At 59.0% G+C, this 57,671-nt stretch carries 46 protein-coding genes (2 of these 46 running past the window's edge); 37 read left to right on the top strand and 9 right to left on the bottom strand.

What is annotated here, in order from left to right; all coding sequences use genetic code 11:
• The 9 genes from BCS36_RS04115 to BCS36_RS04075 all read left to right on the top strand — a co-directional run.
• On the top strand, positions 1 to 1,370 hold the 3' portion of the coding sequence (locus BCS36_RS04115; RefSeq protein WP_291301641.1) for a flagellar hook protein FlgE. Its footprint begins 127 nt before the window's first position; only the last 1,370 of its 1,497 coding nucleotides appear in the window; its start codon lies off the left edge, out of view; the stop codon is at positions 1,368 to 1,370.
• Between the two features lie 511 nt (positions 1,371 to 1,881).
• A complete protein-coding gene (locus BCS36_RS04110) occupies positions 1,882 to 2,805 on the top strand; it encodes a shikimate dehydrogenase (protein ID WP_291301640.1) in 924 nt (307 codons plus the stop codon).
• Between the two features lie 615 nt (positions 2,806 to 3,420).
• Complete coding sequence (aroQ, locus tag BCS36_RS04105; protein WP_291301639.1) at positions 3,421 to 3,867, top strand: type II 3-dehydroquinate dehydratase; 447 nt, start codon at positions 3,421 to 3,423, stop codon at positions 3,865 to 3,867.
• A gap of 129 nt (positions 3,868 to 3,996) precedes the next feature.
• Entirely contained in the window at positions 3,997 to 4,578 is a 582-nt protein-coding gene (locus tag BCS36_RS04100) for a 4Fe-4S dicluster domain-containing protein (RefSeq protein WP_183718935.1), read from the top strand.
• On the top strand, positions 4,575 to 5,495 hold the full coding sequence (locus tag BCS36_RS04095; RefSeq protein WP_291301638.1) for a CoB--CoM heterodisulfide reductase iron-sulfur subunit B family protein: 921 nt from the start codon (positions 4,575 to 4,577) through the stop codon (positions 5,493 to 5,495). The genes BCS36_RS04100 and BCS36_RS04095 overlap by 4 nt, the downstream gene beginning before the upstream one ends.
• Positions 5,492 to 7,453, top strand: coding sequence for a CoB--CoM heterodisulfide reductase iron-sulfur subunit A family protein (locus tag BCS36_RS04090; protein ID WP_291301637.1), 1,962 nt, complete (start codon positions 5,492 to 5,494; stop codon positions 7,451 to 7,453). The genes BCS36_RS04095 and BCS36_RS04090 overlap by 4 nt, the downstream gene beginning before the upstream one ends.
• Positions 7,441 to 8,889: a hydrogenase iron-sulfur subunit gene (locus tag BCS36_RS04085; protein ID WP_291301636.1), complete on the top strand. Its 1,449-nt coding sequence runs from the start codon at positions 7,441 to 7,443 to the stop codon at positions 8,887 to 8,889. Before BCS36_RS04090 ends, BCS36_RS04085 begins: the two co-directional genes overlap by 13 nt.
• The gene (locus tag BCS36_RS04080; protein WP_291301635.1) at positions 8,886 to 9,959 is read left to right on the top strand and encodes a 4Fe-4S dicluster domain-containing protein; all 1,074 of its coding nucleotides are present in this window, start codon (positions 8,886 to 8,888) and stop codon (positions 9,957 to 9,959) included. Before BCS36_RS04085 ends, BCS36_RS04080 begins: the two co-directional genes overlap by 4 nt.
• A gap of 170 nt (positions 9,960 to 10,129) precedes the next feature.
• Entirely contained in the window at positions 10,130 to 10,990 is an 861-nt protein-coding gene (locus tag BCS36_RS04075; RefSeq protein ID WP_291301738.1) for an FAD/NAD(P)-binding protein, read from the top strand.
• 389 nt (positions 10,991 to 11,379) lie between these two features.
• Here the strand turns inward: BCS36_RS04075 and BCS36_RS04070 are convergent, their stop codons facing one another.
• The 3 genes from BCS36_RS04070 to lysA are packed head-to-tail and all read right to left on the bottom strand — an operon-like array spanning position 11,380 to position 15,066.
• The gene (locus BCS36_RS04070) at positions 11,380 to 12,273 is read right to left on the bottom strand and encodes a phosphatidylglycerol lysyltransferase domain-containing protein (RefSeq protein ID WP_291301634.1); all 894 of its coding nucleotides are present in this window, start codon (positions 12,271 to 12,273) and stop codon (positions 11,380 to 11,382) included.
• A gap of 53 nt (positions 12,274 to 12,326) precedes the next feature.
• The gene (locus BCS36_RS04065; RefSeq protein ID WP_291301633.1) at positions 12,327 to 13,739 is read right to left on the bottom strand and encodes an MATE family efflux transporter; all 1,413 of its coding nucleotides are present in this window, start codon (positions 13,737 to 13,739) and stop codon (positions 12,327 to 12,329) included.
• Positions 13,740 to 13,788: 49 nt separating this feature from the next.
• On the bottom strand, positions 13,789 to 15,066 hold the full coding sequence (gene lysA / locus BCS36_RS04060) for a diaminopimelate decarboxylase (protein WP_291301632.1): 1,278 nt from the start codon (positions 15,064 to 15,066) through the stop codon (positions 13,789 to 13,791).
• 290 nt (positions 15,067 to 15,356) lie between these two features.
• Between lysA and BCS36_RS04055 the strand changes: the two genes are divergently transcribed.
• The 13 genes from BCS36_RS04055 (at position 15,357) to BCS36_RS03995 (ending at position 30,428) form a co-directional block, all read left to right on the top strand.
• Positions 15,357 to 15,779, top strand: coding sequence for a peptidylprolyl isomerase (locus BCS36_RS04055; RefSeq protein WP_291301631.1), 423 nt, complete (start codon positions 15,357 to 15,359; stop codon positions 15,777 to 15,779).
• Between the two features lie 157 nt (positions 15,780 to 15,936).
• Positions 15,937 to 18,129, top strand: coding sequence for a glutamine synthetase III (locus BCS36_RS04050; protein WP_291301630.1), 2,193 nt, complete (start codon positions 15,937 to 15,939; stop codon positions 18,127 to 18,129).
• A gap of 303 nt (positions 18,130 to 18,432) precedes the next feature.
• Positions 18,433 to 19,890, top strand: a complete 1,458-nt coding sequence (locus tag BCS36_RS04045; protein ID WP_291301629.1) for an anthranilate synthase component I family protein — start codon at positions 18,433 to 18,435, stop codon at positions 19,888 to 19,890.
• The gene (trpD, locus tag BCS36_RS04040; RefSeq protein ID WP_291301628.1) at positions 19,871 to 21,463 is read left to right on the top strand and encodes an anthranilate phosphoribosyltransferase; all 1,593 of its coding nucleotides are present in this window, start codon (positions 19,871 to 19,873) and stop codon (positions 21,461 to 21,463) included. The genes BCS36_RS04045 and trpD overlap by 20 nt, the downstream gene beginning before the upstream one ends.
• Entirely contained in the window at positions 21,453 to 22,343 is an 891-nt protein-coding gene (locus BCS36_RS04035; RefSeq protein WP_291301627.1) for an indole-3-glycerol-phosphate synthase, read from the top strand. Before trpD ends, BCS36_RS04035 begins: the two co-directional genes overlap by 11 nt.
• On the top strand, positions 22,333 to 22,968 hold the full coding sequence (locus BCS36_RS04030; protein ID WP_291301626.1) for a phosphoribosylanthranilate isomerase: 636 nt from the start codon (positions 22,333 to 22,335) through the stop codon (positions 22,966 to 22,968). The genes BCS36_RS04035 and BCS36_RS04030 overlap by 11 nt, the downstream gene beginning before the upstream one ends.
• The gene (trpB, locus tag BCS36_RS04025) at positions 22,965 to 24,155 is read left to right on the top strand and encodes a tryptophan synthase subunit beta (RefSeq protein WP_291301625.1); all 1,191 of its coding nucleotides are present in this window, start codon (positions 22,965 to 22,967) and stop codon (positions 24,153 to 24,155) included. The genes BCS36_RS04030 and trpB overlap by 4 nt, the downstream gene beginning before the upstream one ends.
• 2 nt (positions 24,156 to 24,157) lie before the next feature.
• Positions 24,158 to 24,925, top strand: coding sequence for a tryptophan synthase subunit alpha (gene trpA, locus BCS36_RS04020; RefSeq protein ID WP_291301624.1), 768 nt, complete (start codon positions 24,158 to 24,160; stop codon positions 24,923 to 24,925).
• Positions 24,926 to 25,522: 597 nt separating this feature from the next.
• Positions 25,523 to 25,798: a DUF2325 domain-containing protein gene (locus tag BCS36_RS04015; RefSeq protein WP_291301623.1), complete on the top strand. Its 276-nt coding sequence runs from the start codon at positions 25,523 to 25,525 to the stop codon at positions 25,796 to 25,798.
• A gap of 423 nt (positions 25,799 to 26,221) precedes the next feature.
• Positions 26,222 to 28,486 carry a ferrous iron transport protein B gene (gene feoB / locus BCS36_RS04010; RefSeq protein WP_291301622.1) on the top strand — a complete coding sequence of 755 codons (2,265 nt, stop codon included), beginning with the start codon at positions 26,222 to 26,224 and terminating at the stop codon, positions 28,484 to 28,486.
• Between the two features lie 479 nt (positions 28,487 to 28,965).
• Positions 28,966 to 29,451 carry a thermonuclease family protein gene (locus BCS36_RS04005; protein WP_291301621.1) on the top strand — a complete coding sequence of 162 codons (486 nt, stop codon included), beginning with the start codon at positions 28,966 to 28,968 and terminating at the stop codon, positions 29,449 to 29,451.
• Between the two features lie 16 nt (positions 29,452 to 29,467).
• The gene (locus BCS36_RS04000; RefSeq protein WP_291301620.1) at positions 29,468 to 29,896 is read left to right on the top strand and encodes a hypothetical protein; all 429 of its coding nucleotides are present in this window, start codon (positions 29,468 to 29,470) and stop codon (positions 29,894 to 29,896) included.
• A 1-nt stretch (position 29,897) separates the two neighbouring features.
• Positions 29,898 to 30,428, top strand: a complete 531-nt coding sequence (locus BCS36_RS03995; protein WP_291301619.1) for a 3'-5' exonuclease — start codon at positions 29,898 to 29,900, stop codon at positions 30,426 to 30,428.
• On the opposite strand, the gene BCS36_RS03990 is transcribed toward BCS36_RS03995, so the two are convergent.
• A complete protein-coding gene (locus tag BCS36_RS03990; RefSeq protein WP_291301618.1) occupies positions 30,403 to 30,651 on the bottom strand; it encodes a hypothetical protein in 249 nt (82 codons plus the stop codon). The two genes, BCS36_RS03995 and BCS36_RS03990, sit on opposite strands and share 26 nt — an antisense overlap.
• Positions 30,652 to 30,869: 218 nt before the next feature.
• Between BCS36_RS03990 and flgB the strand changes: the two genes are divergently transcribed.
• From flgB to BCS36_RS03925, 13 genes are all read left to right on the top strand, one after another.
• Positions 30,870 to 31,283: a flagellar basal body rod protein FlgB gene (gene flgB / locus BCS36_RS03985; RefSeq protein ID WP_291301617.1), complete on the top strand. Its 414-nt coding sequence runs from the start codon at positions 30,870 to 30,872 to the stop codon at positions 31,281 to 31,283.
• A gap of 104 nt (positions 31,284 to 31,387) precedes the next feature.
• Positions 31,388 to 31,825, top strand: coding sequence for a flagellar basal body rod protein FlgC (flgC, locus tag BCS36_RS03980; protein ID WP_291301616.1), 438 nt, complete (start codon positions 31,388 to 31,390; stop codon positions 31,823 to 31,825).
• A gap of 58 nt (positions 31,826 to 31,883) precedes the next feature.
• Positions 31,884 to 32,330, top strand: coding sequence for a flagellar hook-basal body complex protein FliE (gene fliE, locus BCS36_RS14150; protein WP_367209171.1), 447 nt, complete (start codon positions 31,884 to 31,886; stop codon positions 32,328 to 32,330).
• A 445-nt stretch (positions 32,331 to 32,775) separates the two neighbouring features.
• Positions 32,776 to 34,425 carry a flagellar basal-body MS-ring/collar protein FliF gene (gene fliF, locus BCS36_RS03970; RefSeq protein ID WP_291301615.1) on the top strand — a complete coding sequence of 550 codons (1,650 nt, stop codon included), beginning with the start codon at positions 32,776 to 32,778 and terminating at the stop codon, positions 34,423 to 34,425.
• Positions 34,406 to 34,627 (top strand): flagellar M-ring protein FliF, encoded by a 222-nt coding sequence (locus BCS36_RS03965; RefSeq protein WP_291301614.1) that lies wholly within the window; start codon positions 34,406 to 34,408, stop codon positions 34,625 to 34,627. The genes fliF and BCS36_RS03965 overlap by 20 nt, the downstream gene beginning before the upstream one ends.
• A gap of 194 nt (positions 34,628 to 34,821) precedes the next feature.
• On the top strand, positions 34,822 to 35,817 hold the full coding sequence (gene fliG / locus BCS36_RS03960; RefSeq protein WP_291301613.1) for a flagellar motor switch protein FliG: 996 nt from the start codon (positions 34,822 to 34,824) through the stop codon (positions 35,815 to 35,817).
• 86 nt (positions 35,818 to 35,903) lie between these two features.
• Positions 35,904 to 37,823, top strand: coding sequence for a FliH/SctL family protein (locus tag BCS36_RS03955; protein WP_291301612.1), 1,920 nt, complete (start codon positions 35,904 to 35,906; stop codon positions 37,821 to 37,823).
• 14 nt (positions 37,824 to 37,837) lie between these two features.
• Positions 37,838 to 39,346, top strand: a complete 1,509-nt coding sequence (locus BCS36_RS03950) for a FliI/YscN family ATPase (protein WP_291301611.1) — start codon at positions 37,838 to 37,840, stop codon at positions 39,344 to 39,346.
• 451 nt (positions 39,347 to 39,797) lie between these two features.
• On the top strand, positions 39,798 to 42,419 hold the full coding sequence (locus tag BCS36_RS03945) for a PEP/pyruvate-binding domain-containing protein (protein ID WP_291301610.1): 2,622 nt from the start codon (positions 39,798 to 39,800) through the stop codon (positions 42,417 to 42,419).
• Positions 42,410 to 44,113, top strand: coding sequence for an ATP-binding protein (locus BCS36_RS03940; protein WP_291301609.1), 1,704 nt, complete (start codon positions 42,410 to 42,412; stop codon positions 44,111 to 44,113). The genes BCS36_RS03945 and BCS36_RS03940 overlap by 10 nt, the downstream gene beginning before the upstream one ends.
• Before the next feature lie 413 nt (positions 44,114 to 44,526).
• Positions 44,527 to 44,907 (top strand): response regulator, encoded by a 381-nt coding sequence (locus tag BCS36_RS03935; protein ID WP_179981300.1) that lies wholly within the window; start codon positions 44,527 to 44,529, stop codon positions 44,905 to 44,907.
• Position 44,908: 1 nt separating this feature from the next.
• Positions 44,909 to 47,524 carry a PEP/pyruvate-binding domain-containing protein gene (locus BCS36_RS03930; protein ID WP_291301608.1) on the top strand — a complete coding sequence of 872 codons (2,616 nt, stop codon included), beginning with the start codon at positions 44,909 to 44,911 and terminating at the stop codon, positions 47,522 to 47,524.
• A 401-nt stretch (positions 47,525 to 47,925) separates the two neighbouring features.
• Positions 47,926 to 48,906: a D-glycerate dehydrogenase gene (locus tag BCS36_RS03925; protein WP_291301607.1), complete on the top strand. Its 981-nt coding sequence runs from the start codon at positions 47,926 to 47,928 to the stop codon at positions 48,904 to 48,906.
• A 230-nt stretch (positions 48,907 to 49,136) separates the two neighbouring features.
• Here the strand turns inward: BCS36_RS03925 and BCS36_RS03920 are convergent, their stop codons facing one another.
• From BCS36_RS03920 to BCS36_RS03900, 5 genes are all read right to left on the bottom strand, one after another.
• Complete coding sequence (locus BCS36_RS03920) at positions 49,137 to 49,865, bottom strand: amino acid ABC transporter ATP-binding protein (RefSeq protein WP_291301737.1); 729 nt, start codon at positions 49,863 to 49,865, stop codon at positions 49,137 to 49,139.
• A gap of 20 nt (positions 49,866 to 49,885) precedes the next feature.
• A complete protein-coding gene (gene gltK, locus BCS36_RS03915) occupies positions 49,886 to 50,563 on the bottom strand; it encodes a glutamate/aspartate ABC transporter permease GltK (RefSeq protein WP_291301606.1) in 678 nt (225 codons plus the stop codon).
• On the bottom strand, positions 50,556 to 51,305 hold the full coding sequence (locus tag BCS36_RS03910; protein ID WP_291301605.1) for an amino acid ABC transporter permease: 750 nt from the start codon (positions 51,303 to 51,305) through the stop codon (positions 50,556 to 50,558). The genes gltK and BCS36_RS03910 overlap by 8 nt, the downstream gene beginning before the upstream one ends.
• Positions 51,306 to 51,434: 129 nt before the next feature.
• The gene (locus BCS36_RS03905) at positions 51,435 to 52,343 is read right to left on the bottom strand and encodes a glutamate/aspartate ABC transporter substrate-binding protein (protein WP_291301604.1); all 909 of its coding nucleotides are present in this window, start codon (positions 52,341 to 52,343) and stop codon (positions 51,435 to 51,437) included.
• Between the two features lie 546 nt (positions 52,344 to 52,889).
• The gene (locus BCS36_RS03900; protein ID WP_291301603.1) at positions 52,890 to 54,119 is read right to left on the bottom strand and encodes a hypothetical protein; all 1,230 of its coding nucleotides are present in this window, start codon (positions 54,117 to 54,119) and stop codon (positions 52,890 to 52,892) included.
• 195 nt (positions 54,120 to 54,314) lie between these two features.
• Between BCS36_RS03900 and BCS36_RS03895 the strand changes: the two genes are divergently transcribed.
• Entirely contained in the window at positions 54,315 to 55,313 is a 999-nt protein-coding gene (locus tag BCS36_RS03895; protein ID WP_291301602.1) for a PhoH family protein, read from the top strand.
• On the top strand, positions 55,279 to 57,671 hold the 5' portion of the coding sequence (locus BCS36_RS03890) for an HDIG domain-containing metalloprotein (protein ID WP_291301601.1). It continues 274 nt past the right edge of the window; the window shows 2,393 of its 2,667 coding nt (coding positions 1-2,393); the start codon lies at positions 55,279 to 55,281; its stop codon lies beyond the right edge, outside the window. The genes BCS36_RS03895 and BCS36_RS03890 overlap by 35 nt, the downstream gene beginning before the upstream one ends.

Below are 57,671 nucleotides of genomic sequence, written 5' to 3'. Positions count from 1 at the left end.
ACATTTACTATGCCCAGCAGGGCGGAACGGGGGGCTGGTGGAATGCGCAGGACAATTCGCGTGTGGCCCTGGGCCAGGTAGGCATGGGCCTTCAGGTGGAATCCGTGCGCACGATGTTTGGCCAGGGCTCTTTTGACTCCAGCAATACCGTCACGGACATGGCCATCAACGGCAAGGGCTTTTTTCAGGTCACGGATGGCGTGGATCTTTACTATACCCGCGCCGGAGACTTCCGCGCCGACGACCAGGGCGTTCTGCGCACGCCTTCGGGCATGGCCCTCAACGGCTACAAGTATAATGCCGACGGCACCAAGGGCAGCCTGCAACAGGTCACCATTGACAAGTTTTCAGACATGCCCGCCAAAACAACCACTGCCGTGGACATGCGCTTCAACCTCGGGCTGAACACGCCAAGCTCCACTGACGCCACCAACCCGTATTTCACCCTTCTGAGCAACTACGACGCCACCGGTTCGCCTCCCATTTCCAACACGGCCTATGGCTACGCTCAGGCCATCACCATGTACGGCGCGGACGGCTCCACGCAGCAGGCCACCATCTATTTTGACGCCGCCCCCAGCAGTCAGCCCGGCAGTGTGGTGAAATACCTCATCGCCACAGGCGACACCGCCAAGGACGGCACGGCCACAGCAGGCACGGGCGCGCTCATGACCGGCACCCTGACCTTTGACTCCACAGGGCAACTGAAAGACATGACAGCCTTCACCCCGGCGGTGGCAGGCAGCACCAATCTGACGGACTGGGTGCCCTCGCAGCTTTCAGCGGACGGCCTGCCCCAGATGACCGTGAACGGGGTCGCCACCACGGTGGATCTGGGCATCAAGTCCACTGGCGGCTGGCAGAACGCGCCCGCCAATGCGGCAGCCGTGGGCACCAGCCAGTCCGCCCTGGGCGGCATGGGCACAGGGGCAACCGTTGCCACTGACGCCACCACAAACTACCTCGGCTCTTCGCCGGTCACGCGGCGCAACACCCAGAACGGATACGCCTCCGGGACCTTGAGCACCATCAGCATTTCCGGCGACGGCACAGTGGTGGGCACCTACTCCAACAACCAGAGCGCAAACCTGTGGCAGATACCCGTTTGCCGGTTTACCAGCGAAGACGGGTTGCGCCGTGAAGGCAACAACCTCTTCAGCGCCTCGCCCGATGCCGGAAAGATGGACATGGGCGTGGCCGGGACGGAAAACTACGGCACCATCCGCGCGTACAACACCGAAAATTCCAACGTGGACATGGCCACGGAAATGACCAATATGATCATTACCCAGCGCGGCTTCCAGTCCAACAGCAAGGTGGTCACGACTGCAGACCAGATGCTGCAAAAGGCTGTGGACCTGAAGCGTTAACCAGCGCTGCGGCTCTGGCAGGGGAACACCGGCATTTTGTCGGCAGATTTGCCAGCAAAATTCACACCTTTCCTTCCCGCACGGTCTGGCCAGTCTGCCACGCGCTGGAGAAAACCGGCGGCACAGAACAAAGTTATATCGATAAACCAGCACCTTAATGACCTAACGCAGCATTCTGTATTTACTGCCCCTGCAAAGGGGCTTTTTTATTATTTTCACAAATGGTATACAACTGACACCGAATGCACAAAACGCGGCATGTTGTGCAAAAATGTCAATTTTGATACGGACTTGCTTTCACCTCCGGGTGCATTGCACGCCCTGTCTTCGGAGTCCGCCTTTTTTCGGGCGGGCCTGCCAGAACTGCGCTCAACGCCGCGTGGTTGCTGGCCTAAATATTATCCCGGGTTACGCCACGGGCCATATTGCCGCATCCACTTTTTTCAGACGGCGGCCCTGCCCGCCATCAAGTTATGTGGCGGCGCGGCAACAGCATGGAGAAGCCGAAGCCATGAATGCTTCCATACCGTCAGACATCCCCGCTTCAGGCAGTAAAAATTTTCAGCCCGAAGCGCAGACCGCCGCTGAAACCGTTCTTTACGGCGTCACGGGCTGGCCTCTGGCTCAAAGCCTCTCCCCTCTTCTGCACAACACCGGCTTTACAACCCTTGGGCTGCGCGCCCTTTACCTGCGCTGGGAAATTCCGCCCCAGCGTCTGCCCGCTTTTGTGGACAGCGTGCGCACCCTGCGCATTGGCGGCTGCTCCGTCACCATTCCCCACAAGGTCGCCCTGCTGCCCCTGCTGGACGAGGCAAGCCCTCTGGCGCAACGGGTGGGCGCGGTAAATACCATCTACTGGCAGGGAGACCGCCTCTGCGGCGAAAACACCGATGTGGCCGGATTTATGGCCCCACTGGCCCAGGAAGACCTGCACGGAGCAAACGTGCTGCTGCTTGGCGCGGGCGGCGCGGCCAGAGCCGCCGCCGCCGGGCTCACGGGCCTTGCGGAAGAACGCAGGCCGGGCACGGTATTCATCTGCACGCCCTCTGACGCTTCGCACCTTCCCCTGGCTGAAGAATTTGGGCTGACGCCCCTGCCATGGGCGCAGCGCCACGAGGTTTCGGCGCGGCTTGTGGTCAACACCACGCCCCTTGGCATGCGCGGCAAGGCCGAAGACGAGACTCCCTATCTTTTTGAGCTCGCGGGTAAAAAAAGTGACAAAGATGCAGCCAAAACAACCACTTTGGCCTACGACATCGTGTACAACCCGCTGAAAACGCTGTTCCTGCGCGACGCCGCCCGCCACGGCAGGCGGTGCCTCTCCGGCATGGACATGTTTTTCGGACAGGGCGACGCCCAGTTCCGCCTGTGGACAGGCCAGGGCCTGCCCCTGGAGTCGCGGCGCGCTCTGGAAGCGGCCCTGGCCGCAAACTAGAATTTTGCAGGAAAGAGGCTGCGGCAGGATGCATCCTGCGCGCAGGCGCACGCCCGGCTGCGCGACCGACGGGCAACGGGGGCTGTGCCCCCGTTCCGGTGCAGACGCCCTTTGCAAGGGGCATGCGTTGGGAGTATTCATAAGGGCATGCGTGGGGAAGGCATGGTAGGGGTTGAAGCCCCCCGTTCCGCCGCGTAACAGTAGGGGCGCAAGCGCCAAGGCCTTCACGCCGAGCGCCGCCAGCATGGCCGTCCAAGCGACTGCGACGGGCTGGGCCCCGGCAGGCGAACGGCTTCGGCCACAGATTTCGGATGCCCGGCTTCGGGCGCTCGGCTTTGCCGCAGGCTTCGGGCGAACATCAGCGGGCGCACGGTTAAGAGTGAACGGCTTAGGCCGCAAATTTCGGACGAACAACTGCAGGCGGACGGTTTCAGACGAACGGCTCAAGGCGCACGGCACAGCAGCCCTGACGCGCAGCCGCTCTGCCAGGGCCGCAATGCCTCAATCACGACACCATTCCACAGGCGCGCTTGCGGCCGCCGTGGAGTATATACAGGGCGAAAGCCCGGGCCGCCGGATACCCCCCGTCGTTGGCCAGACGCAAGCGAGGTTCATATGCGCATACTAGTTTTGCACGGCGTCAATCTGAACATGTTTGGCAGGCGCGATCCTGCCCATTACGGCACAGCCACTCTGGCCCAGATAGATTCGGGGCTTGAGACGCTGGGCGCTGAACTCGGCGTTACCGTGGAATGTTTTCAGACCAATCATGAAGGCGAAATGGTGGAGCGCATTCACAAGGTTCTGGATGACGACGTCCAGGCCGTGATCATCAACGCCGGGGCATGGACCCACTACAGTCATGCCATCGCCGAGGCCCTGGCCATACTGAAAATACCCGTGGTGGAAGTGCACATGTCCAACGTACATGCCCGTGAAAGCTTCAGGCACGATTCCGTGCTGTCGAGCGTATGCACGGGCAGCATCTGCGGCTTTGGCCCGGCCAGTTATCTTCTTGGCCTGCGTGCGGCACGTAATGCTGTCATACATATGAATAAATAAACTTGAGCTAGTTCCAGTACATTCCACTGCACTGGAACTAGCTTTTTACATTTTTCTGCGTTACTCGTTGTGGCATTATTTTATTTGTCCTGAGGGTCCCCCCTCTCAGCCTCTAACCAGAGAGTTCTCATGAACGACGCCATCAATCTGAGCCGGATGCGCGATACCGCCTTTACGGCGGAAGTGGAGGCGCTAAGCGGCCAAAACGTGTCTACCTGCTATCAATGCGGCAACTGCACTGCCGGTTGCCCGGCAGGGCTCGCCTATGACCTTCAGGTCAACAAGATCATGCGGGCCGTGCAGCTTGGCCTCAGGGATGAAGTGCTCAATTCGCGCTCCATCTGGATGTGCCTGTCCTGTTCCACCTGTAGTCTCCGCTGCCCCAACAATATCGACGTCGCGGGCATAATGGAGACCTTGCGCCACATGGCCCGCAAAGAAGGCCGCGTGACCGTGCCCAAGGTGGAAAAGTTCTGGTTTTCCTTCCTTGACACCGTGCGCGCCTTTGGCCGCACCTATGAAATAGGCACCATGGCCCTGTTCATGATGCGCTCCATGCGCGTTTTTACAGACGTGGACCTGGCCCCCGAAGCCCTCAAAAAGGGCAAGCTCGGCCTCAAGCCCCATGTGCTGCCCCAGGGAGCCGCCCCGGTTTCACGCATTTTCGAGCGCTATAAAGAACGCGCCAAACGCGAGGGGGTTCGCCCATGAATTTTGTCTACTACCCCGGCTGCTCGGCCAGGGGGTCTTCCAAGGATTATGAACTGTCCACCCAGGCCGTCTGCAAGGCCCTGGACATCAACCTTGTAGACATTCCCGACTGGAACTGCTGTGGCTCCACCCCGGCCCACGCGGTGGACACCGAGCTTTCCGCCGCGCTCTGCGTGCGCAACCTGGACATAGCCGCCCAGCAGCAGGCCGAGCTTGTGCTCACCCCCTGCCCAAGCTGCCTGTCCAACCTCAAGCTGGCCTCCAAACGTATGGAAGACCCCGCTTTTCGCGTGCGCGTGGACGATCTGCTCGACGGCCCCTCGGCCAAGACCTTTCCGCCCGTGACTTCGGTCATGCAGGGCATTGCCGAAAACTTTGATATGGAAGCCATCACCGCCCGCGTGCGCAAAAGCCTTAAGGGGCTGCGGCTGGCCGCCTACTACGGCTGCCTCATGAGCCGCCCGGCGGAGATCATGAACTTTGGCGACCCGGAAAATCCCACCCTTATGGAAAGCATGCTGGCCGCCTGTGGGGCCGAAATGGTGGACTTTCCCCTCAAGACGGCCTGCTGCGGCGCTTCCTTCGGCATACCCGAGCGCGTCATGACGGCCCGCAACTCGGGCCGCATCCTTGACCTTGCCACCCAGCTTGGCGTGGACGCCGTCATCGTGGCCTGTCCTCTCTGCCAGATGAACCTTGACCTGCGTCAGCCGCAGGCATCCAAGGAAATGGGCACGTCCTTCAACCTGCCCGTGCTCTACTTTACCCAGATGATGGGCATAGCCTTTGGCCTTGACCACAAGGACCTGGGGCTCGGCAAGCTGCGCGTCAGCGCCGACGGCCTCATCCGCAAGCTGGACGAACTGCGGCGCGACTCCGCCGCCGGATCCAAGGCCGCTGAAGGAGGCAGGTCATGAGAATAGGTGTTTTCGTCTGCCACTGCGGCAGCAATATTGCGGGCACCGTCGACTGCGCCAAGGTGGCGGAACTTGCCCGCTCCTATCCCGACGTTGTCTATGCCGACGACCCCATGTACACCTGTGCCGAACCCGGCCAGGCCGCCATTGAGGCCGCCATTCACGAACACAAGCTTGACGGCGTCGTGGTCGCCTCCTGTTCGCCCCGCATGCACGAGCCCACCTTCCGCCGTACGGTGGAACGCGCGGGCCTGAACCGCTACATGCTTGAAATGGCCAACATCCGCGAACACGTTTCGTGGATTGGCCGCGACATGAACGCCAATACCAACAAGGCCGCGGAGCTCGTGCTGCTGGCGGTGGAAAAGCTGCGCAACAACAGGCCGCTTCTGGCCAAGAGCTTTGACGTGAACAAGCGCGTGCTGGTTATCGGCGGCGGCGTGGCGGGCATTCAGGCCGCTCTTGACTGCGCCGATGGCGGCGTGCCCGTGGTGCTCGTCGAACGCGACGCCACCATCGGCGGCAAGATGGCCAAGCTGGACAAGACCTTCCCCACTGTGGACTGCTCTGCCTGCATTCTCGGCCCCAAGATGGTGGACGTGGCCCAGCACTCCAACATCACGCTCCACGCCTACTCTGAAGTGGAAGACATTTCGGGCTATGTGGGCAACTTCACGGTCAAGATCCGCAAGCGCGCCACCTATGTGGACTGGAGCCTGTGCACGGGCTGCGGGGCCTGCACCGAAAAATGCCCCAGCAAAAAGACGCCCGACGCCTTCAACGAGCTCGTGAGCGACACCACGGCCATCACCATAGCCTTTCCCCAGGCCATTCCCAAAAAGGCCGTCATCAACGCCGCCCATTGCCGTCAGTTCGTCAAGGGCAAGTGCGGCGTGTGCGCCAAGATCTGCCCCACAGGGGCCATCAAGTATGACATGGAAGATGAGATCATCACCGTAGAAGTGGGCAGCATCATTGCCGCCACCGGCTATGACCTCATGGACTGGACCATATACCAGGAATACGGCGGCGGCGCGTACCCCGACGTCATCACGTCACTGCAGTACGAACGCCTGCTCAACGCCTCCGGCCCCACCTCCGGGCACATCGTGCGCCCCTCGGACGGCAAGGAGCCCAAGAGCATCGTGTTCGTGCAATGCGTCGGCTCGCGCGACAAGTCCATCGGACGGCCCTACTGCTCCGGCTTCTGCTGCATGTACACGGCCAAGCAGGCCATTCTGACCAAGGACCACATCCCCGATTCCCAGTCCTACGTCTTCTATATGGACATCCGCGCCGCTGGCAAGCTGTACGACGAGTTCACCCGCCGCACGGTGGAAGAATACGGCACCGAATACATCCGCGGGCGCGTCTCGCAGATATACCCCGACGGGCAGGGCCAGCTTGTGGTCATGGGCGTGGATACGCTCATGGGCCAGGCCATTGAAGTCAAGGCCGACCTCGTGGTGCTGGCCGTGGGCATAGAGGCCAGCAAGGGCGCGCCCCAACTGGCCGAAAAGCTGCGCATCTCTTACGACAGCTACGGCTTCTTTATGGAAAGCCATGTGAAGCTCAAACCTGTGGAAACCAACACCGCCGGCGTATATCTGGCTGGCGTGTGCCAGGGCACCAAGGACATTCCCGCCTCCGTGGCCCAGGGTTCCGCCGCTGCCGCCAAGGTGCTGGCTCTCTTCTCCAAGGACAAGCTTGAAAGCGACCCGCAGATCGCCCAGGTGGACATGCGCCGCTGCGTCAACTGCGGCAAGTGCATCCAGTGCTGCCCCTTCGGAGCCATCAAGGAAGTGGAAGTGCGGGGCGAGGGCAAGGCGCAGGTTATCGAAACCGTCTGCCAGGGCTGCGGCCTCTGCACGGCCACCTGCCCGCAAGGCGCTATCCAGCTTTCACACGCCACAGACAACCAGATCCTTGCGGAGGTTAACGCGCTATGCCAGTGTTAGAAGGCAAAGAATTGCGGATTGTGGGTTTTCTCTGCAACTGGTGCTCCTATGGCGGCGCCGATACAGCTGGTGTGGCCCGCGCCAACCAGCCCACGGATCTGCGTATCATACGCGTGCCCTGCTCGGGCCGCATCGACCCCCTGTTCATCGTCAAGGCACTGCTTAACGGGGCGGACGGCGTGCTGGTTTCCGGCTGCCATCCGCGCGACTGCCACTATGCGGCCGGCAACTTCTACGCCCGCCGCCGTCTTGAGGTGCTCAAGCAGTTCCTGCCCGTACTTGGCATTGACGACCGCCGCTTTGAATACACCTGGGTTTCGGCTTCCGAAGGCCAGCGCTGGCAGCAGGTGGTGACGGTCTTTACCGACCGCATCCACAAGCTCGGCCCCGCGCCCAGCCTTGAAGACCCCGAACCGCTGCTCAAGATAGCCGACATGGCGCTTACCTCGCTGCGTCCTCTGGGCACAGGGCAAAGCGCCGCCCTCGGCGAACTCAAGGACGCCATCAAGGCCAAACTGCCCGAACTGGACATGGTGCTCGGCTGGGGCGAAGGCTACGACGCCGCCCATACCGTGCCCATCTTCATGAAGACGCCCGAAGACGTGGACAAGCTCGTGTGGGGGCCCTTCAACGTCAACAACCTCGCCGTGTACCTGCCCTCCTTCAAGGGCAAAAAGGTCGGCATTGTCGTCAAGGGCTGCGATTCACGCTCCGTGGTGGAACTGCTGCAGGAAAAGCTCATCCGCCGCGAGGACGTGACCATCTTCGCCATGCCCTGCGAGGGCACGCTGGATATGGCCCGCGTCAACCAGGGCCTTGGCCGGTACACAAAGATCGACAAGGTGGAATATGACGAGGCCGGCGTCACCATCACGGCTGACGGCAAGCCCACCCGCTTCTGCATGACCGACTACGCCCAGGGCAAATGCTACGGCTGTACCACGCCTTCGGCGGTTCTGGCCGACACGCGCCTTGGCGCGCCCGTCAAGGTTGAAGCAGGCCCATACACCCCGCCGGAACTGGCCCTGCTGGACTCTATGAGTCTTGAAGAACGCATGGCCTTCTGGCGCGGCCAGATGGAGCGCTGCCTGCGCTGCTACGCCTGCCGCAACGCCTGCCCCATGTGCGTCTGCCGCGACTTCTGCGTTTCAGACAGCCGCGACCCGCACTGGATGACGCAGGACGACAGCGTGAAGGAAAAACTGTTCTTCCAGACCATACACGCCATGCACCTTGCCGGTCGCTGCACGGGCTGCGGCGAATGCCAGCGGGCCTGCCCCGTGGGCATTCCCATTCTTGCCCTGCGCCAGCAGATCGCCCGCGCCGTGACCCAGCTCTTTGACGGCTACAAGTCGGGCCTCAATGCCGAGGACGTGCCGCCGCTGCTGGGCTATGAAGTGGAAGAAAAGAACATCCATGAGAGGGACTGGAAATGAGCATGACCCGATTTGTAACCCCCGACGGTTTGCCCGCCTTTCTGGCCTTTCTCTCGCAACAAGGCAACCGCGTGCTTGTGCCCGTAGAAAAGCCTGCGGCCAAGCGTTCGGTGGTGTTTGAACCCTGGCGCGAAGGCATGCCCTTCACCCTTGAAAAAGCCACCGTGCCCGCCAAGGAGGCCGTACTGCCCCAGAGCGAAACCCTGGTGCGCTACAAGAAAAGCAAGGACCCGGAAAATCCGAGCCGCGTCTCCATACAGCTTGACGACAAGCCCGAGGCCGAGGCCACGGTGGTTTTCGCCACCCGCCCCTGCGACGCGCGCGGCTATGCCGTCCTTGACCGGCCCTACCTCAAGGGTCCCTTTGCCGACCCCTACTACAAGGCCCGGCGCGAGGCGCTCACCGTCATCAGCCTGACCTGCAACTCCGGCTGCAATACCTGCTTCTGCCACTGGGTTGGCGGCGGCCCCACCTCTCCCGAAGGTTCGGACATCCTCATGACCGAAATTGAGGGCGGCTATGTGCTTCAGGCCATCACTCCCAAGGGTGAGGAACTGCTGGCCGCCTCTTCGCTCGAGGATGGCGCTGACCGCTTCTCCAAGGTTGAGGAAGTGCGCAAGGCGGCCTGGGCCAGCCTTGTGCCCGCCCCCAATCTCAAGGAAGCCCCGGAAAAGCTGGCTGCCCTGTTCACGGATGTGGAGTTCTGGCAAAACCAGACCGACCGTTGCCTGTCCTGCGGCGCGTGCACCTACTTCTGCCCCACCTGCTACTGCTTCAACATCACTGACGAAGGTGAAGGTCTGAGCGAAAAAGGCGGACGCCGCCTGCGCAGCTGGGACAACTGCATGTCGTCGCTGTTCACGCGTGAGGCCAGCGGGCATAACCCCCGCACCGTAAAGGCCTTTCGCATGCGCAACCGCGTTTCGCACAAGTACTCCACCTATCCTGAAAACTGGGGTTCGTTCTCATGCAGCGGCTGTGGCCGGTGCATCAGCAATTGCCCCGTCTGTCTGGACATCCGCGCCATCGTACTGGCAGCGCTGGAAGCCAAGCAGCCCAAAGCCGAGTAGGAGCAGACATGGCAACCAAGAAGAATACTACCAAAGCCAATAACGACTCCCAGGCGGCCGCTCCCGCAGCTGCGGCCAAGGCCGCTGAAGTCCAAACCGAAGCGGCAAAGCCCGCAGCCGCGCAGGCGGCTGCGCCCAAGGGGCAGCCCCAGGCTCAGGCCAAGGGCGGCATGCTGCGTGAAATAACGCCCCGCCCGCAGCCTTCGGGCAACCCGTACCTGCCCATGCCCGCCACCGTGGCTGAAGCTATTCAGGAGACAGGCAACATCCGCACCCTTCGCGTGGTGCTCGACGATGCCGACGCCATGAAAAACTTCACCTACGAACCCGGCCAGGTGGGGCAGCTCTCCGTCTTTGGCGCGGGCGAGTCCACCTTTGTCATCAACTCGCCGCCGTCGCAGAAGAACTATCTGCAGTTCTCCGTCATGCAGGCAGGGGAAGTCACCGCAGCCATCCACCGCCTGTCGCCGGGCGACAAGGTGGGCGTACGCGCGCCGCTGGGCAACTTCTTCCCCTACAATGACTGGAAGGGCAAAGACATCTTCTTTGTGGGCGGCGGCATAGGCATGGCCCCCATCCGCACCATCATGATGCACATTCTGGAAAACAGGAAGGATTACGGCAAGGTGAGCCTGCTTTACGGCGCGCGCACCCCCCGCGACATGGCCTTCAGCTATGAGACTGAAGACTGGCTGCGCCGCGACGATCTGGACTGCACCCTGTGCATCGACGCGCCCTTTGAAGGATGGGAACACAAGGTCGGCCTCATACCCAACGTGCTTACCGAACTGAACCCTGATCCCAAAAACTGCGTGGCCGTGCTCTGCGGGCCGCCCATCATGATCAAGTTCACGGTGCAGGCTCTGGAAAAACTGAAGTTCGCTCCCGAAAACATCGTCACCACCCTCGAAAAGCGCATGAAGTGCGGCATCGGCATCTGTGGCCGCTGCAACATCGGCGGGCGCTACGTCTGCGTGGACGGCCCGGTGTTTACCTGGAAGGAACTGCAGGAACTGCCGCCTGAAATGTAGCGCGCATTGACGTTGAAATGATTTATGGGGAGGGGCCTTTTTTAAAAGGCCCCTCCCCTCGTTTGTAAGGGCCTGGGCTGTGGCCCATTGCACTGTCGTGTGGGGAAGGGCAAGTGGCGCGTTGCGACACTGTGCAGGGCGGACGTGAGTAAAGATACTGGGAGCGCTGCTCGGCTCTGTGGGGGAGGGACCCTTTTGTAAAAGGGTCCCTCCCCCACGCAGCATCCCCACAAAGCACTTCCCCAAGCATTTCACAGTGCCATTGTACCGCCGGGCAGAAATGGAAATCCCCCATGCCCGCATCACGCGGGCCATGGGGGATTGTATCCCTTGGCAGCGTCCCCAAAAGATCGGGACATTCCATCAGATTTTGGTAAAAAGCCCAGGCATCAGGCTTTGCGGATGCGAACCTTGTACTTGCGCAGAAAATCGGCGGGCAGATAGGTCATTTTGGCCTGACGCAAGCCTTCTTCATCCAGGTCCTGCGCGCGGTTTATATAGGTGAATCCGGCTCCGGCACGGCGGGAGAATATGCAGTTAATGGTCTGGTACACGCCCTTGAACCCGCTGAGACCTTTTTCATAGTGAACGCCGAGGTTCTCGCCGTCCAGGTTTTCGCCAACGCTGAAGGCCACCATTTTTCCATCTACATAGAGGGAGCCGCCCACAAGCCCGCGAAAGCAGTTCCAATGGCTCAGCACGCGGTTAATGGCCTCATTTTCGGCCATCAGGGACGGGGAACCCTCGCATTCATGCCACTGGCACCAGTCGTCCTGCACGGCCAGCACGTCTTCCACCATGGCGTCGTCAAGGCTGCGGTAGTCCGGCTCGCCGTAGGTTTTGATATAGCTGTTATAGTGATTGCGCTTTTTGTGATAGCGGTTGCCCGGCAGTTCCGCCAGCTCTTCCTGCTTGTAGAGATACTCCCACTGCCCCCTGTCTTCTTCTGGGTCCACGAGGCCGGGCAGGTGTTCCTGCCATGTGTGCAGAAGCTTTTCCGGCACGCGCACTATATTATGGGCGGTTTCGCTGAAGGAGCAGGGCAGAAGGCTTTTCCAGTCCACGGCGTTCCAGTCGCCCACAGGGGCCCAGCAGACCTGGTACGGGCGGGTCTGGCGTATCCAGCACAAATTATCGTCAAAGCACCATTCAAGACCGTAATAATCCTGCCAGCCCCAGAGGTTGGCAAGAGTATAATCCAGCGAGCGCTGGGGGGTGCGCTGCCAAAGATCATAGTATGCCTGGCTGCTGTCCAGGCTTACGGGAAGAAAGTTTTTACTCACGATATTCTCCTTGAAGGGGGCAGTATCAGCTGCCGGGGAACCCTTTCGGGCGTCTAGGCATGGTTGGGCTGGCGGCTGCGGCTCATGACAAAGCGCATCCAGTCGCGGCGAAGCACCACGTAGAGCATGATGCTGGTTTGCAGGCACTGGGAGACAAGCATGGCCACAAAGACGCCAGAGGCCGTGCCCCAGAGGATATGGCCAAGAAGCCAGCCGAGGGGAAGGCGTACCAGCCAGAAGGTGCCGCCAAAAATCATCAGGTTGTACTTGGTTGCTCCAGCCCCTGTCATGACGCCGCCCATAACGGTGCTGGCGATGGAAAATGGGGTGGAGAGCAGGTTGTAGGTCAGGTAGTTGACAATCTGGGCCTGGGTGCCCGGCTCCTGCGAAAGCAGCAGGGCGATATCCTGCCTGAAAGGCCAGAGCAGGGCGGCAACAAGGCTCATGGCCAGAGCTGAAAAAGCCACCATTGTAAGGGCGACCTTTTTTGCTTCTTTTGGCTTGCCAGCGCCAAGGCTGTTGCCCACAAGAACGGCCACGCTCATGTTGAACGCCATGCCGGGCAGAAATAACAGGGCTTCCACGCGCAGACCGGCAGTGAGCCCGGCCAGGGCGTTGACGCTGTCAAAAGGCAGGGAGGCCACCAGTACGAAAAGGGTCAGGTACCCGGATTGCCAGACAATCTGCGCGGCCCCGGCGGGCAGCGCCACCTTGAAGAGATAGGGCAGCCCTGCCTTGAGCCAGCGTAGCGTGGGCAGGGTGCGGCGTTGCAGATAGCCGGAATTCATGAGCAGGGCGCAGTTGCATATGGCGCCGAGGCATTGCGAGCCCACAGTGGCCCACGCGAGGCCCATATAACCCCAGTTGGGCAGGCCAAACCAGCCCAGGCCAAAGCCAAGGCAGGCCAGCAGGTTGACAACGCAGACAATGGCCGCCACCCACAGGGGCGGGATGACCTGGCGCGTTGCGCGAAACATGACGCCCGTGGCCGCGTACACATACTGGGCGGGCAGCGCCAGCATGCCTACCTGCCAGAGCTCTTTTGTGAGGGGCTTGATGCTGTCGGGAACCATGAGCATGCCCAGGATGGCATCGCCAAAATACCAGCCAAACAGCGCAACCACAAAGCCCAGGGCAAAACAGCCCAAAACGGTCGTGCCTACGTACCGTTGCGCGCGCGCCACCTTGAGCGCGCCAAGCGACTGGCTGACGGCGGCAGTCGCCCCGCTGGAGATGGCCATGGCAACCACCATGAGCAGAATGCCGCACTGGTTGACCATGCCAAGGGCGGCCTGAACCTCGGCGCTGATCTGCCCCGCCACCCACACGGCCACAAGGCCCATGAAGAACACAAGGTACATCATGAGCATTTGGGGCCATGTGAGGCGCCATACGGCGCGGGGCGAGGTGCTCAGATCGGGTGTGGGCCGACTCTGAAGAGCGGACAGACCGCGTTGTTCAATCACGGCAGAATCGCAGTTCCGTTACGGCAGTCCGTTACGAAGTTATATGTGACTATTCTAGGCCCTCAAGGCAACGGGCCAGGTCTTCAAGAGATTCGCGCCGCCTGATGAGCCTTGCCGTGCCGTCGCTCTGGATGAGCACTTCGGCCGGGCGCTGGCGCTGGTTGTAATTGGAACTCATAGTAAAACCATATGCGCCCGCGTCAAGTATGCCAAGCACATCTCCCTCGCATATTTCCGGAAGTTCGCGATCCTTGGCAAGGATGTCGCCGCTTTCACAAATATTGCCCACCACGGTCTGCACCATATTTTTGCGGGGCGTTCCTCTGTCTTTACCATAGATTTCAACGTCGTGGAAGGAATCGTACATGGCGGGGCGCACCAGAACGTTGAAGCCCAGGTCCGTGCCCACGTAACGCTTTTCGCCATTGTTTTTTACGGCGTGCACGCTGCCAAGCAGCACGCTGCATTCTGCGACGACATAGCGGCCCGGCTCAACAAGAAAGCGCCCGGTGTAGCCGGTTTTTTCGGCCCATGTGCTGATGAGGGCGTGCAGGCGGCTGCCGAGTTCCGCCATATCCAGGCGGGCTTGCCCCTCGTACTTGTGGTAGGGGATGCCGAAACCGCCGCCGAAGTCGATGACTTCAAGCGTGTTCAGCGCGCCTTCGGGCAGTTGTTCGGCCAGATGCAGCAGCACTTCTGCGGCGTTGAGGTAGCCTTCGGCCTCCATAAAGAGGGAGCCTATGTGCTGGTTGACGCCCGCCAGAGTCATGTCGTGCTTTTTCAGCAGGGCGAAGACTTCGTCCATCTGGCCGGGGTTGACGCCAAACTTGGTTTCCTTGCCAGCGGTCACGACCTTGGCATGGTGGCCTGCGCCGATGCCGGGATTAAAGCGCACCATAACCTTGCCGCCCTTGTTGATGGCGCCGAGGTCGTCCAGTTGGGAGAGCGAGTCCACGCTGACAAGCAGGCCGTGCGCAAGGGCTGTTTGCAGCTCCTGACGCGAATTGTTGTTGGAAATATACAGGATCTGTTCGGGGTTGAAGCCAGCAAGCTGATCCATATACAGTTCGCCGGGGCTCATGGCATCCACCACCAGGCCCTCTTCACGCACCATGCGCAAAAGCACGGGGTTGGCGTTGGCCTTGATGGAGTAGTTGACGCCAAAGCCCGGATGGCTTGAAAGGCCCATGAGGTCGCGGCACCGCTGGCGCAGCACGTCCTCATTATACACATAGAGCGGAGTGCCGAAGGTTTCTGCCAGTTCGCGCGGAGTGTGGCGGCCGTAAAAGTGCTGATTATCAGTGTAGATGGAGCGGATGTCGGACATAGATACCTCTGGGATGCCTCAAAAAATTTCTGTTGCTGCCCGCGCCCGGGCAGTAGTTCACCTCTGGGGGGTAATTTTTAATTATCCCGGTCATGGTCTGCACTGTCAAGCCTCGCCTGCGGGCAGGAGCGCGCGTACGCACTGGCACATTGACATAAAAAGCGCGCCGTGTTTTGGTTCTTTTTTTGACAACGGGCGCTTTTCATGCGCTTGTGCCGCAGGACCGCGCATATGCAACCATGCGGCAGGGCACCCGCCAAATCGCCCACAGACCACCATTTGGAGTAGTTATGCCTATCAAGAAAGGCGACACGGTGCGTGCGCACTATACGGGAACCCTGGAAGACGGCACAGTATTCGACTCTTCGCGCGAGCGCGACCCCCTGGAATTCGTCATGGGCAAAGGCATGCTCATTCCCGGCTTTGAGTCTGCCGTGGAAGGGCGCGAAGCCGGCGATACCGTCACTGTGACCATCGCCCCGGCCGAAGCCTATGGCGAAGCCGACCCGGAACTGGTGTTCACCGTGGCCCGCGCCCAGGTGCCGGATCACATCCCCCTCAATGTGGGCGTGCCCCTGCAGCTGTCCAATGAACAGGGCCAGATGGATGTGACCATTACTGAAGTGACCGCCGATGAAGTGACCCTTGACGCCAACCATCCGTTGGCGGGCAAGTCCCTCACGTTTGAAATCGAGATCGTCGGCGTCAACTAGAGCAAGCATCAGGCCGGCGGGCGACAGTCTGCCGGCCTTTTTTTCAAGGCTTTGCGCCATGTGGTTGTTTGGCGTTTTGCGGCCCGGCCCGTAGGCGAAAAAGTTTCAGAACGATATTTTTTTGGTGCGTCAGCCCCTTTTCGACGCGAGGTTGTATATGAGCAGCAAAATAGCCAGACACAATGCCATTCAGGCCATCACCACCTACAAGCCTGAAGCGGCCCCTCTCAATTTCGCCGACACCAGGCCCACAGACATTTTTGGCTGCAACGTTTTCAATGACCGCGTCATGCGCGAGCGCCTGCCCAAAAGCGTGTACCGCTCCCTTCGCAAGACCATTGAGTTCGGCCAGCGCATGGACCCCTCCATCGCCGACACCGTGGCTGCGGTCATGAAGGATTGGGCCATTGAAAAAGGGGCCACTCACTTTACCCATATTTTCTACCCGCTTACCGGGCAGACCGCCGAAAAGCACGACAGCTTTCTCATGCCCGACGGCTCTGGCGGCGTGATTGCCGAATTTTCCGGCTCCATGCTCATTCGCGGCGAACCCGACGCTTCTTCCTTTCCGTCCGGCGGCCTGCGCTCGACGTTTGAAGCGCGCGGCTACACGGCGTGGGATGTGACCAGCCCCGCCTATATTATGGAAAACCCCAACGGCACCTTTTTGTGCATCCCCACCATGTTCCTTTCGTGGACGGGCGTGGCTCTGGACAAAAAAACGCCGCTTCTGCGTTCCAGTCAGGCGCTCAATCGCGAAGCCAAGCGCGTGCTGCGCCTTTTCGGACAGGAAACGGAACTGCCGGTGGTGGCGTATGCCGGGCTTGAGCAGGAATACTTCGCCATTGACCACAATTTCAATTTTGCCCGGCCCGACATACAGATAGCCGGTCGCACCCTCTTTGGCGCGCGTCCGGCCAAGGGGCAGGAATTCAGCGACCAGTACTTCGGCGTCATTCCCCAGCGCGTGCTTTCCTATATGATGGAAGTGGAGCGCGAGCTTTACAAGCTGGGCGTGCCCGTGCGCTGCCGCCACAATGAAGTGGCCCCCAGCCAGTATGAAATCGCGCCCCTGTACGAGGTCAGCAATCTGGCCGTTGACCACAACCACATCATCATGTCCACCCTGCGTAACGTTGCCAAGCGCTACGGGCTCAAGTGCCTGCTGCACGAAAAGCCCTTTGCCGGGGTCAACGGCTCGGGCAAGCATGTCAACTATTCCATCGGCAACGCGGACCTCGGCTCGCTCTTTGATCCCGGTGAAACGCCGCACGCCAACGCCAAGTTTCTGGTGTTCTGCGCGGCCATGATCCGCAGCGTGCACAAGTTCGGCGGCCTGCTGCGCGCCACTGTGGCCAGCGCCAGCAATGACCACCGCCTGGGCGCCAATGAGGCCCCCCCGGCCATCATGTCCATCTTCCTCGGCGACATGCTCACCGAAGTGTTCGAGGCTTTTCGCGCCGGACGCATTGACGATGCCGCCAACGGCAAAAAACGCGGCGCGCTCAACATCGGCGTGGACACTTTGCCGCCGCTGCCCGCCGACCCCGGCGACCGCAACCGCACGAGCCCCGTGGCCTTTACCGGCAACCGCTTTGAGTTCCGCGCTCTTGGATCCAGCCAGTCTGCGGCGGGCTCCATTACGGCGCTCAACGTCATCATGGCGGATTCACTGGGCTTTGCCGCCGACTGGCTTGAAAAGGAAATGGGTGAGGGCCGAAGCTTCAATGAAGCTCTGGAATCCTTTATCAGCCATGTCATTGAAGAGCACAGCGCCGTCATTTTCAACGGCGACGGGTACTCCGAAATCTGGCACAAAGAAGCGGTACGGCGTGGTCTGCCCAACCTGCGCACCACCCCCGAAGCGCTGCCAGTGCTTGTCAGCCCCGAAGTGGTGGAAGTCTATGAAAAGGCGGGCGTGCTCAACAAGGCGGAACTGCGGGCGCGTCAGGACATCTATGTGGAGCAGTACTGCAAGACCGTGCGCACCGAGGCCAACCTTGTTATCCGCATGGCCCGCACAATCATATTCCCCGCAGCCATGCGCTATCAGGGCGAGCTGGCGAGCACTGCCGCCAGTATGCGGTCTCTGGGGCTGGAAGCCAAAACCATCACCCTTGAAGAAGTGACCGAGCAGCTCCGCCAGATGCAGTCAGCCATAGCAGCGCTTGAGAGCGTACTGGGCGAGGCTGACGGCCTGGGCGTGGGCTTTGATGCCGCCCGCCGCTATTGCAGCGAGGTGCTGCCGCACATGGCCAGGGTGCGGAAGCATGCGGACATGCTGGAAACCCGCGTGGCGGACGACCTGTGGGCGCTGCCCAATTACCAGGAAATCCTGTTTGGCAAGTAAGCGTTTTCGCTGGCGGAATTAAACCCGCCTGCGGTTTTGTCGCATAATAGCAACATGTTTCTGTTGACAGCAGGCAGGGACATGTGTAGTTTAGCAAAAAAGTAAAGGAATCAGGTAGTCGCATGAACTCTTTCTCCAACACCATTTCTTGCAGCCTTCAGGGCTGGTGGTGGCGCAATCAACTGCGTGGGGGAGACGTGCGGGCTAAATAGTTCCGATACGTTGGCATAGCTGTATTCAGGCGCCGTCTCCCCCAGGAGGCGGCGCTTTTTTTGTATGTTTAAAACCCAAAGGATGCGGCAGATGAAAGAGAACGGTGACAAGTTGCACTCGCTTACGCTGCGCCAGTCTGCCCGCTGGTTGCCAGCGGATATGGATACGCCCATCAGCCTGTTTATGGGCATGGTGGGCGCGGGCAACGGCATTTTGCTGGAAAGCGCCGAGGTTGATGGCCGTTGGGGCCGCTACAGTATCCTTGCCTGCGACCCGGCCCTCTTCATCTTCTGCCGCGAGGGCAAGCTGGTTCTGGATGTGAAGGACCAGAGGCTGTCGTCCCTCGCAGGCCTTGAAGGCCGTCCCTTTGTGGAGGGGCTGCGGGAGCTTATGGGACGCCTTGAAATCGCCCCGGCGGAAAATATCGCCGGTCTGCCGCCCATCACCCGCGCCCTGTACGGTTACCTTGGCTTTGGCATGGCGGGGCTCTTCAATCCCAGCCTTGCCAGCATCATGCCCGAAAACGAGGCCGACTGCATACTCATGCTGCCTGCCACGGTGCTGGTCTTTGACCATCTGTACAACCGGCTCTGTCAGGTGAGCCTTGGCGAACACCGCGCCCTGCAAAGCGCACGCCAGTCTCTGGAGCCGCGCGCCGGAACCAGGGGCCCCGGGCCGGACATCGACCCGGACAAGGTGTGCGCAGAACCCGGCGAAGAGGGCTACAAGGACTTCGTGCGCAGGATCAAGGAGATGCTGCGCCAGGGCGAAGCCATCCAGGTGGTGCCTTCGGTGCGGTTCTCCACCCCCTTCATGGGCAATCCCTTTGAGCTTTACAGGCGCATGCGCCGCTTCAACGCTTCGCCCTACATGTTCTACATGTCTTTTCCCGAGCTGACGCTTTTCGGCTCTTCGCCTGAGGTCATGGTGCGCTGCACTGCGGGTTGCCTGCAGCTTTCGCCCATCGCAGGCACGCGCAAGCGCGGGGCGGACGACCTGGAAGACGCCCGCCTGGCTGCCGAACTTCGCGATGACCCCAAGGAGCGGGCGGAGCATGTCATGCTGGTGGACCTGGGCCGCAACGACCTTGGCCGCGTGGCCCGCCCCGGCACGGTGACTCTTGAACGCTATATGGAAGTGGAGCGGTACTCCCACGTCATGCACCTCACGAGCCGGGTTTCGGCCCGTCTGGATGCGGGGCTGGACGCTCTGGACGTACTGGCGGCCACCTTTCCGGCGGGCACGGTTTCCGGCGCGCCCAAGATCCGCGCCATGCAGATCATCCGCGAGCTTGAAGGACGCAGCCGTGGCCCCTACGCGGGCTGCATCGGCTGGCTGGGGCTCGACAAGGACAGCGTGAATCTGGATATGGGCATCACCATCCGCAGTATGTGGCTGCGCGACAACAGGCTTTTCTGGCAGGCGGGCGGGGGCATAGTCCACGACTCGGACCCGGATATGGAATGGAATGAAGTGTGCAATAAATCAGCCATCATGCGCCTGGCCCTGCGTGCGGAGGACGAAGAAAATGTTCTTGCTCATAGATAATTACGATTCCTTCACCTACAATCTTGTGCAGGCGTTCTACGCCCTTGGGCACAAGCCTGTGGTGCTGCACAATGACGACCCGGCTGTGCTGGAAATGGCCGCGAACCCGGAACTTGCCATGGTCTGCATTTCACCGGGACCGGGGCATCCTGCCAGTGCGGGCTTTTGCCCTGAATTCCTCAAACGCCTGAGCCCCAAGATTCCAGTGCTGGGCGTGTGCCTGGGCCATCAGCTGCTTGGCCTGCACGCCGGGGCGCGGGTAGAGGTCGGCCCCTGCATCATGCACGGCAAACAGTCGGAAATCGTGCACGACGGTACGGGCCTGTTCTCGGGCCTGCCCAACCCCATGCGGGTGGGGCGCTACCATTCGCTGGTGGTCCGCGCCGATGAGGACGCTGAAAATCCCCGGTTCACGGTGACGGCTCGCGGCCCGGAAGGCGAAGTAATGGCCCTGCGCTACAATGACCGCCCCTGGGTCGGGGTGCAGTTTCATCCCGAATCGGTGCTGACGCCCGACGGTTTGCGGCTGCTCGGCAACTTCCCCCAGTCCGTCATGGGCGCGGGGAGCGATGCCAGCGACTTTGCGACCATTCTGGACACGCTGGCCCGCGGGGAAGACCTCAGTGCAGAGATGGCGGCAGCCGGTTTTGCCGCGCTTATGGACGGCAAAATGAGCCCGGCTCAGGCTGGCAGCTTTCTCATCGGGCTTCGCATGAAGGGCGAAAGCGCCCTTGAGCTGGCCCACGCCACCCGCGCCGCCCTGGCCAGATCAGTGCGCGTGGACGGCATCTCCGGCACGACCATTGACGTGGTGGGTACCGGCGGCGACGGGCGCAACTCTTTCAACTGCTCCACGGCCACGTCCCTCATTCTGGCGGGGATGGGGTACAGGGTTGTAAAGCACGGCGGGCGCGCCGTTTCTTCCAAGTGCGGCAGCGCCGACGCTTTGGAGGCTCTGGGCATCGCTCTGGACAACAATCCGGCCTCTGTGGCCGAAATGGTCAAACGGCGTAATTTCGCCTTTTTGTTCGCGCCGTATTTTCACCCGTCTTTCGCCAATATCGGCCCTGTGCGCAAGGAACTTGGCGTGCGGACGCTTTTCAACATCCTTGGCCCCATGATCAATCCGGCCCGGCCCAGCCACCTGCTCATGGGTGTGGCCCGCCCGGAACTGGTGAAGCTTGTGGCCGAAACCCTCCTGCAGTCGCCGCTTTACCGGGCCGCCGTGGTCTGCGGCGCTGGCAACTATGATGAAATAACGCCCATTGGCCCTGCCCAGATGGCCGTGCTCCACGCGGGCACAATGACGCAGATGACCCTTGATCCTGCGGAGTTCGGCATCGAACCCTGCAAGGTTGAAGACCTGTCGGTCGACGGCAAGGAAGAAGCTGTGGCCGTGCTCAAGGATATTCTGGACGGCAACGGGCCGCGCGCCATGATGGACATGGTCACGCTCAATGTGGGCCTGGCCATCTACCTGTTGGAAGAAAATATGGACATGGCCCTGTGTATGGCCCGTGCCCGCGAAGCCGTGAGCGGCGGTTTCGGCAGGAAGGTGCTGCATGCTGCTTGAGCGCTTTCGTACGGCCAAACAGGCAGAGGTGGACGCCCTGCGCCTGCTGGCAGACCACGGCGGCATGCCCGCGCCTCTTGAGGGGCCGCGTCCGGATTTTCTGGCGGCTCTGCGCGGCGCATCCGGTTCTCCTGTTGTCATTGAGGGCCGTCCCCTGACGGTGGTGGCGGAATACAAAAGGGCTTCGCCTTCACGCGGCATAATCTGTGAAAGCCTTGAGGTGGAAGAGGTGGCGCGCCAGTATGCCGCGGCAGGAGCCGCCTGCCTCTCCATCCTGACGGAAGCCGCGCATTTTCGTGGCTGCCTGGAGTATCTTGATCGAGCGGCGGCCGCAGGTCTGTACGCGGGGGCGCGTCCGCCCCTGCTGCGCAAGGATTTCATTTTTGATCCCTTGCAGGTGGCTGCCACGGCGGCTACCCCGGCATCGGCCCTTCTGCTCATCGTGCGCCTGACGCCGGATGCGGCCACGTTGCGTGCCCTGCGCGAACAGGCTGAAAGCCACGGCATGCAGGCAGTGGTAGAGGTTTTTGACCGTGAAGACCTGCTGCTCGCGCGTGAGAGCGGCGCGCGCATCATACAGGTCAACGCCCGCGATCTGGAAACATTGAAGACAGACAGGGCGGCAGCTCTGGATCTGGCCCGCGCCTGCCCCCCGCAGGAAGGCGAAACCTGGATAGCCGCCAGCGGCATCGGCAGGGGCGAACACCTGCTGGCAGCCGCACAGGCTGGCTTCCACGCCGCGCTTGTGGGCAGTTCCCTTATGGAGGGGGCGCAGCCGGGGCGCGCACTGTCCAGGCTGCTGAAAGAAGCGGCGAACGATGCGCGCGTCCTTGGCGAAAGCCGGTCGACACCGGGGGAGGGCGGCGGTCATGCTCATTAAGGTCTGCGGCTTCACCCGCCAGCAGGATCTGGATACGGCGTCCTCACTGGGGGCGGGCATGTGCGGTTTCATCTTTCATGCCTCCAGTCCACGGAATGTGACTCCGGCCCATGTGGCATCCCTTGAAAGTGGCAAAATGCTGCGCGTGGGTGTTTTTGTGAACCAGACAGCGGATGAAATATGCCGCATAATGGCTGAAGCGCGGCTGGACATGGCCCAGCTGCACGGCAAACAGGATGTGGAGTGCGCCAGGGTCGTGGGAGTGCAAAGGGTCATACGGGTCATCTGGCCGGGCCGTTATTGTCACAGGGCACTGCTCTATAATGAACTGCAAAAGCATGCCGGGGCCTGCGCCTGCTATCTGCTTGACGCTGGTCTCGCAGGGGGCGGCAGCGGAGCCAGCCTGGACTGGCAGGATTTGAGCCATCTGCCTGCCCCGCATCCTTGGCTGTTGGCAGGGGGGTTAAGTGCGGATAATGTGGGACAGGCGATACGCCTCTGCTCACCTGACGGCATAGATTTGAATTCCGGCGTTGAAGATGCGCCGGGCCTGAAAAATGCGCAAAAGCTGGCAGCCGCTCTGGTGGTTGCCTCCAAACAGAAAGGCAATGGGTATTTGTCATGAAAAACAGATATTTTGGCGAGTTCGGCGGTTGCTTTGTGCCTGAGCTGCTCATGCCGCCCCTTATGGAAGTGGAAGCGGCCATGCACAGCATCTATCCCACCGAGGCCTTTCAGGCCGAGTTGCATGATCTGCTGCACAATTATGCCGGACGTGAAACCCCTTTGACCCATTGTCCCACGTTGTCGCGTGAGCTGGGCTTCGATCTCTGGCTCAAGCGGGAAGATCTGCTGCACACGGGCGCGCACAAGGTGAACAATACGCTGGGGCAGGCGCTGCTTGCCAAACATATGGGCAAGACGGCCCTTGTGGCCGAGACCGGCGCGGGGCAGCACGGCGTGGCTACGGCCGCCGCAGCCGCCCGTCTGGGGATGGAATGCACGGTCTACATGGGCGCTGAAGACGTGGAGCGCCAGTCCCCCAACGTCATGCGCATGAAGCTTCTGGGCGCTATCGTCCACCCTGTTGAAAGCGGAACCCGCACCCTCAAGGACGCCATTAACGAAGCCCTTCGCGCGTGGATCAGCAGCCAGGAAACCACCCACTATTGCTTCGGCACGGCTGCCGGGCCGCATCCCTTCCCCCTGCTGGTGCGTGAACTGCAAAGCGTCATTGGCCGTGAAACCCGCGCCCAGATGCTTGAAAAAACCGGCAGGCTGCCAGACGCCGTGGTGGCCTGCGTTGGCGGCGGCTCCAATGCCATAGGCATGTTCCATCCCTTCCTTGAAGACGCGAGCGTGCGTATTATCGGCGTGGAGGCGGCAGGCACCGGCGAACCGGGCTGCTTCAACTCCGCCCCCCTCAACCTGGGCACGCCTGGCGTGCTGCACGGCGCGTACAGCATGCTTTTGCAGAACAACGACGGCCAGGTGGAACCTTCACACTCCATTTCCGCAGGTCTGGACTATCCGGGCGTGGGCCCCGAGCATTCCTGGCTGCACAAGACCGGCCGCGCGCAGTACGGCATGGTCAAGGACGCCAACGCCCTGACCGCGTTCCAGCGTCTGTGCCGCGCCGAGGGCATCCTGCCTGCTCTGGAGTCATCCCATGCGCTGGCATGGGTGCTGGACCATCCGCATGAATTCAAACCTGGGCAGCAGGTGGTGGTCAATCTTTCAGGCCGGGGAGACAAAGACCTTGGCATCATCAACAAGGCCCTGGGTTTTGCCCAGGGGCAGGGCGAGGTGTAGTCATGAACCTGCTTGAAGAAAAAATTCGTAAGGCCACTGCCGCAGGGCGTCCGGCTCTGATTCCTTTTCTTACTGCCGGATTTCCCAACCAGACGGACTTTTGGCCCACACTGATGGAACTGGATGAAAACGGCGCGGACATCATTGAAATCGGCGTGCCCTTTTCTGATCCGGTGGCCGACGGTCCCGTGGTTGAAGACGCCTCACGGCGCGCTCTGAGCGACGGCGTAAATCTGCGCGGCATCCTGGCGGATCTCATACAGCGCAAGGGCCTCATTCAGGCTGGCGTGGTGCTGATGGGCTACCTCAATCCATTTTTGCAGTACGGCTATGAAAAACTGGCGCAGGACGCGGCCAAGGGCGGCGTTCACGGATTTATCGTGCCCGACCTGCCCCATGAAGAGGCAGAACCCCTGCGCTGCGCCCTGAAAAAAGAGGGTATTGCGCTTATCCCCCTGGTTGGCCCCAATACCAGCGCCGAACGCATGGCTCTGTATGCGGCCGAAGGCGAGGGCTACGTCTATGTCGTCTCGGTTATGGGCATTACTGGCGAGCGAAGCAATGTGGCTCCCAAGGTTGCGGAAACTATGCGCCGGGCGCGCTCTGTCTTCAAGCTGCCTCTTGCCCTGGGGTTCGGCCTGCGCGAACCGGCGCAGCTGGAAGCCCTGCCAGCCGACGCCAGGCCCGATGCCGTCGTTTTTGGCAGCGCCTTGCTCAAGCACCTTGATGAAGGCAAGAGCGCCGAAGAGTTCATGGCCCGCTGGAAGTAACAGTAGACGTATAGTTTGAGCTATTTCGCGGTGAAATGTTTTTGGGGGGGGAGGGCCCCTTTGCAAAAGGGTCCCACGCCCCCACCCCCTAAAACTCTTATTGTATGTGGCTATAACGCAAAGAGTTGTTTGATCTGAGGCGGAAGGGGAGGGGGGAGCCGACTACCTTTGAAAAAAAGGGCACGCTCCAAAACTGCGCAAAAGCACACGCGCCGCAACGTGGCGGAGATTCAGCCCAAAACGTATTTTTCGGCTGAAAGGAAAATTGAAATGTGAAGTATTTCAAGGGTGGTCTGATCTGGAAGCTAGTCTTTAAGGATCACGCCAGCAGACACCGTCACGTTCAAAGATTATTTACTCTGGCCTCGCGCCTCTCTGTCATTACAGCCCCCTTCACACCGAAGGGGGCTTTTGTGTTTTAAATAAACATATAATATTAATCAGTTATACATTAATAAAATTATTTTTTAAAATACTGGGGAAAAAGAATAAATTCGCTTGACATTGAAATTGAATTTCAATTACAAATAAGACAACGCGATTCACCCATACCGGCGCTTACCGCTTCGGCGGGCCCGACATAGCAAGGAGCAGAGCATGTGCGTAACACTTATAGGCGGCATGGACAGGTTGCAAAAAGATTACATAGCTGCGGCCAAGGAAAACGGGCATTCCCTCAAGTGCATCAGCCGCAATGAGCGGAACTTCATCGAAAAGATCGGCAATCCCGACGCCATGATTGTTTTTACCAACAAGATTTCTCATGAAGCCAAGCGCAAGGCCGTGCAGGTTGCGCGCTCGCGCAATATCCCCCTGCAAATGGTGCATTCGTGCGGCGTCTCCTCCCTGCGTGAATGTCTGCGTGGCTCATAGGCAGAGGTGACGTTCAGGGTTTGACGGCATCATCCCCAAGAGGAGAGTCTCATGGCTCCAGTGAATCGCCCGACTGTGGAAGAAGACTCCGCAGTCGGGCGAATATTTTAAATACTGTAAAAATGTTCTTATGTCTTGGCTGGATAGGCGGTGAACGGGCAAAAAAAATTTCAGTCCGCTTGACATTTTTTCGGCAACCATATAAACCCGCTAGGACTTTGGAATTCATTTTCATTTTTTTCGGGGAACCCAGACGTCATTAAATGGCGGTGGCGGGCGTGCGCAGGACTCTATGGTGCCCGCCCAGGAACTGTCACAATCAGAGCTCCAGGACGGCTAGTATGAGCAAGTTTTCCGGCATGATCATGATTCGTGATCTGCACGGGTTTTTTTGCGTCATTAGCGGAGCGGGAGGGCACTTGCATGAGTGAGACAAAAGATTTGGAGAATGGCGTGGGAGCGCACGGTCAGCATGAGCATGACCACCACGGGCAGCATGGCCACCACGGCCATGCCCTGCGTATCGCCCTGGCTGGCAATCCCAACTGCGGCAAGACAACGGTGTTTAACGGCTATACCGGCGCTCGCCAGCATGTGGGCAACTACCCCGGCGTTACCGTTGATAAAAAAGAAGGCCACATTAATGTAAACGGTACGCGCGTAATCGTGGTGGATTTGCCCGGCACCTACTCGCTGACTGCCTATTCGCAGGAAGAACTTGTGGCCCGGCAGGAACTTGCCAGCGATAACGTGCAGGCGGTCATCAACGTGGTCGATGCCTCGGCCCTTGAACGTAACCTGCTTCTCACCGTGCAGATGCTTGAAATGGGCACGCCTCTGGTGCTGTCCTGCAATATGATGGACGAAGCGCGCAATTCGGGCGTGCATATTGATATGGATCGCCTGGGCGCCCTGCTGGGCATCCCTGTGCTGCCCATGGTGGCGCGCACTGGCGAAGGCCTCAAGGAGGCTATGGAAGCCGCCGTTGAGCTGAGCCAGAAGGGCAAGCGCGAACCTATGCGCATTTCTTACGGCGCGGAGCTTGATGAAGCGCTGCTTGAACTTGAAAAACGCATTGTCGCCGCCAAGCTGCTGACCGATCGTTACCTGCCGAGCTGGGTAGCCCTCAAGCTGCTGGAAGGGGATGACGTTATATTGAATGAAGTCCGCAAGGCCGACCCCAAAACCACCACCGAGCTTGAAGGCCTGCGTAAAAAAATCGCAGACCATACGCGCGCCACGCTGAATGCCAGCCTTGAGTCCCTCATTACGGACCATCGTTATGGCTACATTCGCAGCATCCTGCGTGACGGCGTTTTCCAGCAGGACCCCGGCAAGGACCGCCTGGCCCTTTCCGACAAATTGGACAAAGTGCTCACCAACGCGCTGTTCGGCCCGCTGATCATGATCGGCGTGCTTTATTTCATGTTCTACGTCACCTTTGAGGTGGGCGCGTATCCTCAGGGCTGGGTCGAAGACGGCTTTGCCTGGCTTGGCGGGTTTTTGGGCGACGTGATGCCTGAAGGGCTTGCCAAATCCCTGGTCGTGGACGGCATCATTGCCGGTGTGGGCGGCGTCATCAGCTTTGTGCCGCTGATCCTCATCATGTTTGTCCTCATTTCCTTTATGGAAGACAGCGGCTACATGGCCCGTGTGGCCTACATGATGGACCGCATCTTCCGCTTCTTCGGCCTGCACGGCGCTTCGGTCATGCCCTACATCATTTCCGGCGGCATTGCCGGCGGTTGCGCCATCCCCGGAGCCATGGCCACCCGTACTCTGCGCAGCCCCAAGGAAAAACTGGCGACCCTGCTGACCCTGCCCTACATGGCCTGCGGCGCGAAGCTGCCGGTCTTTCTGATGCTGGCTGGCGCATTCTTCCCCGATAATGCGCCCACCGTCATGTTCCTCATCATGCTTGTGGGCTGGGTTATGGCCCTGCTGGTGGCGCGCCTGCTGCGCTCCTCCATCGTCAAGGGCGAAGCGACGCCCTTTGTTATGGAACTGCCGCCGTACCGCATGCCCACCCTGTTCAGCCTGCTGCTGCACTGCTGGGAACGCGCCTGGATGTATCTTAAAAAGGCCGGTACCGTGCTGGTGGCCATTTCCATCATCATCTGGGCGGGCATGACCTTCCCCAAGATGCCCGAAGAAATGGCCGCGCCTTTCGAACAGAAGATCGAGCAGCTTGAAGCGCAGATCGCCGCCTTCCCCGAAGGCGCTGAAGAGCGTACCGCCCTTGAGGAAGAGCTGACTGGCGTGCGTGACGAAATGGGTGAAGAAGAACTGGCCTACTCCATTGCCGGACGCCTGGGCAAGGCCATCGAACCTGCCACCCAGCCCGTGGGCTTTGACTGGCGTACCGACATTGCCCTGCTGGCAGGCGTTGCCGCCAAGGAAGCCATCGTGTCTACCCTTGGCACAGCTTACGCCATTGGCGCGCAGGACCCGGAAGACGCCGCTCCCCTGGCCGAACGCCTGAAGAGCGACAGCAACTGGTCAAAGGCCACGGCGCTTTCTCTCATGTTGTTCGTGCTTATGTATTCTCCCTGCTTTGTGGCGCTCGTGGTCATCAAGCAGGAGGCGGGAAGCTGGGGCTGGCTGCTTTTCAGCATGGTCTTCAATACTGCCGTAGCCTACGTGGTCGCGCTGGCGGCCTATCAGGTAGGCCGCTCTGTCTGGGGATAGCTTGCATGGGCGGGCTTGCGTTGCCTGCCTGCCGCGCCAGGGCCGTCTGAGCCTTTTGCACGGCATGGAGCGGGGCGCAACCCGCGCCGCCCGAAGGCAAAAGCCTTCGTAACAGAATACTCATCTTACCAATACGCCCGTGCCGCGCCTTGACAAAGGGCTTGCGGCACGGGCATTGTTTTTGAGTTATCGACGCCTGTATAATAGACTTTCGGTTTTGGACTTTTGTTCAAAGCGCTCTTGAGGGTATACATCCTCAAGGGCGGAGCGATTTTTTCTTCGAAAAACGCTATTTTCGTCCGAATCCACGCCACGTTGCGGCGCGCTGCACTCGAGTGCAGTAGTGGGGCATGCAGCCTTTTTCAAAGGTAAAAATGCTCTAACGGCCAGGCTGCGTTTGCATCTCTGCGCGTTTGCCGCCCATGCAACCGCCTGGGCGTTACAACGTGAAAGTACTCAAGACGCGCACCGGGGGGTGTATGCTGATCAGGATCATTTGTTTCTGTCTGACCATCTGTCTTGCTTGGGGAAGCCTCCCGGCTCTTGCCTGGGACGCCAGGGTTGTTCGTGTGGAGGATGGCAACACCATTACCGTCAACAAGACAGACAAGGGCGACGATGCTGAGGTGGTGTTGCGGTTTTATGGCATTGAGGCCCCGACCCTGAATCAGCCCTTTGGGCCAGAGGCCCGCCAACGCCTTGCCGAGATCATGCCGCGTGGCTCAAGGGTAACGGTGGAGCCCGTGGGCGAGAGCGAGTCGGGCACCATAAGCGCGCTTATCCAGGTTGGGGGCGCATCCGTTAACTATCAGCTGGTGATGGAAGGCCTGGCCTGGATTGACAGACAAAATTGCAGGGCTATCTTTTGCCGCCGCTGGATGATACAGGAACACCAGGCTGTTGTGGAAAAACGGGGCATATGGGGCCTGAAAATAGGCACTCCGCCCTGGCAGTGGGGTAGATAAAACAACTGGAGCAGATATGAACGTCACGGGTTCGCAGGAGTTGCGGGAATTTCTTGATGGCTGGAAAATCGATCCCCAGAATGTCAAGGCGGCTTTTACAGCCTATATGGATTTTCTGGCCGCGCACAGCGGTATGAGTTTTACCTTCAAGGCCAGACCCGGCGTGAGCTACTCTTTGCGCGCCCGGCACGCCGCCCAGATCAAGCGCGAACTCTTTGTGCTGCTTGACGTGGTGGACGATGAACCGGATAACCGCTGGCTGTCTGTCTGCTTTTACAACAACATGGTTACGGACGCTGAAGACATGGGCGACTTTGTGCCCGATGGCCTGATGGACGAGGACGCACGCTGCTTCAATCTTGAAGGCGACGACGCCCACATGCGTGACTACATCATGGCCCGTCTGGCCGAAGGCGCGCGCAACGCCGAAAAAAACGTGGAGTAACATGCTCGCTGTACACGCCGCGCCCTGCGTGGCCATAGATTTTGAAACCTCCGGGTATGCGGCCCACAGCGCTTGCGCTGTGGGCCTTGCCCGCATTGAGGACGGGCGCGTTGTGGACCGGCTTTACAGTCTGATACGCCCGCCGTCCTCACGGGTTATGTTTACGGAAATCCACGGGCTCACCTGGCCCATGCTTAAAGACGCGCCCACCTTCGCCGACGTCTGGCCGCAAATGGAAACATTCATGGCTGGGGCCGATGCGTTGCTGGCGCACAACGCCTCTTTTGACAGGCGCGTGTTGCAGGCCTGCTGCCGCGAGGCCGGGGCCGAAACCCCCAGGTTCCATTTTTTATGCACGCTCAAGGGTGCACGGCGCAGCCTGCCCCTGCCTTCCAAGAAGCTCAACCATGTCTGCGAGCATTTCGGCATAGCGCTCAACCACCACAACGCCGGGTCGGATGCCGAGGCCTGCGCCGAGGTCTACCTGCATTTGCGGGCCTTGGGCGTCACTGACGGCCAGATGCGTCTGTAGACGGCGCCGCGGCCTTGCCGTGCAATGCATTTTCCTGCCATGCCCGTGAAGCAGGGGTGGTTGTGGAAAAGGCGCTTTTATGAAGCCTGATCAGAATAGAGCCTTTTACCTTGTTCAAAGGAAAAAACGCTAACGCTGCGCTCGCCTGAAAATCGCCGCAGCGTGCCGTAAACTCGGTAAAAACCGCATTTTCCGCAGAATGAAAAATTGAAATGTGAAGCATTTCAAAGGTAATCTATGGCTCCAAACCTGCCTGTGCAGGGTGCACCGGGGCCTGAAAACCTCTGGCCCGGCCTCGTCAACAAAATGGCGATGTCCGGGCCAGAGGTTTTTATGTTGTGTGATTTTTTATATAACAAACTGTTTTAATTTGTATAAATAAAAATGGAACAGGTTTTGCTTCCGCCTTGTCAGCAATCCATAAGGACTGCGGGAGGCATCATGAAAAGTTTGTTCACCAGTCAGGTTAGCCTGGTCGGCACGGTCATGAACATGCAGCTTCAAAGGCAGAATGTCATTGCCGCCAACTTGGCCAACATTGACACCCCCAACTACAAGCCGCGTGAATTGAGCTTTGAAAAAGAGCTTCAGACCGCCCTCGGACAGAATATGGAAGGGCAGATGAGCCGCACCAGCGAGGAGCACATTCCCTCGACCTTTGATCCTTCATCCTTCAGGCCCGAGTGGTCGGAGGCTTTCAAGCCCAGGCGTATTCACGGCGAAGACCGTGTGAACCTGGATAAGGAAATGGCCAAGCACTCCAAGAACCAGTTGCAGTTTACAGCGCTGGCCCAAGTTCTGACAAAAACGTTTGAAGGCATACATACCGTCATACAGGACGGCAAGCAGGCGTAAGAAGCGCCGCCCGGTCAACGGGCAGCGCGCGACCCGGCTCGTCATGCAGGAAGCGCAGGCAGGTCGGGCGAGTTTTACGGATTTTTGCGTATCAGGAGGACGTCATGGACTTCATGACAGCATTTGACATAAGCGCATCGGGCCTCGCGGCCGATCGTACGCGCATCAATACAATTTCAATGAACCTGGCCAATGCCAAGACCACGCGTACGCCTTTGGGCGGTCCTTACCGCAGGCGCACCGTCGTGCAGCAGACGGCTGACGTGGACGATCCTTTTTCCGTCCACATGCAGTCGGCCCTTGACCGCTCGGTCAAAGGCGTGCGCGTCATGGCCGTGACAATGGACAACCGCCCCTTCAAGCGCGTGTATGAGCCGGGCAATCCCGACGCCAACGCCGAAGGCTACGTGATGTATCCCGACATCAACGTGGTGGAGGAAATGGCCAACCTCATGACGGCCCAACGCAATTTTGAAGCCAACGTCACCACGGTGGACGCCATCAAGGGCATGTACACCAAGGCGCTTGAAATCGGCAAATAGTACAGTGTATGCGCCGTTACGGGCAAATGGAACCAGCGGGTAGCGTCAGGAGAACATCATGAGCATTCAGGCAACGGGCATGCGCGCCTATAGCGAAGCCATACAGCATTTCAACAAGGTTTCAGGCAGCTTGCAGCAAGGGTCGGCGGTCGGCGGGCAGACGCTTTTTTCCCGCACTCTGGATCAGAGCCTTGCCCGCAGCCAGGTGGATACCGGTGAAAACTTCGGCGCTCAGATAGACAAGATGCAGTTCCCCGGCAGGGCTTCAACGCCCGTGATGCCCGAGAACAGCTTTACAGGAACGCTCAAAGACTCGCTCAACAAGGTAAATCAGTTACAGAACGTGAAGGACAATGCCATCGATGACTTCGCTTCTGGGCGCACGCAAAACGTGCAGGAACTCATGATCACCATGCAGAAGTCGAGTCTTGCCATGAAGCTGACGACCGCTGTGCGCGGCAAGGTTCTGGAAGCGTATAAAGAAATTTCAAAGATGCAGTTCTAGGGAAACGCTGATTTATTCCGTTTGGCGGTGTTGCTTCACTTTTTTTGAAACAGTTAAGGACGGAAGAGTCCACTCCTGCTTTCAAAAAGATCGCGTCTTGCCAAACGAAATAACTGCGCGTTTTCAGGAGGCTCTTTAATCAGTGCTTCCCTAGATGACGTTTGCCGGGGGCTTACCTTTTACGGCGTAACTATAGACAGTTCATATCCGGCCAACACAATTCTCTGCCCGACGAACGCGTACTCCTGAACGACCTTTCCTCATGTGGCTCTGCCGCTGGGGAAAGGTTTTTTTGCGTCACGAATTTGAGCTTCACGCGGCAGGCCACGCAACCAGATGCGCCCTGTCAAATCCGTATGCGATATAGTGGCATAGCTCTTGCTATGGCTAGTAAAGCCCGGCCCTGGCGTCGGAAAACCAGCGCTTACGCGCACAGGAGCGGAACATGCCTGCATTCATTCAACAATTCGTCAACTCCTTCACGGCGATATGGGCCAAGATGAGCCCACTGCAACGCGTTGCTTCCGTTGGCGGGGCTGTCGGGCTGCTGGCTGCGGTCATTGGTCTTTCCATCTGGATGACCCGCCCCGAATACCGGGTTCTTTATTCAAACCTTGGTCCTGAAGACGCCAACGTGGTCATCAAGACCTTGCAGGGCGACAAGGTGGCCTACCGTATCACCGACAACGGGGCCACTATTATGGTGCCCCAGGAAGTGGTTTACGACCAGCGCATCAAGATAGCGGGCGAAGGCGGCCTGGTAGGGCAGGGCATTGGTTTTGAGATTTTTGACAAGGTCAAGGTCGGCCAAACCGACTTTGTGCAGAAGATCAACTACTCACGCGCGCTCCAGGGGGAACTGGCCCGCACCATCAGCCAGTTTCCCGGTGTTGAAAGCGCCCGCGTGCATCTGGTCATCCCGCGCCGCAGCCTTTTTGTCGAAGAGCGCCAGTCTCCTTCGGCCTCGGTGGTTCTCAAGCTTACCCGGGCCAATATCAAGATCGACCAGAAAGAAATCAACGCCATTCTCAACATGATGCTCATGTCCGTTGAAGGGCTGGACAGAGCCCATGTTTCCATCACCGACACCAGCGGCAAGGTTCTTTACCAGCCGGAAGAAGACAGCCTGGCGGGCATCACGACCACTCAGATGGAATACCGCCAGACCGTGCAGCGCAACCTTGAACGCCGCATTGAAGAAATGCTGCAGCCCCTTTTTGGCTCTGGCCGTGTTATCGCCAAGGTCAATGCCGATATGGATTTCAGCCAGAAGACCATACGCCGCGAGCTTTTTGATCCTGAAAAAACAGCGGTTCGCAGTGAATACCGTCAGGAAGAAAGCCAGCAGGGCCGCGCCAATCTTGAAGCGGGCGCGCCGGATGTAAATTTTCGTGGCGACGGCATCACCGGTTCGGTTTCAGACCAGAGCGGCACGCGTGAATCGCGTACCACCAACTATGAAATCAACAAGGAAGAACAGCAGATTGTTTCAAATGTGGGTGAATTGCGCCGTTTGACGGTTGCAGTCCTCATTGATGGCACGTATGTAAAGACCGATGGCGTCTGGACCTTTATGCCGCGCAAGAGTGAAGAGCTTGAGCGGGTGCGCCAGCTGGTGCACAACGCTGTGGGGCTGGACACGGGCCGGGGCGATGCTTTGGAAGTCAGCTCTGCGCCCTTTACCGACTCGGAGCCGCCCAAGGACCCCAACTTTGCCGACATGCTGGCCGACTACGCCGAGCGTCTGGGCAAGCCCCTACTCAACGCGCTGCTGGCATTCCTGTTCCTGATGCTTATCGTGCGGCCTGTGGTGTTGGCGCTTATCCGCCCCAAGGTCGAAGCGGGCGAAATGGTCGAAGGTCTGGAAGGTCTGCCTGCCGCCGAAGAGCAGCTTGCTCTCTATGAGGCTCTGGAAGAGGCCGCCAGAACTGAAGACGAATCGTCGATGGGCGATGCTGATGACGAGGACGATCTGATGTTCAAGGACATTGAAGCACTGAAAGCGCACATCTTCAGCCTGTCGGACAACCATATGGAACAGGTGGTGACACTGGTGCGCGGCTGGATGAAGAGAGATGAAACAGTTAAAGCCTAGTCCGTCACGAACAAGCCTGCTGACAGGCAAAGAAAGCGACCCCGCGTCGGCTTCTCTCACCCAGCTCAAGACATTGCGCCGGGCGCAGAAAGAGACAAATCAGCGGGTTGAAGAATTGAAGCTGCGGCTGTTCCGCATTACGGAGCAGCATATGGATCAGGCCGTGCGGCTTATCAAGCGCTGGCTTTCTGACAAGGATTAAAGGAAACGCTGATGTATTCCGTTTGGCGGCGTCGCTTCACTTTTTTTGAAACAGTCGAGGACGGAAGAGTCCACTCCTGCTTCAAAAAAAAGATCGCGCCTTGCCAAACGAAATAACTGAGCCTTTCCAAGGGGCTCTTTAATCAGTGTTTTCTAAAATGCCTCCGCCCCAGGGCCGAGGTGAAGGAGTTGAGGATGGAGCTGACCGGCAAACAGCGCATAGCCGTGCTGCTGCTCGCCATGGGCGACAAGTTCACGGCCGACGTGTTCAAGCGCATGGACAGGCAGGAAATAGCCGAAATCTCCAAAGCCATTGTGGACTTGGAGCCAGTGCCGCGTGAAGATGTCGAGGAAGTGCTGCGCGACTTTCATGAGTCCCTGGTGGAAGGCGTGGACATGATCGCGGGCGGCAGCGATATTCTCAAGCGCCTGCTGGTCAAGAACCTTGATCCTGAAACCGCCAAGTACATTATGGACTCGCTCAGTCTTGAAACCGGGCCAGCGCCCTTCCGCGAACTTGAGCAGGTGAGCCCCCGCCTTCTTTCACAAATTTTGCGTAATGAACATCCGCAGACCCTGGCGCTCATTCTCGGCCACCTGCACCCCGATCAGGCCGCCAATTTATTGACAAGCCTGCCCGCAGGCGTGCGCGCCGAGGTGCTCATGCGTCTGGCGCGCCTTGAGGCTGTGCCTGAAGACATGCTTATGGAAGTGGACAAGGTGCTCACAAGCCAGCTTATCGCCATGGGCGGCAAGGAAGGCAAAAAAGTGGGCGGCGTCCAGTCTGTGGCCGAAATCCTCAATGCCGTGGACCGTGCCACCGAAGAAGAAGTCCTGTCCGAGATCGAAGAAGACTCCGCCCAGATGGCCGAAGATATCCGCAACCTCATGTTCGTGTTTGAGGACTGCAAGAATATTGACGACAGGGGCGTGCGGGAAATGCTCAAGGAAATCTCCAACGAGGACCTCACCCTGGCCCTGCGTGGCGCCAGCGACGATCTCAAGGAAAAATTCTTCAAGAACATGTCCGAGCGCGCGGGCAACATGATACGCGAAGAACTGGAGTACATGGGCCCCACCAAGCTTTCGGACGTGGAAGCCGCGCAGCAGAATATCGTAAAGATCGTGCGCCGCCTTGAGGCCGAGAGCAAGCTGGTTGTCAGCAGGGGCGCGGGCGAAGTCTTTGTCTAAGGCTGATGGCCTGAGTCCCTGAGAGATGTCACGGCACTATTGCCCAAACCGCGTTTTTTTGTAGAAACTGCAAGTTGGAAAAAGTCATGGCGTCAGATCAGTTGCGCAAAAAATGGGGAACTGTCTTCATGGGTGAGCGCGAAGCCACCGTGGAGCAGATTGACGCCATGCAGGAGCCTTTGCGCCGTGAACGCATGCAGCACCAGCAGCAGGAAGATTATTTTGACCGGGTGCGGGCCAAGGCTGAGGAGCGCGCGCGTGAAATATTAGGCGCGGCCTATGCTGAGCGCCAGAAAGTGCTGGAAGAAGCCAGGGTCGAAGCACAGGAACTGAATAAGCGGCTCACGCACGAAAGTGAAGCCTTAAAGGCGCAGGCCCAGGAAGAAAGAAACCAGGCGCAGGCGGAACTGGCGCAGGCGCAGGCCTTGCGGCAAGAAGCGCAAGATTTGCGTGAAAACGGGCGGGCCGATGGCTTTCAGGCCGGAATGGATCAGGCCGGGCAGGAACTCAAGGAGTTTCGCGCTGAAATAGGGCAGGCCCTTGGCACGGTGCTTCATGCTTTGGACAGTCAGCGTCACGCCATTTGCGAGTCCTGGCGTGAGCAACTGGCCCAGCTCACGCAGGAGGCCGTTACCGCCGGCACCGGGTGGGTACTGGAAAAAGAGCACAAAAAAATTTTGCAGTCTCTGGTCTTTGAAGCGCTCAATCTCCTCGAAGACCGCGCCACCGTAACGTTGCGCGTACACCCCGACGACGAGGATACCGTCAGCGACATGTTTATGGCAGCGCGCGAGCGCGTGCCCGAACTGCAACAGTGGATCGTCAACGGCGACCCCTCGGTGGGACGGGGCGGTCTGCTGGCCGAAAGCGTCAGCGGCAGCGTTGACTGCCGCCGCGAACTCTATACGGAACTGGTCAACGGTGTTTTGTCCTGCCTCACTCTGGGGCCGGATCAGGATGACAAGCGCCAAGGCGAGGCTGTCAGTCAGCTGGTGCGTCAGGAGGCTGAGCGCATTGCGGCCATGTCCCCCGAGCCGGAGCAGGCCTCCGCGCACGGAGCGCATGAGGATGCGCGCGCGGAGCAGCAGGACGCAGCGGGATACGATGAACAGTCTGCGGGCGTCGCGCATGCCGACCCTCTGGATGTCGACCTTCCCCCTGATCTGCCAGAAGATTTGGCGGAAGGGCTGGCGCATGGCCTGCCCACTGATTCTCCCAATAACCTGCCCGCTGACATGCCTGCCGACGCGGCTCCTCACGCTGCAGACGCCGTGGCAGGCGATCCGGCAGGCGAGGCTGCTGCCGCGCCGCAGGGGCAGGATAGGCAGAATCAGAATTTGCCCGCCGTGGACGAACCGGCGCTGCCGGAAGATCACCTGGGCCCCATACCAGACTCCGAAGCCTTGATGGTTGAAGAACCGGAACAGGTTGCCACTGCGCCCGGCACTGCACCCGGCCCTTTGCCTGATCCCGCGTACGCCTCTGCGCCAGATATTGCGCCAGACCCTGCTCCCGGTACTGCACCTGGCGAACCCTCAATATCTTCCGTTCCCGCCCCTTCATCTGGGGTTGACCATGACGCGCAGGTCGGCGCTTCTGCCCCTGCGGCGGAGGGGCAGCAAAGCCAAGATCATGCTTCTGCCGCACCCGCGCAGACGGCCCAAACCGTTCATGGCGCTGTCCCGGTGCAGTCTCCGGCTGCCGGAGAGCATGCGGGCCAGGAACATGCGGGCCAGGAACATGTGGGCCAGGAAAAGGCGGCTGCCGCAAAGGCTAGCCCGGCTGCACAGGTTGAAAATCCGACGCTGGCGGAACTGGAAGACGAGCTTTTTCCCCTTGAAGTTGAAGCGGAGGAGGTGTCCGGTCTGGTGGAACATCTTTCTCCCCGGTCTTTGGGCTCCTCTGGCGGCTCCGGAATTTCCGGACAGGGCGGCCCGGGCGTTCATGACGACCAAGACGTTTTTTCGCAGGGCGGTTTTCTGCCCGGTGCGGACAAAGGCCGCTGATCCTGGGTTCTGCCATGAAACTTGATCCACAAGCCTGCATCAAGCTGCTGCAAGCCAGCAACCCCGTCCGCCTTTACGGAAAGGTAAACAAGGTCGTGGGTCTTGTGGCTGAAGGCAGCGGCCTGCGCGCTCCCCTGGGGGCTGTCTGCCATATGCTGCCCGATGAAGGGGACGAGGGCATCGCTGCCGAAGTAGTGGGCTTTCGTGACGGAAACCTGCTCTTCATGCCCTATGGGGATATGCGCGGCATCCGCCCCGGCAGCCGCATCCGCAATACCAGCCTGCCGCCGGTTTTTCCTGTTGGGCCGGAACTTCTGGGCCGTGCCTTTGACGCTTTTGGCACCCCCCTGGATGCGGGCCCGCCTGTCAGTACGGAACTCTATTCCTCTCCCCTGCCTATGGGCGACAATGCCAAGGCCGATTTTGCCCGTCAGGTGGAAGAGCAGCTTCCCTTTGTGCCGGAATGGGCCGAGGCGGCCCGCCAGCAGTGGCATCCCGAACTTGCGCCCATTTACGCCGATCCGCCCAGCCCCTTGCAACGCCCCCGCATTACGGACATCCTTGATGTCGGCGTTCGGTCGGTCAACAGCCTGCTCACTCTTGGCAAGGGGCAGCGCGTGGGCATCATGGCCGGTTCCGGCGTGGGCAAGTCCACCCTTATGGGCATGATGGCGCGGTACACGCGCGCCGACGTCAACGTCATAGCGCTTATAGGCGAACGTGGCCGCGAGGTTGTGGAATTTATGGAGCGCGACCTCGGCCCCGAGGGCATGGCCCGCTCGGTGCTGGTCATCGCCACTTCAGACCAGTCGCCGCTGGTACGTATGCGCGCGGCCTACGCGGCTACGGCAGTTGCCGAATATTTTCGCGACAAGAGCATGGACGTGCTGCTCATGATGGACTCGGTCACGCGTTTTGCCATGGCCGCCCGCGAGGTTGGCCTGGCGGTGGGCGAGCCGCCGACCACAAAGGGCTATACTCCCACAGTTTTTGCCCAGTTGCCAAAGCTGCTTGAGCGGGCCGGGCGTTCCGCCAAGGGAACCATTACAGGCATTTACACCGTCCTTGTGGACGGCGACGACTTTAACGAACCCATTGCCGACGCCGTGCGCTCCATCCTTGACGGCCACATTGTGCTTACCCGCGATCTGGCGGACCAGGGGCACTTTCCTGCCATTGACGTGCTGCGCTCCATCAGCCGTCTGCGCTCGGACATCTGCGAGCGGCAGGACATCCTGGCCGGGCGCGTGGTCACCCGAAATATGAGCACCTTCCGCAAGGTTGAAGATATGGTCAATATCGGAGCCTATGCGCAAGGCACCAATGCCGAAATCGACGCCGCCATTACCAGCATGCCCGCCATCAACAGCTTCTTGCGGCAGGACGTTGGCGACCCGCAGTTTCTGGAGCAGAGCATGCAACAACTGCGCGCCCTGGCCCAATTGGCGGAAGGGGCGGCAGCCCAGCAGGGCGTGCCTCCCGTGCCTTCCGGGCAGAACGGCGTGGCCCCGCAGCGGGGCTGAACTTTTCAATAGCCGTGCGGATTATATTTGCGAATTCTGTCACATGCGGCTTGAAGGCTGCATGTGCTTATGCTAGGCTGAATTGACATGTGCGTTTTCGGCTTGCGACTGAAAGAAGCATCGGTTTTTGTTTCACTAACGTGCCAGTAAAGCACGCTTTTCGTAAAAGAAAGTCTGCTTTTTTTCAAAGCCGGAATCAGCAGAATGCCCGCAGGGCTGGACCGCGTCTGTGCCCGCTTTGTGCACGGCTGTCCGGCATGTTTATGGTTATGGCACGTCCTCGCTCTGCCTGTGTTGCCGTCTGGCAGCGGCGACCACCGGGGAGGGCGTCCGCATCGGGGCGGCATTCCGGCACATGGCGCATTTCCGTGTCTGCGGTCCGGCGATAACGCCGCTGGCGCACAGGCCCCGTTTTCATATCCGGGGCTTTGTCACGAGTTCTGGAGCCGACATGTCTCTCTCACGCCTTCTGGGCTTTTTTACGCGGTCCGCCAGACGCGCCGCCGCCAGTGTCACGGCTTCCGACAGCGAGGCCGAGCACTTCTTTGCACTGCGGCACCATTCCTTCAAGCTCTTCTTAACGGCATGGAATACCTTTCAGGAAACCATGACCGCCCTTGAATACACCTTGTGTTGCGACCATCCCTTCGGGCTGTACAGGGTGCGCGCCCTGTGCACCAGCATGGCCACCCAGGTCTTTCAGTGCGTCAAACAGCTTGAAAGGCTCGATCCGGCCCCGTGCCAAGCCTTGTACGCCCGGTTTGCCGAACTTCAGAAAAAAGTGGCCGAGGATGTGTATGAGCCGGAGGTGTGCCTTCTGGGCCCGCTGGTGCTGCCGCTCGGCGAAGATTCCGACTTTGAGGCGCTTTCCGTTCAGAGCGGCTTTCCTCTGGTGGACCCGGCAACCCTGAGGCTTGAAGAAGTTCGGCGGCGTCATCCCCAGCTGGCGCCCCGGGGCTTTGTCATCACCATGGCCGGTTGTCAGCATTTTTTGCAGAGCGGCGACCTGCAAAGCGAGATCAACCGTCGTATCCAGGCGGCAGGGGGGCTTGCGCCCAAGCATCTGGCCAAGCTGTCGCGCAGTCTCGGCCAACTGGTTGAAGATACGCCCCTGCCGCCTGACCTTGAACAGGAAATCTGTGCAGCCCTGGCGCGTTTGCGCGCCTGCTGCCCGCACGAGTCCATGCGGCTGGTGCTGCGTGGGCGACTGTGGCCGCCTGAAGCCCGTGGCAGCGATGATCCCGGCCTGATTCTTTGGGGGCCTTCCGTCCCTCTGAATGCGTCTGACGAGGAAATTTTGCACGCGGTACAGTTGACGCTGGCGCGCAAGCAGCGCGCTCAGGCTCTTGTGTACCGCCGGGCGCGGGGTCTTACCGATGCGGGAGCGGGCGTGTGCATCACCTGCATGGCTGTGGAAGAAGGCTCCTGGGGCGGGCTTGCCCATTCGTGCAGCCCTGTGCGCGCGCACGGAGAACTGGTTCACGTCTATGCCTGCCAGGGTCTGCCGCAAGAACTGGATTATTCTGTGCTGCCCGCTGACCATGCCACGGTGGACAGGCGGCCTCCTCACGAAATAGTCAGTCTTGCTGGCCCCGATGACGCGGCATCTCTCGTTCTTGATGCTGAAACGGCCAGGGACGTGGCTGCTCTGGCCCTTGAACTTGAAGAGCTGTTGGGGTGCCCGGTTTCTCTTTCCTGGGTGCGGACGCCGCAAGGGGAATTGCGTTTGCTGCTGGTGCGGCCCATCCCGCTGCCGGTGGACGCCGTGGACATGCCGCCCGTGCTGCCTGAAGTCGGTTCCAGCCTGCGTCTTTCGGGCGGGTACACCGTGAGCCCCGGCAGAGTGGCGGGGCCTGTCTGCGTGGCGCACCGCTGGGAGGATGCCCGGCGGTTTCCGCCTGGCGGCATTTTGGTTGTGCCTGATGATAATTATCGTTGGGGAGCCTTGATGGACCGCGTCGCTGGCATCATTGCCAAAGAGGGGCTGGCCGGTTCGCGTCTGGCCTCGCTGGCGCGGGAATTCGGCAAGCCAGCCATTTTTGGCATGGCCGGAGCGCTGGACACGCTGGAAAACGGGCAGAGCATCACCCTGTGTTCCGATGTCTGTCAGGTGTATACGGACAGGCAGGAATCGCTCTTGCCCAATGTGCCGCCGGGGCGCGACTATATGCCGGGCAGCCCGGTGTACCGCATCCTGCAAAAGGCCTCGGCCCGCATCCTGCCCCTGACTATGGACGTGGACAGCCCGGAATTCAAGGCGGCCAACTGCCAGACCTATCATGATATAGCCCGCTATTGTCATGAAAGGGCTGTGAGCGCCATGTTCTCCCTCGGGGCGGAAAAAAAATACGCGCCGCAGCGGGTAAAGCAGCTGCGCGACAAGGTGCTCAAGCAGTTCTGGGTGGTTAATCTGAGTGACGGCTTCGCCGTGACCCCTCCCGGCCCTGTGATCGATATTGACCAGATAGCGTCCGTGCCCATGCGCGCGCTCTGGCACGGCATGAACGCCTATCCCTGGCAGGGGCCGCCGCCCGTGGACGGCAAAGGATTTTTGTCCGTGCTCTTCGAGGCCACGGCCAATCCCAATCTGGACCCTGCGGCGCAGACGGCGTATTTTTCAGAGAAAAATTATTTTATGATTTCGCGCGATTATTGCAGCCTACATTCGCGCTTTGGCTTTCATTTTGTGTCCGTGGAGGCACGCCTTGGCGAGCGCACCCCGGAAAACTACCTCACCTTTCATCTGCGTGGCGGGGCGGCCAATATTGAACGACGCATCCTGCGCGTGCGCTTTGTGTCTGAAATCCTGTGGGAATTCGGGTTCAACCCCACGGTGCGCAACGACGCCGTCAGCGCCACGCTCAAGGGTATGGATCGCGAAGAAGGCGAACTGCTGCTGGCCATTGCCGGGTATATGACTATCCACACCCGGCAGTTGGACATGATCATGCAGGATGCCGCGCAGGTGGCCGCAAGGCGTGAAGAAATGCTGAACCACTGCCGCATGCTGTTCAGGGGCGAGAGTCTGGCGCAGGCCTCGCCCGGTGTGGAGGAGAAGCAAACATGTCCGTAACAGCGCCCACACCACATCGCGGCTACAAGGCCATCTATCGCCGCCTGCTGGTTACCCTGCTGCTCATGGCGCTGACGCCGCTGGTGGCTCTGGGCCTCTTTTGCATAGACAGGCTGAGCGTCATCTATGACGAAAAGATCAGTGCAGGCATCGAGGCTGTGGCCAGCAGCAAGCACCGCGCGCTGGATACCTTTATGGTGGAGCGCGTGGCCCAGATCAAGAATCTGGCTTTTACCCACCCGTATACCGAACTGAGCGATCCCGCGCGCCTGAGTGAAATTTTCAGCGTCATGCAGAATAACAGCCGCTCCTTTGTGGATGTGGGCATTATCGGCATGGACGGGCGGCACGTCTCCTATGTGGGGCCTTACGACTTAAGGGACAACAACTACTCCGATACTCCTTGGTTCAGGGAGGTGCTGCGCAAGGGCGTGCACGTCAGCGATGTTTTCATGGGCTACAGAAACGAGCCGCACTTCATCATTGCCGTGTTGCGGCATGAGGGGGGGCGCAGTTACATAGTGCGGGCCACCATTGATATGGACGCCGTGGTGGCTCTGCTGCGTCGCGTGTATTCCGGGCCGCACAGCGACGCGTTTTTGGTCAACGCCAGGGGCGAACTGCAAACGAATTCGCGCTACCACGGCAAGAGTATGGAAACGTTCGACGTTGACCTGCCCGACATGACGCGCAAAAACGTCGTTACCCAATATATCAAGACCCCTGAGGGGCAGGAAATGCTGGCTGCCGTGATGTCGCTGGAGTCCATGCCCTGGCGGCTGGTGGTGCTGGATGATGTTCGCGACAGTCTGCGGCCCCTGCGCCAGCTCAAGGCGCTCATCATTTTCTTTATGGTTCTGGGCAGCGGGCTTGTCTGCATGGGGGCTGACCTCTGTACGCGGCGGCTTGTGGCCTCGCTGGAAGAGTCGGATCAGAAGCAGGCCCATATTGACGCCCGCATGCTCCAGTCCAGCAAGATGGCGGCCCTCGGCAAGATGGCCGCTGGCGTAGCGCATGAGGTGAACAATCCTCTGATGCTCATTCAGGAAAATGCCGGCTGGATACGCGATCTGCTGGACGACGAAAGCGCGACCACCATGAAAAATTATCAGGAAATACTCGAAAGTACTGAGAAAATAGATCAGCATGTCAAAAGAGCCAAGGGGATTACGCAGCGCATGTTGGGCTTTGGCCGCCGCATGAATCCGGGGCGCACCGAGATTCTCATCAATTCCTTGACTGATCAGGCTGCGGAGATGCTCAAAACCGAAGCCACCAACCGCAATATTTCCATTGTCAGGGACTATGACCCGCAGGTTCCGGTCATCCTGTCCGACCCGGCGCAACTTGAGCAGATATTTATCAATATTATTGACAATGCCGTCGACGCCATTGGCAAAAACGGCACTTTGACCATTCGCACGCTTGCGTGGAAGAAGGGCGTTCGCATATTGTTTACTGACACCGGCCCCGGTATGGATCAGGAAACCATGTCGCGTATTTTCGATCCTTTCTTCACCACCAAGAAGGTGGGCGAGGGTACAGGGCTTGGGCTGGCCATCTGCTACACCATACTTGAAAAACTGGGCGGGCGCATTGAAGTGCAGAGCCAACTTGGGCAGGGCACCACGTTCAGCGTAACCCTGCCGCCAGAGCCGCCGCAGCTGCCGCCGGAAGAAGGGGCCGCGGTCTAGCTTCGCCCAAAGCCGGGAGCGAGGTCTGGCTGCCGTCAGTAGGCGAGGGGCGGTCTGGCTGTGGCCAGAAGCGCCTGTTGCGGCTGAAGCCGAAGCGCCCTGCCTGCGCCTGGTTCCGGCATTGGCGCAACATTGGTAGCATGGTTGCCGCAGTGGCAGACTGAGCGCAGTGGAGCAATTTCTCTTTAAGAATGCTCCGGCGTCTGCGCAGGCAACCGCGCATCAATCGCCTGAGTATTCAGGGTGATTATGCCCTGAATCCTGATTTTTGGGGCGCGCATGCGCGAGACTGTGTATTCATTGAATGGCCGTACGGCAAAATTTATGACTCCGGCGGCCACCGGCGGCAAGAAACAACGCATCGGCAACCTGCCCGGCCTGGCCGCGGCACTGCCTGTAACCGAGGAGGCCCCATGCGCGCATTGTTTGTGGACGACGAACTGGAATTTTTGGAATTGATGCAGAAGCGTCTTGTCAGGCGTGGGATGGAGGTTGCCACTGCGCCCGATGGACAGACAGCCCTCAATATGGTCGATGAGGCGCTGGCCCCCGGAGGGGAGCCATTCAATATCGTGGTTATGGACGTGCGCATGCCCGGTATGGACGGCCTTGAAACCCTGCGCCACATGAAGCAGAAAGCGCCCAAACTGCCCGTCCTTCTGCTGACCGGCCATGCCTGTATGGGCGTAGCCGTGGAAGGGCTTGATCTTGGCGCATACGACTACATGCTCAAGCCCGTAGCTATCAGCGAGCTCATCATCAAGATGGAGGAAGCGGTTCGTTCCGCTGTGTAGCATGGCTCTGCTCAAATATTTGCGACACTGGCTGGGGCGCGAGCAGCCCTCTGAGCCGGATCCGGCGGTACTGGCCCAGGAAGAAGAGCTGAAGGCCCGGCTGCGCGAGCGTTGCGCCCGGTTCCGCCGCCTGCTTTCGGCCAACAAACGCGCTCTTGAAGCCATGAGCGAGGTGGAAGACCGCCTTTCTGGCACGAGGCCGTTTGGCATGGACTACGTGCATGCCGTCAGCACGCGGGCCGTTACCGCCGTCTTTCAGATGGTGCGCGACCTGAACGCGCTTTCCGACAACGGCTATGCCGCCCTGCAGGACTCCTTGGACCGCATCCGTACAGAAATGGAGTCCATGCTGGAAGAAATGCCCCATCAGGACGGCCCTCTCATCCTGCATCTTGACCAGATCAGCCTGAGTGACCTTACCCTGGTTGGCGGCAAAATGGCCAATCTTGGCGAAGTCGCCTCCAATGCGGGGCTTACTGTGCCGGACGGTTTTGCCGTGACCGTCAGCGCCTACTACCGTTTTATGGAATATAACGGTCTGCAGAGCGAACTGAACCGGCGCATTCAGGCAACGGACATGCAGAGCCTGGATGAAGTCTTCAGCCTTGCCGCCGCCCTGCAAAAGGCTGTGCTCACGGCGCCGCTGCCGCCCGATCTTGAAAAAGGCATCACAGAAGCCGTGGACGCCATGCGCGCCAAGGCAGGGCCAGGGCTCAAACTGGCCCTGCGCAGCAGCGCGGTGGGTGAAGATTCCCTGGGGGTTACGTTTGCCGGGCAGTACAGGTCCGAACTCAACGTGCCGCCTGAAGAAGCCTGTGAAGTGTGGAAGGAGATCATCGCCAGCAAGTATGCGGTAACGGCCATGAGCTACCGGTACCAGCATGGCATTCCCGACGATGCCGCGCCCATGTGCGTGGGGGTGCTGGCCATGGTGCCCGCCGCAGCCGGGGGCGTGGCGTACAGCCGTGATCCCGTGGCCGCCAGCCGTGGTCGTGAGCAGATTCTTCTCAATGCCGTCCCCGGTTTGCCGCAGGCTGTTGTGGACGGCGTGGTCACACCTGACGTGTATATTTTCAGCCGCAAGGTTCCGCCGGAACTGCTCCACAAGCGGCTGGCCGGGCCCGAGGGAACGCCCCCAAGCCTTACCGACAAACAGGCGGCTGACCTCGCAAAAGTGGCCATAGCCCTTGAAGCGTATTATACCGAGCCCCAGGATGTGGAGTGGGCCCTTGATGCCGAAGACGGGCGCATCGTGGTTTTGCAGAGCCGCCCCCTGCATGAGGCGGATTCTGCCACGGAGCAGAGTAATATTGAGCATCCGAGGGCAGGAGAGGAAGAGGGCGAAGCCTTTTTGCTTGATGACCTGCCCGCCGGGCTCAAGGTGCTGGCTGCCGGCGGCGTGGCCGTAAGCCCCGGCGTTGGTATGGGGCCGGTCTTTGTGGCCCGCAAGGAAGCGGACATGCTCTCCTTTCCCAAGGACGGCATTTTGGTGGTGGAACGGGCATTGCCCCGCTGGGCTCCGTTGCTTTCGCGCGCCGCGGGGCTCGTGAGCGAAACAGGGGGCATGGCCGGGCATTTGGCGTCGGTAGCGCGTGAATACCGGCTGCCAGCCGTCTTCAGCCTGCCCGACGCCTGCCTCTTGCTGCATGGAGCAGGCGAAGCCACGCTGGATGCCGGGCGTTGCGCCGTTTTTGCAGGGCGGCAGCCGCAACTTGCCTCCACAGCGGTGGAGCCGACCAATCTTATGGCTGGCAGCCCTGTGCATCAGCGGCTTCAGGCTTTGAGTCAGCTTATGGTGCCCCTCAATCTTCTGGATCCCGACGCTCCTGAATTCACGCCTGCCCATTGTCGCACCCTGCACGACATTACCCGCTTCTGCCACGAAAAATCCGTCCGCCTTATGTTTGAAGAGGAAGACGCCGACGCCAGCAGGCGCATGGGCAAGCAGCTGAGGGCCGGAGCCAAGCTGCAGTACTGGGTTGTGGATATGGGCGGCGGATTCCGGCATCGTGTGACAGGCCCCATAGTGGACCTGGATGTGATCGCCAGTGCGCCCATGCTTGCCCTGTGGGATGGTATGGTCGCAGTGCCCTGGGCCGGGCCGCCTGCGGCCAGCGCTTCGGGATTCATGACCATTATGCTTGAGAGCACGATGAAACCCGAGCTTGAAAGCACCGCGCCCAATAGCATGGCCAACAAAAACTTTTTTATCATTTCTGATAACTACATGATATTGCAGGCTCGCTATGGCTACCACTTCTGTACCGTGGAAAGCCTCGCAGCAGAGAAAAGCCACGAAAACTTCGTGAACTTCCAGTTCAAGGGCGGAGCCGCCGACAGCGAGCGCCGTCGGTTGCGCGCCCGCATGGTGGCCGATCTGCTGGAGCAGCACGGCTTCCGCGCGGATGTGAAGGACGACTCTGTCTTTGCCGTGGCCGAAGGCTACAACGCCGCAGAAACACTGCTGAAAACGCGCCTCTTGGGCTATCTGCTCATCCACACCCGTCAGGTGGATATGGTCATGCTGGAGAAAGAAAGAGCCACGGCGCTGAAAAATAAAATGCTGGCGGATATGGAAGCGTTAAGCACCAGGCCGCTTATGGGTTGCGCTCTTTAGGGCAAGGTGACGTTGAATCGCTCGCTTCGGCCCTGGCCGCATGGATAAACTACCCTTTTGTGGGGGAGGGACCTTTTGCAAAAGGGTCCCTCCCCCACGCCCCCACCCCCTAAAATCTTTATTGCTTTTTGCTGTAGTGCAAACTGAAACGCGGGCTCAATAAGTCGCGTCTTTAAGGCTCGCCCCGCTTCTTGGCAAAGCGAATGCCGTTTCAGGAATCGCCGGGCCGCTCATTACACGGGCATGCCTCGTAAAAAGCCGTGATTTTCTTGCCTCCCCCACATATCCAGCCCTATTGCCGCGTACAGCGTTGGGTGAACGCCGACCTCCAAAATCTTGCATTTACTCTGAAAGCCGCCTAATACGGTAATCCATGCTCTTTTGCCATGAATGGAGAAATTATGACTCAACCTCGCGTATTTGTAACCCGTAGTGTATTGCCTGAAGCCCTGAATCTTCTGCGTTCACGTTGTCAGGTGGATGTGGGACCAACTGGGGGATTGTCCAAAGAAGCCCTGATTGATGCCGTGCGAGGGGTAGACGCTGTTATCGCCACATTGCAGCATCTTGACTCTGACGTTATGGAAGCCCTTGCCCCCACATGTAAAATCATTTCCAGCTATGGCGTCGGCTATGACCATATCCCGGTGGCAGAAGCCACGCGCCTTGGCATATGGGTGACGCACAATCCTGACTCCGTCACAACCGATACGGCTGATCTCGCCTGGGCGTTGATGCTTGGCGTGGCCCGCAGGCTGCGTGATGGGGATATGACTGTACGTAATGACGTGGCGCCTTGGGGCGTCACGATTCACATGGGCCTGCGGGTGAGCGGCAAGAACCTGGGCATTGTGGGCAGCGGGCGCATTGCCCTTGCTGTGGCAAAGCGCGCGCAGGGTTTCAACATGCGCCTCAGCTATACGGCCCGCCACAGAAATGAAGTATTTGAAGCAGCTACTGGCGCGCAGTACCTGAGCAAGGAAGAATTGCTGGCTTCTTCTGATTTTGTAAGCCTGCACATTCCCCTGACCGACGCAACGCGGCACTACATCAGTGCGCCGGAGCTGTCGCTCATGCGCCCCAACGCCATCTTGATCAATACCGCGCGCGGTCCGGTAGTGGACGAAGAAGCGCTGGTGGTCGCCCTGAAAGAGGGCCGCATTGCCGGAGCCGGGCTGGATGTTATTGAGCATGAACCGCATGCGCACCCGGAGTTGCGGACCATGAACAACGTGCTCATGACGCCGCACCGGGGGGTTGCCACCATCGACTCACATGTGGATATGGGCGAGTCCTCGGCGCGAAAAATATTTGACGCTCTGGACGGCAGGATGCCTCAAGACTGCCTGAATCCACAGGCGCGCAAGTCCAGCGTGGTTTAGCGCAGCTATACATTGAAAGACCAGGCTTTGTGGGGGGGCCTTTTATAAAAGGGTTTCCTCCCCTACGCCCCCCAAAAAAAATTACGGTGTTTTTGCGCTGCTCGAGAGTGCAGCGCGCCGCAACCAAATTACAAGAAGGCCGCCCCGTGAGGGGCGGCCTTCTTGTAATTGACAGTAATGCTTGAACTCATGACGCATTCCGTCATGAACGGGCTGCGCCGGTGCGAAAATCAGTGCGAGATGATGCTGGCCAGAAATTCTTTGGCGCGCTGGGTCTGCGGGCTGTCAAAGAACTGCTCCTTGGGCGTGTCCTCAAGAATAAGTCCTTCTTCCATAAAGAGCACCCTGTGCGCAACCTTGCGGGCAAAGCCCATTTCGTGCGTGACCACCATCATGGTCATGCCTTCATAGGCAAGCTCCACCATAACATCCAGAACTTCATTGATCATTTCCGGGTCAAGGGCGGAGGTGGGTTCGTCAAAAAGCATGGCCACGGGGTCCATGCACAGGGCGCGGGCAATGGCCACACGCTGCTGCTGGCCGCCTGAAAGCTGCGAGGGGTACTTTTCCGTATGCTGGTCAAGTCCCACCCGGCTCAGCAGGGCAAGCGCCTTTTCTCTGGCTTCTTCATGATTTCTTTTGAGCACTTTTTCCTGCGCGAGGACAAGATTGTGAATGATGTTCAGATGGGGAAAAAGCTCAAAGTGCTGAAAGACCATGCCCACGCGGCTGCGAAGCTCCGCAAGGTTGGTGCGTTTGTTGGTTACTTCAATGCCGTTGACGAATATCTGGCCGTTCTGCACGCGTTCAAGGCCGTTGACAGTCTTGATAAGCGTTGATTTGCCCGACCCGGAAGGCCCGCATACCACCACCACCTCGCCCTTGTGGATGCTGGTGGTGCATTCGCGCAGCACATTAAAATCACCGTACCACTTGGATACGTTGTTCAGAACAATCATTGCTTCTTCGGTAGGGGTGTTCATAGCTTGAGTCTCTTTTTTACCACGGTTACGGCCAGGGAAACGCAGAAGCAGACCACGAAGTAGCCAGCGCCCGCAAAGAGCACCATTTCTATTTCATAGCCGGTGGTCTTGCCAATGTTGGTGGCGGTGCGGAAAAAATCTGCAAGGCCTATGATGTATACGAGGGCCGTATCCTGAAACAGAATCACGCCCTGGGTCAGCAGCAGGGGCGTCATAACGCGAAAAGCCTGCGGCAGGATGACATAGATGAGAGTCTGCGACTTGGTCATGCCAAGGGCAAGAGCCGCATAGTTTTGCCCTCTGGACACGCTGTTCATGCCCGCGCGAATGATTTCAGCGTAATAGGCGGCCTCAAACGCGGTAAAGGCAACCATGGCCGAAACAAGGCGTATGTCCGTCAAGGGCGAAAGATGGAGAAATTTGGTCAGAAATTGTGGCACAATAAGGTAGAACCACAACAGAACCATAACCAGCGGTACCGAGCGGAAGCAGTTGACATACGCCGCCGAAAGCCAGCGCAGGGGGGCATAAATAGATATGCGCGCCACCGCCAGAAGGGTGCCAATCACCATGCCAAGCACAATGGACGTCAGCGTTATCTTGAGCGTGACCATAGCGCCCTGACCCAGCAGGGGCAGGCTCTGCTCAATGATGCTCCAGTCAAAATCAAACATTTTTGCCTCCCATGCCTGTGGAGGGCAGCCGCATTTTCTTTTCAAGCATCCTCATGAGACGCATGACGATAAAGTTCAGAAATACATAGGCCAGGGTGACGGCAATAAAGGATTCATAGGCAAAGCCCGAAAATTCCAGCAGGCGGTTTGCCTGCGACGTGAGCTCCACCAGTCCGATTGTGGAGGCCACAGCCGTGTTCTTGACCATATTGAGCATTTCTGAGGTCAATGGGGGTATGATAATGCGGTAGGCATTGGGAAGCAGCACGTGAAAGTAGGTCTGGGGCAGGGTAAGGCCCAGGGCCAGGGCCGCGTAGCGCTGCCCGCGCGAAAGAGCCAGAATGCCCGACCGTACCTGTTCACAGACGCGGGCGCCTGTAAACAGCCCGAGCGCACAGGTGGAAAGAATGAAAAACTGCGCGTTGGGGTTCAGTTCGGATTTAAACCAGACGCTGAGGTCGCGCGGCAGAAGGTCGGGCGCCGCCAGATACCAGATGAAAAACTGAACGATCAGGGGGATGTTGCGAAAAATGGCAACGTACGTGGCGCCCACGCTCCGAAGAACCTTGCTGGGCAATGTACGTAATATACCAAAAAAAGAGCCTGTAATGAAGGCTACAATCCAGGCACAGATAAAAAGAGCCGCGGTAGTGAGAAAACCGTCAATCAACCAGTTAAGGTAGGTGACGTTTCCGAACGGCGCTTGTTCAAAGAAAATGCCCCAGTTCCAGTTAGCCTGCATCAGAAAGTTCCATCCATAAAGATAAAGCGTGATTCATTATGCCTTGTGGCGTAAGGCAAGTCTGATAGCGGAGCGCCAGCGAGATGTACGGCTGGCGCTCCGCATTGCAAACCAAGATTCAAACAAAGATTAATTCAGGGCTTTGTCGTTGGGGGCCTTGAACAGGTTCTTCATTTCGTCGGACATGTCAAAGTTCATGTTCATGCCCTTGGGGGGGATGGGCTGTTTGAACCAGCGTTCGTAAGACTTTTCAGCCTCGCCGCTCAGCTGCAGTTCGGCAATGGTGCCGTCCACCAGCTTCTTGAAGGGGGCGTCGCCCTTGCGAACCATGCAGCCGTAGGCTTCAAAGCTCTGGGGGGTGCCCACGATGACCCAGTCGGCAGGCTTTTTGGCCTTGGCGCGTTCGCCAGCCAGCAGGGCGTCGTCAATAAAGAAGGCTACGGCGCGGCCGGATTCCACAGTGCGGAAGGCATCGCCATGGTCTTTAACGCTGATGACGTTGACGCCGAGCTTCTTTTCGTCGTTCATCTTGTTCAGCAGCATTTCTGAAGTGGTCCCGGCGGTGACGGCCACATTTTTGCCCTTGAGGTCGTCAAAATCTTTGATGCCGGAGTTTTTATGCGTAAGCAGACGGGTGCCGACGATAAAAAACGTGTTGGAAAAATCCACCTGCTGCTGACGATCAAGATTGTTGGTGGTTGAACCACACTCAAAGTCGTAGGTGCCGTTTTGAAGCAGGGGAATGCGGTTTTGCGAGGTAATGGGCACAAAACGCACTTTCAGGTCGGGCATGTTGAGCTGCTTTTTCACAGCGTCAACAATCTTGTTGGAGTAGTCTTGCGCATAGCCGATGACGTTCTGCTGCAAGTCATAGTACGAAAAAGGTACGGAGGATTCGCGATGCCCTACAACGATTACGCCGGTTTCCTTGATTTTTTTCAGGGTGCCGGTCAGTTCTTCCGCCTGGGCAACTGAATGGGCGGCGGTAAGCAGCATCAGGCTTGCCAGCGCGGACAAAAGGATTTTTTTCAGGGTCATGGTTTCCTCCTAAAAAGGTGCATTGCAGGGAGCAAACTTTGGATTTGTTCGATAAACGTCCCCAAAATCCCTTGCGGGAAAAGTTGTGGTCCTTAACCAATGTAAACCGTCAGCATCGGCGCGTGGCCGAAAACTGGCGGAAATTACCAATAGATAGGGCTGCCGGTTTACATGGCCGAGCGTTGAGGGTTTTCCAAAAAAGGAAAGACGTCCGCTGACGGCAGCGCGCCTATGGCAGGCACTGTCGGCATGGCCTCATTGCTTGACGGCTTGTTTGGGGGGTCGCAGGCTGCCGCCCATGAAGATCATCGGTTATTTAACATGAAATCGGTGTTATCGCCCCTTATAACCTAGTTAGTTTTATAAATAATGAACTTCTTGTCAACAAGTTATGGAATTGAGAGGCAAAACGGGCCGTAATTATCCAGTAAAGCGCAAGAAAACCAGAATGCTCATGAGGTGCGACAGCGTGCATCATGCCATAAAAAAGCGCCAGGTTTTTTGCCTGGCGCTGCTGCCTGAAAGACTGGCAGGGGCGCTTTTTGGTCACACGCTGAGATTGAGACCTGCAAGAACGCTCATACTGCCGTTTGAATAGCTGCCGAAATATGAGCTTGAGCTATCCGACCCTGACCACCAGGCGGCCATGGACTCCACCTCTATGCGTTTGCGCATTTCTGACGGCGCTATCTGCATGGCCTTACGCGCGTCATCAAGGCCGGAAAGTGCCTCGATCTGCTGATATTGTTTGACCAGGGTAGGGTTGTCGTCAAAAAACTGCTGTATCTTTGCCTTGTCTGCGCTGTCGCTGACGACGGTGACGCTGCCGTCGGTATTGACCTGAAGGGTGAATTTTACGTTGGCGTCCACGCCAAGACTGCTCAGGCCGCTGTACAGGGTCTGCCCCAGGCTGCTTTTGTTGAGCACTTCCTGGGCGTCTGTGAGATCGCTGTTATTGACCGTGACCTGAACGTTGCCCGTTGTGCCAAGCCTGAGGCTCACGGCAGAAGAATCCACATTCTGTGTTTTCAGTTGGGCCGTAAGTTTTTGAGCCAGAGCTGGATTTTTTTCAAGCCATTCATTGATTGCGTCGGCCTGCTCGCTTTCACCGCTGACCTCAAGATGTCCGTCGGCATTAAGCGTAAAATTCATGGGCGTGGACAGGTCGACGCCCATTTCGTTCAAGGCGGCACGCAGTTTCGTGCTCAGGTCGCTGCTTGAATCAAGGGCGGTCTGTATGGCGTTCTGCGCGGTGTTGACCACGCTGAGCTTGCCCGTGCTGCTTACCTTCATGCTCACAGAGGTGCTGGCGTCAAGACCGGCGGTGGTGAGTGCGGCGCGCAGGTCCTTGCCGAGGCTGGGATTGGCGTCAAGCCATGCCTGGGCTGCTTTCTGGTCGGCGGCGTTGGAGCTTGAGGCGGTCATTTTGCCGTCAGCATCCAGCGAGAAGGTGATGTCTTGAAGATTGCTGATCCCGATATTGGAAAGACCGCTCTTGACGCTGTCGTTAAAGCTTGAAAGCAGCTGCTCGCGATATTTGGTGATCTGGCTGAACGTCACGCGGCTGTTGTCGGAAAGTCCCATGGCTTCCATGGCGTACTTGGTCAGCTCAACCATGCTGGAAAGCTGGCTTGTCATGGAATTGCTGGAGCTTAAGAGGGTGCTGAGGCTATTGGAAGAACTGCTGGAGGTGCTGCTGGTTCCCGTGCTTTTCAACTGCTGCCCCTGCCATTGCAGCGTGGCCGTAGTATAGCTGTTGATGCTGGATATGCTCATGGTTCCTCCCGGCAATAATTGCCTAAAAATATCTGTCCACATTTATGCAAAATATGAACCATGCTGAGCATCCATAACGCCCGGCCCTCCAACAAAGCGGTGCGGGCAACTGCGGGAAGAACTTGCCGTAAAGGATGATGGAGCGTATCCCTTGCAATGATGGACAGCCCACATAAAATAGGCTAGAGAGCGAGCATGGCAGTACGATCTTCCATGAATGAAACCGTTGAATTTGACGATTCAGCCCTGGCAAATCAGCTATTTGGGCCCCACAATGCGCATCTCGATCTGCTGGCGGTCGCCAGCGGGGCGCGCATCACAAGTCGTGGGGCCCGTATTCTGATCGAATCGACAGACGCGGATGTTCGTCAGGTTTTGTGCAATGTTTTTGTGCAGCTGTATGAATTGCTGCGGGGTGGGCTTGTTCTGAGCCAGCAGGACTATACGCGCGCGTATGAGATGCTCAGCGCAGACCCTGGGCTGAACCTTTCGCAGATTTTCCGCGATGCGGTTTTTGTGAATACGCCCCGCAAAACGGTCACAGCCCGCAATGTGGCCCAGCGCACCTACCTTGATCTCTTACGGCGTCATGAGCTGGTTTTTGCCGTTGGCCCGGCTGGCACGGGCAAAACCTATCTGGCTGTGGCCATGGCCCTGTCCATGTTTCAGCAGCACAAGGTCAAACGTATTGTGCTTACCCGTCCGGCGGTGGAAGCGGGGGAACGTCTGGGTTTTCTGCCCGGAGATCTGGCGGAAAAAGTCAATCCCTACCTGCGGCCTCTCTATGACGCTCTGCACGATATGATGCCCCAGCCCAAGGTAGCTTCCATGATGGAGGTTGGCTCCATTGAAGTGGCCCCCCTCGCCTTTATGCGGGGGCGTACGCTCAATGACGCCTTCATAATTTTGGACGAAGCCCAGAACACCACTCGGGAACAGATGAAAATGTTTCTCACGCGCATGGGTTTTGGCTCGCGGATGGTCGTCACCGGCGATATTACGCAGATTGATCTGCCTATGCAGCCTGGGGGCCAGCGTCCGCGTTCAGGGCTCATTCATGCGCTGAATATTCTTCCTGATGTGCCTGGCTTGGCCGTACACCGCTTCAGCAAAGCCGACGTTGTGCGCCATCCTTTGGTGGGAGCCATTGTAAACGCTTATGATAACGCAGAAAAAGACGGCACGGCCAGCTAGCTTCCTGGCGCTCATCCATGCGTTGAGGGCGCGGCATCACTGCGGTTGGGGGCTGGCGGCCCTCATCATTACTTTTTTTGCCCTGTCGCTTCTGGTCGGGGCCAATTTTGAAGTGGTGCCCAGAATCTATGTGGCCGGGCAGGTGGCGGACTCGGATGTTATCGCCGACCGCGACATTCTGGTGGAAGATACGCAGGCCACCAAGGCGCGCCGTAAGCAGGTGCTGTTTTTGCAGCCCCCTGTGTATGACCTGAGCCTGGAACCCTATGTGGCTTTTCAAAACCGCATTGTGGAGATTTTGCGCAGCCTGAATAACGGGGTGGACTATAAAGCCCATGAAGGCCCTCTGCAGCGCCTTGCCGATGAACTGACCCCGCCCGTGGCCGATGAAGTGCTGCCTGAACTGTCGCATCCAGAGGTTCAGTCCTATCTGCTGAAAACACTGCTGCCCAGCATCCGCGAACACATGGCCGAAGGGCTTGTGGGCGACATACGCTCTGCCAGGGTCGGGCGCAGCGGCGTCATCATCCGCAATCTTGATAATAATACGGAAATCCTGCGCCCCGAAGTGACCAGCCTGCCCGACGTGCAATCGTTTTTGGCCGAGGTTTCTTCCATTGTCCGGCAGGTTCCCTCCCTAAACGCGCAGTCACGCCGGGCCATCAATATTCTGCTTTCCGCCACCGTGCCCGCCTCGCTCACGCTTAACCGCGAAGCCACGCAAAAGCGCGGCAACGCCGTCATGAGCATGGTGGAGCCGGTATACTATCAGATTCTCAAGGGCGAAATCTTAATACGCAAGGGTGAGCGTGTCAGTCGCGAACAGCAGATAAAACTGCAAACCCTGTATAAATCCGCGTCTGACCCCATGCATTGGGGCACGGCAATGGGAGCCTTTTTGTGTTCCCTGGTCCTGAGCGTCGGTTTTTTTGTCGCGCCAAGCGGCAAGCCCGGAACACCGCTGCGCTGTAAGGATATGCTGCTGATTTCGCTGCTGCTTCTGCTTTTTGGCGCAGGGGCGAAGATTGTCTATGTGCTGGGCCTGCGCATGGACAGCGTGACTTTTCTCAATACCCTTGGTCTGGGCTTTCCCGTGGCGGGCGCCGTGGGGCTTGTGGCCATGGTTTTTGCGGCCCGGCGCTACTGCACCATGGGGCTTTTGCTGTCGTTCTTCACCATGCTCATGTTTCAGGAAGATTTTTACTTCTTTCTGTTCCAGTTTCTTGGGGGCATGCTGGCCACATGGCTTGTGACCAACGCCCAGAGCCGTCAGGATGTGGTGTGGAGCATTGTGCCCCTGACCATTGGCCAGTCGCTCATCTGGTTCGGCACGGCCCTGCTGTCGCAGACGGCCCCGGCCGAACTGCCTGTGCAGCTTGCCGCAGTGGCCATCAACAGCCTGCTGTCGCTCATTCTGCTTTTTGCCGTCAGCCCGGTGCTGGAACTGAGCTTCGGCTACAGTACGCGCTTCCGCCTGATGGAGCTCATGAGCCTCGAACAGCCGCTCATGCAGGAACTTATGGTGACGGTGCCCGGCACCTATCACCATTCGCTGGTGGTATCCAACATGGTGGAAGCCGGGGCCAAGGCCATCGGCGCCAACAGCCTGCTGTGCAAGGTGGCCGCGCTCTATCATGACGTGGGCAAGCTGTCCTATCCCGAGTATTTCATCGAAAACCAGTTTGGCGGCCCCAACAAGCACGACAAGCTCGCGCCGTCCATGAGCGCGCTTATTCTGCTGTCCCATGTCAAAAAAGGCACGGAACTGGCCGAACGCTACAAACTTGGTCAAGACATTGTAGATATCATCAGCCAGCACCACGGCACGCGCATCATCCGCTATTTCTACCAGAAAGCCCTCAATATGGGCGAAAAGCCCAGAGAGTCCGATTACAGCTACCTGGGACCGAGGCCGCAGACAAAGGAAGCCGCCATTCTCATGCTGGCCGACTCGGTGGAGGCTTCAAGCCGCACGCTTACCGACCCCACCCCGGCGCGCATCAAGAGCCATATTGACGCCATCATCAAGGGGATTTTCTCCGAAGGGCAGTTGGACGAGTCCGAGCTGACGTTCAAGGATCTGCATTATCTCAGCGAGAACTTCCAGCGCATCCTCACGGGTATTTTTCACCAGCGCATTGCCTATCCCGACGCCAAAATACGTGACGTTGCCAACAAGGTTGGGGGCAAGGTCGATGGCAAGCCTGATGGAAAATCTGATGGCAAGCCCAATGGCAAGCCTGAAGCCCGGCCGGAAGGCAAGGGCGAGGCCCGGCAGGAGCCCAAGGGCGAAGCCGGAGGGGCTGCTTCCCCCACTGCGACTATGCCGGTTCTTCCTTATGTTCCTGTTGTCACGCC

Origin of the sequence: Desulfovibrio sp. MES5 (genome assembly GCF_002237645.1) — a bacterium.
Taxonomy (GTDB): domain Bacteria; phylum Desulfobacterota; class Desulfovibrionia; order Desulfovibrionales; family Desulfovibrionaceae; genus Desulfovibrio.
Note: the sequence above shows the minus strand (reverse complement) of the source record. Positions and strands in the feature narration are given on the sequence as shown.

Excerpts from the sequence above, each read along its gene's own strand:
- BCS36_RS04110 (WP_291301640.1), top strand. The coding sequence starts at position 1,882 with ATGAATGCTTCCATACCGTCAGACATCCCCGCTTCAGGCAGTAAAAAT.
- aroQ (WP_291301639.1), top strand. The coding sequence starts at position 3,421 with ATGCGCATACTAGTTTTGCACGGCGTCAATCTGAACATGTTTGGCAGG.
- BCS36_RS04100 (WP_183718935.1), top strand. The coding sequence starts at position 3,997 with ATGAACGACGCCATCAATCTGAGCCGGATGCGCGATACCGCCTTTACG.
- BCS36_RS04095 (WP_291301638.1), top strand. The coding sequence starts at position 4,575 with ATGAATTTTGTCTACTACCCCGGCTGCTCGGCCAGGGGGTCTTCCAAG.
- BCS36_RS04090 (WP_291301637.1), top strand. The coding sequence starts at position 5,492 with ATGAGAATAGGTGTTTTCGTCTGCCACTGCGGCAGCAATATTGCGGGC.
- BCS36_RS04085 (WP_291301636.1), top strand. The coding sequence starts at position 7,441 with ATGCCAGTGTTAGAAGGCAAAGAATTGCGGATTGTGGGTTTTCTCTGC.
- BCS36_RS04080 (WP_291301635.1), top strand. The coding sequence starts at position 8,886 with ATGAGCATGACCCGATTTGTAACCCCCGACGGTTTGCCCGCCTTTCTG.
- BCS36_RS04075 (WP_291301738.1), top strand. The coding sequence starts at position 10,130 with ATGCTGCGTGAAATAACGCCCCGCCCGCAGCCTTCGGGCAACCCGTAC.
- lysA (WP_291301632.1), bottom strand. The coding sequence starts at position 15,066 with ATGTCCGACATCCGCTCCATCTACACTGATAATCAGCACTTTTACGGC.
- BCS36_RS04055 (WP_291301631.1), top strand. The coding sequence starts at position 15,357 with ATGCCTATCAAGAAAGGCGACACGGTGCGTGCGCACTATACGGGAACC.
- BCS36_RS04050 (WP_291301630.1), top strand. The coding sequence starts at position 15,937 with ATGAGCAGCAAAATAGCCAGACACAATGCCATTCAGGCCATCACCACC.
- BCS36_RS04045 (WP_291301629.1), top strand. The coding sequence starts at position 18,433 with ATGAAAGAGAACGGTGACAAGTTGCACTCGCTTACGCTGCGCCAGTCT.
- trpD (WP_291301628.1), top strand. The coding sequence starts at position 19,871 with ATGTTCTTGCTCATAGATAATTACGATTCCTTCACCTACAATCTTGTG.
- BCS36_RS04035 (WP_291301627.1), top strand. The coding sequence starts at position 21,453 with ATGCTGCTTGAGCGCTTTCGTACGGCCAAACAGGCAGAGGTGGACGCC.
- BCS36_RS04030 (WP_291301626.1), top strand. The coding sequence starts at position 22,333 with ATGCTCATTAAGGTCTGCGGCTTCACCCGCCAGCAGGATCTGGATACG.
- trpB (WP_291301625.1), top strand. The coding sequence starts at position 22,965 with ATGAAAAACAGATATTTTGGCGAGTTCGGCGGTTGCTTTGTGCCTGAG.
- trpA (WP_291301624.1), top strand. The coding sequence starts at position 24,158 with ATGAACCTGCTTGAAGAAAAAATTCGTAAGGCCACTGCCGCAGGGCGT.
- BCS36_RS04015 (WP_291301623.1), top strand. The coding sequence starts at position 25,523 with ATGTGCGTAACACTTATAGGCGGCATGGACAGGTTGCAAAAAGATTAC.
- feoB (WP_291301622.1), top strand. The coding sequence starts at position 26,222 with ATGAGTGAGACAAAAGATTTGGAGAATGGCGTGGGAGCGCACGGTCAG.
- BCS36_RS04005 (WP_291301621.1), top strand. The coding sequence starts at position 28,966 with ATGCTGATCAGGATCATTTGTTTCTGTCTGACCATCTGTCTTGCTTGG.
- BCS36_RS04000 (WP_291301620.1), top strand. The coding sequence starts at position 29,468 with ATGAACGTCACGGGTTCGCAGGAGTTGCGGGAATTTCTTGATGGCTGG.
- BCS36_RS03995 (WP_291301619.1), top strand. The coding sequence starts at position 29,898 with ATGCTCGCTGTACACGCCGCGCCCTGCGTGGCCATAGATTTTGAAACC.
- BCS36_RS03990 (WP_291301618.1), bottom strand. The coding sequence starts at position 30,651 with ATGCTTCACATTTCAATTTTTCATTCTGCGGAAAATGCGGTTTTTACC.
- flgB (WP_291301617.1), top strand. The coding sequence starts at position 30,870 with ATGAAAAGTTTGTTCACCAGTCAGGTTAGCCTGGTCGGCACGGTCATG.
- flgC (WP_291301616.1), top strand. The coding sequence starts at position 31,388 with ATGGACTTCATGACAGCATTTGACATAAGCGCATCGGGCCTCGCGGCC.
- fliE (WP_367209171.1), top strand. The coding sequence starts at position 31,884 with ATGAGCATTCAGGCAACGGGCATGCGCGCCTATAGCGAAGCCATACAG.
- fliF (WP_291301615.1), top strand. The coding sequence starts at position 32,776 with ATGCCTGCATTCATTCAACAATTCGTCAACTCCTTCACGGCGATATGG.
- BCS36_RS03965 (WP_291301614.1), top strand. The coding sequence starts at position 34,406 with ATGAAACAGTTAAAGCCTAGTCCGTCACGAACAAGCCTGCTGACAGGC.
- fliG (WP_291301613.1), top strand. The coding sequence starts at position 34,822 with ATGGAGCTGACCGGCAAACAGCGCATAGCCGTGCTGCTGCTCGCCATG.
- BCS36_RS03955 (WP_291301612.1), top strand. The coding sequence starts at position 35,904 with ATGGCGTCAGATCAGTTGCGCAAAAAATGGGGAACTGTCTTCATGGGT.
- BCS36_RS03950 (WP_291301611.1), top strand. The coding sequence starts at position 37,838 with ATGAAACTTGATCCACAAGCCTGCATCAAGCTGCTGCAAGCCAGCAAC.
- BCS36_RS03945 (WP_291301610.1), top strand. The coding sequence starts at position 39,798 with ATGTCTCTCTCACGCCTTCTGGGCTTTTTTACGCGGTCCGCCAGACGC.
- BCS36_RS03940 (WP_291301609.1), top strand. The coding sequence starts at position 42,410 with ATGTCCGTAACAGCGCCCACACCACATCGCGGCTACAAGGCCATCTAT.
- BCS36_RS03935 (WP_179981300.1), top strand. The coding sequence starts at position 44,527 with ATGCGCGCATTGTTTGTGGACGACGAACTGGAATTTTTGGAATTGATG.
- BCS36_RS03930 (WP_291301608.1), top strand. The coding sequence starts at position 44,909 with ATGGCTCTGCTCAAATATTTGCGACACTGGCTGGGGCGCGAGCAGCCC.
- BCS36_RS03925 (WP_291301607.1), top strand. The coding sequence starts at position 47,926 with ATGACTCAACCTCGCGTATTTGTAACCCGTAGTGTATTGCCTGAAGCC.
- BCS36_RS03920 (WP_291301737.1), bottom strand. The coding sequence starts at position 49,865 with ATGATTGTTCTGAACAACGTATCCAAGTGGTACGGTGATTTTAATGTG.
- gltK (WP_291301606.1), bottom strand. The coding sequence starts at position 50,563 with ATGTTTGATTTTGACTGGAGCATCATTGAGCAGAGCCTGCCCCTGCTG.
- BCS36_RS03910 (WP_291301605.1), bottom strand. The coding sequence starts at position 51,305 with ATGCAGGCTAACTGGAACTGGGGCATTTTCTTTGAACAAGCGCCGTTC.
- BCS36_RS03905 (WP_291301604.1), bottom strand. The coding sequence starts at position 52,343 with ATGACCCTGAAAAAAATCCTTTTGTCCGCGCTGGCAAGCCTGATGCTG.
- BCS36_RS03900 (WP_291301603.1), bottom strand. The coding sequence starts at position 54,119 with ATGAGCATATCCAGCATCAACAGCTATACTACGGCCACGCTGCAATGG.
- BCS36_RS03895 (WP_291301602.1), top strand. The coding sequence starts at position 54,315 with ATGGCAGTACGATCTTCCATGAATGAAACCGTTGAATTTGACGATTCA.